General features: G+C 66.1%; 44 protein-coding genes and 1 pseudogene (1 of these 45 running past the window's edge). 27 read left to right on the top strand and 18 right to left on the bottom strand.

The features are described 5' to 3' along the window. On the top strand, positions 1-1,671 hold the 3' portion of the coding sequence (locus AC1DS6_RS28960; RefSeq protein WP_477103669.1) for a cytochrome c biogenesis protein DipZ. It extends 123 nt beyond the left edge of the window; only the last 1,671 of its 1,794 coding nucleotides appear in the window; its start codon lies off the left edge, out of view; it ends in the stop codon at positions 1,669-1,671. Between the two features lie 65 nt (positions 1,672-1,736). Then, positions 1,737-2,480, top strand: a complete 744-nt coding sequence (msrA, locus tag AC1DS6_RS28955) for a peptide-methionine (S)-S-oxide reductase MsrA (RefSeq protein WP_477103668.1) — start codon at positions 1,737-1,739, stop codon at positions 2,478-2,480. A 41-nt stretch (positions 2,481-2,521) separates the two neighbouring features. On the opposite strand, the gene eno is transcribed toward msrA, so the two are convergent. Then, entirely contained in the window at positions 2,522-3,805 is a 1,284-nt protein-coding gene (gene eno, locus AC1DS6_RS28950; protein ID WP_441626025.1) for a phosphopyruvate hydratase, read from the bottom strand. A gap of 213 nt (positions 3,806-4,018) precedes the next feature. Here eno and AC1DS6_RS28945 point away from each other — a divergent pair, with 213 nt between their 5' ends. The 4 genes from AC1DS6_RS28945 to AC1DS6_RS28930 all read left to right on the top strand — a co-directional run bounded on the left by AC1DS6_RS28945 (position 4,019) and on the right by AC1DS6_RS28930 (position 9,076). Continuing rightward, positions 4,019-4,969: a LysR substrate-binding domain-containing protein gene (locus AC1DS6_RS28945; protein WP_441626023.1), complete on the top strand. Its 951-nt coding sequence runs from the start codon at positions 4,019-4,021 to the stop codon at positions 4,967-4,969. A 403-nt stretch (positions 4,970-5,372) separates the two neighbouring features. Continuing rightward, positions 5,373-5,873, top strand: coding sequence for a GAF domain-containing protein (locus AC1DS6_RS28940; RefSeq protein ID WP_477103667.1), 501 nt, complete (start codon positions 5,373-5,375; stop codon positions 5,871-5,873). 319 nt (positions 5,874-6,192) lie between these two features. Beyond that, entirely contained in the window at positions 6,193-6,552 is a 360-nt protein-coding gene (locus tag AC1DS6_RS28935; protein WP_441626019.1) for a DUF2946 family protein, read from the top strand. A 91-nt stretch (positions 6,553-6,643) separates the two neighbouring features. Further along, positions 6,644-9,076 (top strand): TonB-dependent receptor, encoded by a 2,433-nt coding sequence (locus AC1DS6_RS28930; RefSeq protein ID WP_441626017.1) that lies wholly within the window; start codon positions 6,644-6,646, stop codon positions 9,074-9,076. Positions 9,077-9,119: 43 nt separating this feature from the next. Here AC1DS6_RS28930 and AC1DS6_RS28925 read toward each other — a convergent pair whose 3' ends face one another. Next, positions 9,120-10,079 carry a Bug family tripartite tricarboxylate transporter substrate binding protein gene (locus AC1DS6_RS28925; protein WP_477103666.1) on the bottom strand — a complete coding sequence of 320 codons (960 nt, stop codon included), beginning with the start codon at positions 10,077-10,079 and terminating at the stop codon, positions 9,120-9,122. Positions 10,080-10,138: 59 nt separating this feature from the next. Beyond that, on the bottom strand, positions 10,139-11,092 hold the full coding sequence (locus tag AC1DS6_RS28920) for a 2-hydroxyacid dehydrogenase (RefSeq protein ID WP_441626013.1): 954 nt from the start codon (positions 11,090-11,092) through the stop codon (positions 10,139-10,141). Positions 11,093-11,437: 345 nt separating this feature from the next. On the opposite strand from AC1DS6_RS28920, the gene AC1DS6_RS28915 reads away from it, so the two are divergent. From AC1DS6_RS28915 to AC1DS6_RS28905, 3 genes are all read left to right on the top strand, one after another. Continuing rightward, the gene (locus AC1DS6_RS28915) at positions 11,438-12,631 is read left to right on the top strand and encodes a M48 family metalloprotease (RefSeq protein ID WP_441626011.1); all 1,194 of its coding nucleotides are present in this window, start codon (positions 11,438-11,440) and stop codon (positions 12,629-12,631) included. Continuing rightward, entirely contained in the window at positions 12,628-18,156 is a 5,529-nt protein-coding gene (locus AC1DS6_RS28910) for an AAA domain-containing protein (RefSeq protein ID WP_477103665.1), read from the top strand. The genes AC1DS6_RS28915 and AC1DS6_RS28910 overlap by 4 nt, the downstream gene beginning before the upstream one ends. A gap of 573 nt (positions 18,157-18,729) precedes the next feature. Then, entirely contained in the window at positions 18,730-21,495 is a 2,766-nt protein-coding gene (locus tag AC1DS6_RS28905; protein ID WP_477103664.1) for a UPF0182 family membrane protein, read from the top strand. Positions 21,496-21,531: 36 nt separating this feature from the next. On the opposite strand, the gene AC1DS6_RS28900 is transcribed toward AC1DS6_RS28905, so the two are convergent. Then, on the bottom strand, positions 21,532-21,720 hold the full coding sequence (locus tag AC1DS6_RS28900) for a hypothetical protein (protein ID WP_477103663.1): 189 nt from the start codon (positions 21,718-21,720) through the stop codon (positions 21,532-21,534). Positions 21,721-22,000: 280 nt separating this feature from the next. Here AC1DS6_RS28900 and AC1DS6_RS28895 point away from each other — a divergent pair, with 280 nt between their 5' ends. Continuing rightward, complete coding sequence (locus AC1DS6_RS28895; RefSeq protein WP_477103662.1) at positions 22,001-23,182, top strand: MFS transporter; 1,182 nt, start codon at positions 22,001-22,003, stop codon at positions 23,180-23,182. 250 nt (positions 23,183-23,432) lie between these two features. On the opposite strand, the gene AC1DS6_RS28890 is transcribed toward AC1DS6_RS28895, so the two are convergent. Then, positions 23,433-24,965, bottom strand: a complete 1,533-nt coding sequence (locus tag AC1DS6_RS28890; protein ID WP_441626004.1) for a CYTH and CHAD domain-containing protein — start codon at positions 24,963-24,965, stop codon at positions 23,433-23,435. A 310-nt stretch (positions 24,966-25,275) separates the two neighbouring features. Here AC1DS6_RS28890 and AC1DS6_RS28885 point away from each other — a divergent pair, with 310 nt between their 5' ends. From AC1DS6_RS28885 to AC1DS6_RS28855, 7 genes are all read left to right on the top strand, one after another. Further along, the gene (locus AC1DS6_RS28885) at positions 25,276-25,530 is read left to right on the top strand and encodes a hypothetical protein (RefSeq protein WP_441626002.1); all 255 of its coding nucleotides are present in this window, start codon (positions 25,276-25,278) and stop codon (positions 25,528-25,530) included. An 89-nt stretch (positions 25,531-25,619) separates the two neighbouring features. After that, positions 25,620-25,850: a hypothetical protein gene (locus AC1DS6_RS28880; protein WP_441626000.1), complete on the top strand. Its 231-nt coding sequence runs from the start codon at positions 25,620-25,622 to the stop codon at positions 25,848-25,850. Positions 25,851-26,113: 263 nt separating this feature from the next. Continuing rightward, complete coding sequence (locus AC1DS6_RS28875) at positions 26,114-26,551, top strand: MarR family winged helix-turn-helix transcriptional regulator (protein WP_477103661.1); 438 nt, start codon at positions 26,114-26,116, stop codon at positions 26,549-26,551. A 37-nt stretch (positions 26,552-26,588) separates the two neighbouring features. After that, a complete protein-coding gene (locus tag AC1DS6_RS28870) occupies positions 26,589-28,061 on the top strand; it encodes an efflux transporter outer membrane subunit (RefSeq protein ID WP_441625997.1) in 1,473 nt (490 codons plus the stop codon). A 51-nt stretch (positions 28,062-28,112) separates the two neighbouring features. After that, positions 28,113-29,396, top strand: a complete 1,284-nt coding sequence (locus AC1DS6_RS28865; RefSeq protein WP_477103660.1) for an EmrA/EmrK family multidrug efflux transporter periplasmic adaptor subunit — start codon at positions 28,113-28,115, stop codon at positions 29,394-29,396. 119 nt (positions 29,397-29,515) lie between these two features. Next, positions 29,516-31,078 carry a DHA2 family efflux MFS transporter permease subunit gene (locus AC1DS6_RS28860; protein WP_477103659.1) on the top strand — a complete coding sequence of 521 codons (1,563 nt, stop codon included), beginning with the start codon at positions 29,516-29,518 and terminating at the stop codon, positions 31,076-31,078. Positions 31,079-31,173: 95 nt separating this feature from the next. Further along, positions 31,174-31,437, top strand: a complete 264-nt coding sequence (locus AC1DS6_RS28855) for a hypothetical protein (RefSeq protein ID WP_441625991.1) — start codon at positions 31,174-31,176, stop codon at positions 31,435-31,437. An 84-nt stretch (positions 31,438-31,521) separates the two neighbouring features. Here AC1DS6_RS28855 and AC1DS6_RS28850 read toward each other — a convergent pair whose 3' ends face one another. From AC1DS6_RS28850 to AC1DS6_RS28825, 6 genes are all read right to left on the bottom strand, one after another. After that, positions 31,522-32,076 carry a hypothetical protein gene (locus AC1DS6_RS28850; RefSeq protein ID WP_477103658.1) on the bottom strand — a complete coding sequence of 185 codons (555 nt, stop codon included), beginning with the start codon at positions 32,074-32,076 and terminating at the stop codon, positions 31,522-31,524. A gap of 66 nt (positions 32,077-32,142) precedes the next feature. Beyond that, a complete protein-coding gene (locus AC1DS6_RS28845) occupies positions 32,143-32,538 on the bottom strand; it encodes a nuclear transport factor 2 family protein (protein WP_045236895.1) in 396 nt (131 codons plus the stop codon). After that, the gene (locus tag AC1DS6_RS28840) at positions 32,525-32,707 is read right to left on the bottom strand and encodes a hypothetical protein (RefSeq protein ID WP_477103657.1); all 183 of its coding nucleotides are present in this window, start codon (positions 32,705-32,707) and stop codon (positions 32,525-32,527) included. The genes AC1DS6_RS28845 and AC1DS6_RS28840 overlap by 14 nt, the downstream gene beginning before the upstream one ends. Positions 32,708-32,777: 70 nt before the next feature. Beyond that, positions 32,778-33,932, bottom strand: a complete 1,155-nt coding sequence (locus AC1DS6_RS28835) for a branched-chain amino acid ABC transporter substrate-binding protein (protein WP_477103656.1) — start codon at positions 33,930-33,932, stop codon at positions 32,778-32,780. A gap of 78 nt (positions 33,933-34,010) precedes the next feature. Next, positions 34,011-35,243: an NAD(P)/FAD-dependent oxidoreductase gene (locus AC1DS6_RS28830; RefSeq protein ID WP_477103655.1), complete on the bottom strand. Its 1,233-nt coding sequence runs from the start codon at positions 35,241-35,243 to the stop codon at positions 34,011-34,013. Beyond that, the gene (locus tag AC1DS6_RS28825; protein ID WP_441626078.1) at positions 35,243-36,598 is read right to left on the bottom strand and encodes an amino acid permease; all 1,356 of its coding nucleotides are present in this window, start codon (positions 36,596-36,598) and stop codon (positions 35,243-35,245) included. Before AC1DS6_RS28825 ends, AC1DS6_RS28830 begins: the two co-directional genes overlap by 1 nt. A 382-nt stretch (positions 36,599-36,980) precedes the next feature. Here AC1DS6_RS28825 and AC1DS6_RS28820 point away from each other — a divergent pair, with 382 nt between their 5' ends. Beyond that, positions 36,981-38,402 (top strand): aminotransferase-like domain-containing protein, encoded by a 1,422-nt coding sequence (locus AC1DS6_RS28820; RefSeq protein WP_441625983.1) that lies wholly within the window; start codon positions 36,981-36,983, stop codon positions 38,400-38,402. Positions 38,403-38,451: 49 nt separating this feature from the next. On the opposite strand, the gene AC1DS6_RS28815 is transcribed toward AC1DS6_RS28820, so the two are convergent. Continuing rightward, positions 38,452-39,171, bottom strand: coding sequence for a Coq4 family protein (locus AC1DS6_RS28815; protein WP_477103654.1), 720 nt, complete (start codon positions 39,169-39,171; stop codon positions 38,452-38,454). Between the two features lie 188 nt (positions 39,172-39,359). On the opposite strand from AC1DS6_RS28815, the gene AC1DS6_RS28810 reads away from it, so the two are divergent. Next, a complete protein-coding gene (locus AC1DS6_RS28810; protein WP_477103653.1) occupies positions 39,360-39,779 on the top strand; it encodes a Crp/Fnr family transcriptional regulator in 420 nt (139 codons plus the stop codon). A gap of 32 nt (positions 39,780-39,811) precedes the next feature. Next, on the top strand, positions 39,812-40,063 hold the full coding sequence (locus AC1DS6_RS28805; RefSeq protein ID WP_477103652.1) for a Crp/Fnr family transcriptional regulator: 252 nt from the start codon (positions 39,812-39,814) through the stop codon (positions 40,061-40,063). 45 nt (positions 40,064-40,108) lie between these two features. On the opposite strand, the gene AC1DS6_RS28800 is transcribed toward AC1DS6_RS28805, so the two are convergent. Then, a complete protein-coding gene (locus AC1DS6_RS28800; protein WP_477103651.1) occupies positions 40,109-41,683 on the bottom strand; it encodes a methyl-accepting chemotaxis protein in 1,575 nt (524 codons plus the stop codon). Between the two features lie 70 nt (positions 41,684-41,753). Continuing rightward, positions 41,754-43,517, bottom strand: coding sequence for a sensor domain-containing protein (locus AC1DS6_RS28795; protein WP_477103650.1), 1,764 nt, complete (start codon positions 43,515-43,517; stop codon positions 41,754-41,756). 338 nt (positions 43,518-43,855) lie between these two features. Here AC1DS6_RS28795 and AC1DS6_RS28790 point away from each other — a divergent pair, with 338 nt between their 5' ends. Further along, positions 43,856-44,734 carry a LysR family transcriptional regulator gene (locus AC1DS6_RS28790; RefSeq protein ID WP_477103649.1) on the top strand — a complete coding sequence of 293 codons (879 nt, stop codon included), beginning with the start codon at positions 43,856-43,858 and terminating at the stop codon, positions 44,732-44,734. A gap of 46 nt (positions 44,735-44,780) precedes the next feature. Here AC1DS6_RS28790 and AC1DS6_RS28785 read toward each other — a convergent pair whose 3' ends face one another. Then, positions 44,781-45,686 (bottom strand): LysR family transcriptional regulator, encoded by a 906-nt coding sequence (locus AC1DS6_RS28785; protein WP_441625971.1) that lies wholly within the window; start codon positions 45,684-45,686, stop codon positions 44,781-44,783. Between the two features lie 130 nt (positions 45,687-45,816). On the opposite strand from AC1DS6_RS28785, the gene AC1DS6_RS28780 reads away from it, so the two are divergent. Then, positions 45,817-46,710 carry an oxidoreductase gene (locus tag AC1DS6_RS28780; protein ID WP_477103648.1) on the top strand — a complete coding sequence of 298 codons (894 nt, stop codon included), beginning with the start codon at positions 45,817-45,819 and terminating at the stop codon, positions 46,708-46,710. A 68-nt stretch (positions 46,711-46,778) separates the two neighbouring features. Here the strand turns inward: AC1DS6_RS28780 and AC1DS6_RS28775 are convergent, their stop codons facing one another. After that, positions 46,779-46,973: a hypothetical protein gene (locus AC1DS6_RS28775; RefSeq protein ID WP_441625967.1), complete on the bottom strand. Its 195-nt coding sequence runs from the start codon at positions 46,971-46,973 to the stop codon at positions 46,779-46,781. A 3-nt stretch (positions 46,974-46,976) separates the two neighbouring features. Then, entirely contained in the window at positions 46,977-47,165 is a 189-nt protein-coding gene (locus AC1DS6_RS28770) for a hypothetical protein (protein ID WP_441625965.1), read from the bottom strand. 498 nt (positions 47,166-47,663) lie between these two features. Between AC1DS6_RS28770 and AC1DS6_RS28765 the strand changes: the two genes are divergently transcribed. From AC1DS6_RS28765 to AC1DS6_RS28745, 5 genes are all read left to right on the top strand, one after another. Beyond that, positions 47,664-49,712, top strand: a complete 2,049-nt coding sequence (locus AC1DS6_RS28765; protein WP_477103647.1) for a CHAT domain-containing protein — start codon at positions 47,664-47,666, stop codon at positions 49,710-49,712. A 1-nt stretch (position 49,713) separates the two neighbouring features. Continuing rightward, positions 49,714-53,493 carry a WD40 repeat domain-containing protein gene (locus AC1DS6_RS28760; RefSeq protein WP_477103646.1) on the top strand — a complete coding sequence of 1,260 codons (3,780 nt, stop codon included), beginning with the start codon at positions 49,714-49,716 and terminating at the stop codon, positions 53,491-53,493. 85 nt (positions 53,494-53,578) lie between these two features. Then, the gene (locus AC1DS6_RS28755; RefSeq protein WP_477103645.1) at positions 53,579-54,901 is read left to right on the top strand and encodes a hypothetical protein; all 1,323 of its coding nucleotides are present in this window, start codon (positions 53,579-53,581) and stop codon (positions 54,899-54,901) included. 44 nt (positions 54,902-54,945) lie between these two features. Then, the gene (locus tag AC1DS6_RS28750) at positions 54,946-56,376 is read left to right on the top strand and encodes a C25 family cysteine peptidase (protein ID WP_441625957.1); all 1,431 of its coding nucleotides are present in this window, start codon (positions 54,946-54,948) and stop codon (positions 56,374-56,376) included. A 291-nt stretch (positions 56,377-56,667) separates the two neighbouring features. Continuing rightward, complete coding sequence (locus AC1DS6_RS28745) at positions 56,668-56,820, top strand: hypothetical protein (RefSeq protein ID WP_441625955.1); 153 nt, start codon at positions 56,668-56,670, stop codon at positions 56,818-56,820. Between the two features lie 77 nt (positions 56,821-56,897). On the opposite strand, the pseudogene AC1DS6_RS28740 reads toward AC1DS6_RS28745, so the two are convergent. Beyond that, positions 56,898-57,536: pseudogene (locus AC1DS6_RS28740) on the bottom strand (alpha/beta fold hydrolase); the annotation flags it as partial. Between the last annotated feature and the right edge of the window lie 135 nt (positions 57,537-57,671).

Raw genomic sequence — 57,671 nt, 5'->3', positions numbered from 1 at the left:
CTGCTGGCAGGCATGGCGCTGACTTTCGCGGGCGTGGCAACGCTGGCCGCCGTCGGCGGCGGATGGGTGACGCAGGCCAACCAGTACGGACGCTGGCTGGCGATTGCGCTGCTCGCCGTATTCGGCCTCACGCTGCTGCTGCCGCGCCTGGCGGACCGGCTGATGCACCCGCTGGTCAGCGCCGGCAGCCGGCTCTCCGCGTTTGCCCAGGCCGATGGCCAGCAAGTCCGGCCGGGCTCGTCGTTCCTGCTGGGCATCGCCACCGGTTTGCTGTGGGCGCCTTGCGCCGGCCCGATCCTGGGCCTGGTACTGACCGGGGCCGCGCTGCGCGGCGCCAGCGTCGGCACCACGCTGCTGCTGGTGGCTTATGCCGCCGGCGCGGCCACGTCGCTGGCGGTCGCGTTGCTGATCGGCGGCCGGGTCTTTACCGCGATGAAGCGCTCGCTGGGCGCGGGGGAATGGGTCCGGCGCGGGATCGGCGCCGCCATGCTGCTCGGCGTGGCCGCCATTGCACTGGGGCTGGACACCGGCGTGCTGGCGCGCGTGTCGACCGTGGCCACCGGCGGGATCGAGCAGCACCTGGTCGACCGGCTGTCGGCCAGGCCGGCGCCCGCGCAGGATGCGCAAGCCGGCCCGGCGATGACCGCATCGTCCGGCGCGATGATGCGCGCGGCGCTCGGCGGCCCGGCACCGCTGCCCGTGGAAGGCCAGTTGCCGGCGCTGGCGGGAGCCGTGCAGTGGCTGAACTCTCCCCCGCTCACGGTGGAGGGATTGCGCGGCAAGGTGGTACTGGTGGATTTCTGGACCTACTCCTGCATCAACTGCCTACGCACCCTGCCGTACGTGAAAGCGTGGGCAGAGAAGTACCGCGACCAGGGGCTGGTGGTGATCGGCGTGCATGCGCCGGAGTTTGCCTTCGAGCGCAATATCGATAACGTGAAGAAGGCCACGCGCGACCTTGGCATCGACTACCCCGTCGCGGTCGACAACAACTACGCGATCTGGCGCGCCTTCAACAACCAGTATTGGCCGGCGCACTATTTCATCGATGCGCGGGGGCAGATCCGCTTCCACCACTTTGGCGAAGGCGAGTACGCGAAATCCGAGCAGGTGATCCAGCAACTGCTGGCGGAAGCCGGCCACGCCGGCGCGGCGAAGGTAGCCGCGGGGCTGGGCGCCACCGGCGCGCAAGGCGTGCAGATGGCTGCCGACAAGGCGGAGATTCAGTCCGGCGAAACCTATCTCGGCTACGAGCGGGCGGAGAACTTTGCATCACCGGGCGGCGAGGCGCAAGACAAGGCGCACACTTACACCGCACCCGCGCAACCCGCGCTCAACGACTGGGGCCTGGCCGGCACCTGGAAGGTCGGGGCCGAGCACGCGACGCTGGCCGGCGCGTCCGGGCGCATCGTCTACCGCTTCCATGCGCGCGACCTGCACCTGGTGCTGGGGCCGGGCAAGGACGGCAAGCCGGTGCGCTTCCGCGTCACGATCGACGGCGCCGCGCCGGGCGACGCGCACGGCACCGACGTGGCGGCGGATGGCAGCGGCACGGTCACGGAGCAGCGGCTGTATCAACTGGTGCGGCAAAACGGCAAGGTCGCCGACCGCACCTTTGCCATCGAATTCCTCGACGCTGGTGTCGAAGCCTACGCATTCACCTTCGGCTGATGCGCGCACCGGCAACAGACAGCATCAACAGCATCACCAACGGCAATATTCAAGGACAGGCAATCATGACCACGAACTCTTCAACCGGCGCCTCCTCCTGGTGGACGCGCTCGTCCACCGCCAGGCTCGCGGGCCTCGTCATGCTGGCCGCGGGCCTGCTGGCCTGGCAGCGCGTGGCGAACTCCGCCGAGGACGCCGTCAGGATCCCCCCGCCCGCGCTGGACGAGAAGGCCCCTTCCGCCCAGAGCGAAACCGCCGTGTTCGCGGGCGGCTGCTTCTGGGGCGTGCAGGGCGTGTTCCAGCACGTGCGCGGCGTGAAGCAGGTGACGTCGGGCTACGCCGGCGGCGCGGCCGGCACAGCGCAGTACGAGACCGTCAGCAGCGGCAACACCGGCCATGCGGAATCCGTGCAAGTCACGTTCGACCCGGCGCAGGTCACCTATGGCAAGCTGCTGCAGGTCTTCTTCTCCGTCGCGCACAATCCCACGCAGCTCAACTACCAGGGTCCGGACCACGGCACGCAGTACCGCTCCGCGGTGTTCCCGCTTGGCGCCGAACAGCGCAGCATAGCGCAGGCGTATATCGCGCAACTGGGCAAGGCCAATGCCTTCAAGGCGCCGATCGTCACCCGCATCGAGGACTACAAGGCCTTCTACCCGGCGGAAAGCTATCACCAGAATTTCCTGACCAACCATCCCGCGCATCCCTATATCGTCGTCAACGACCTGCCCAAGATCGGCTACCTGAAGCAGATGTTCCCCGACCTGTATCGCAACGATCCGGTGTTGCTGAAGGTGGCGGGCTCGTGATGGCGGCGGCGATCCGCCTGCGCAGGCGGATCGCCGCTCGATCAGGTCCGGCCCTTGAGAATGGCGGTGCCGGCGTACCGCGCCCGCGCGCCCAGCGTTCGCTCGATGCGGATCAGCTGGTTGTACTTCGCGGTCCGGTCGGAGCGGGAAATGGAGCCGGTCTTGATCTGGCCGCATCCGGTCGCCACCGCCAGGTCCGCGATGCTCACGTCCTCGGTTTCGCCGGAGCGATGCGACATCACCGCCGTGTACCCGGCCGCATGCGCCACGCCTACGGTGTCCAGCATCTCGCTCAGCGTCCCGATCTGGTTGGCCTTGACCAGGATCGCGTTCCCGATACCGCTCCCGATGCCCGCGCGCAGCAACGCGGCATTGGTGCAGAACACATCGTCGCCGACCAGCTGGCATCTGTCGCCCAGCCGGGACGTCAGCAGCTTCCAGCCCCCGGCATCGTTTTCAGCCATCCCGTCCTCGATCGAGAAGATCGGGTAGCGTGAGGCGAGTCCGGCCAGATAGTCCACCTGGGCCTCGCTGGACCGCGTCACGCCCTCCCCGCGATAGACGTATTCGCCGCCGGTAAAGAGCTCGCTGGCTGCGGGATCGATGGCCAGCATCACCTCCGTGCCCGCCCGGTATCCGGCTGTCTCGATGGCCCGCAGGATAAAGTCCAGCGCCTCCTCGGCCGTGCGCAAGTCGGGCGCAAAACCGCCTTCGTCCCCCACATTCGTATTGAAGCCCGCCGCCTTCAAGGCAAGCCGAAGCGTGTGGAAGATCTCCGACGCCATGCGCACGCCTTCGGCGAAGCCCGGCGCGCCCACCGGCACGATCATGAACTCCTGGAAATCGATCGTATTGTCCGCATGCGCCCCGCCGTTGATGATGTTGATCATCGGCACGGGCAGCACACTGGCGCGCGGGCCGCCGATATGCGCGAACAAGGATGAGCGCGCGGACGCGGCCGCGGCGTGTGCCACCGCCAGCGAAACGCCCAGCAGCGCATTGGCGCCGAGGCGGCTCTTGTTCGGCGTGCCATCGAGCCGGATCATGATGTCGTCGACCTGCCGCTGCTCGCGGGCATCGACGCCGGCAAGCGCCGCGCGCAGCTCGGTGTTCACCGCGCCCACCGCGCGGGTCACGCCCTTGCCCAGGTAGCGCCTGGGGTCGAGGTCCCGCAACTCCACCGCTTCCCGCTCGCCCGTCGACGCGCCGGAAGGCACCGTGGCACGGCCGGCCGAGCCATCGGCCAGCGTGACCTCCACCTCCACCGTGGGATTTCCCCGGCTGTCCAGCACCTCATATCCCTGTACCTGCGTGATCTGGCTCATCCGCCACTCCTTTCATTAGAAATGCTTGGCCAGCGGCATCCGGCACGAAAGCTTCGTGAGTAATACTCACGCTACCGGATCGGCTTCCGAGGCTGGTTGCCGTATTAATTTGCTGCCGCAATGGCAATGGAAAGGATGTTAGATTCATCCCGCCGCCGGCAAAACCGAGTTAATTTCCCGTATTCGTCAGTTTTCTTCATACAAGGACAGTTCATGCGGACGCTGCCCCCCATGTCCACGCTGCGCGCCTTCGAAGCCACGGCGCGAACCGGCTCCATCACGCGCGCCGCCGAAGAGCTATGCCGCACGCACGGCGCGATCAGCCGGCAACTGCGCCTGTTGCAGGAGCATGCCGGCACGACGCTGTTCGACAAGGACGGCACCGGGGTACGCCTTAACGAGCGCGGCCAGGGCATGTACGACGTGGTGCGGTCCGTGTTCGACCAGCTTGAACAAGGCTACGGCCGGCTGATCGACCAGGCGCGCGGGCCGAGCCTGCACGTGGCCTGCAGCGCCACGTTCGCGATGCGCTGGCTGGTGCCGCACATGGTGGACTTCTACCGCCTGCGGCCCGACATCCGGATCCGCCTGTCCATGACCTCCGCCCGGGAAATGCGCACGGAAGGCGCCGACGTAGTCATTGCCTGGGACCTGACTTCCTACCCCGAGCCCGACCGCCAGCGCGCGCTGCACCTGGCGCCGGTAGCCTTCGGGCCCGTGTGCGCGCCGTCATACGCCGGCTCCGTGCGCTCCGGCGTGCGCATTACGCATGACTTCACGTCCAGCGCCTGGGACCAGTGGGAAGCGCTATCCGGCCAACGCATCGCCCCCGCCGGCGAACTCACCTTCCCGCACACGCACCTGTGCATTGAGGCCGCGCTCTCCGGCGCAGGCGTAGCGCTGATCGAACAGCGGCTGATCCGCAAGGAGCTAAGGGATGGACAACTGCTCGCGCCATATGGCTTTGCGCAGTTCGAGTACGGGCTGATGGCGGTACCTGCGGCGCGCGAACTGCCGAAGGACGCCGAGGTGTTTATCGCATGGTTGCGGGATAAACTGGCCGACGAGCCCGAACCGGAGACGTGCGAGAAACCGGATGGCAAGCCTACCGCCAGGATGCCTCCCAAGCGCCGGAAAAGCCCTGCGGGACGCACCAAAGCATAGCGAGCGCGCCCAGTCCCCCCGGCCCCTCCAGCAAGCGGGAGCGTGGAGCGAACCAGTGGAGACCCGACGGCAGTTCGCGTCGAACGTAGAACCGAAACGAAGGCCACGAAGAACCAAAGGATGTCAAAGAAAAGCGATATCACCAGCGCACGATTCGGTCTAAACGTGTGGAGCGCCCCCAAGGGCGGGCCACACCCCAGCGCGATGCGAAGCGAGCCGTCAAGGTGTACCAGGCCGTATGGGGCGCCTTCTTTGCCTACTTTCTTGGCAAGACAAGAAAGTAGGTCGCCGCCCCGCAGGGGTGGTGAAACTGCCTTTGACTTTAAGCTTTTGAAGTTAGGCCTTTGACGTTAAACCCTTGACGTCAACGTTCAGCGACTGCAACCACCCACCAGACCCAACCATGCACCAACAACCCACCAATCCCACCCCCACCTCCAAACCCGAGCAATACCAGAACCTCATCACCCAAGCACGCTCACTACTGGCAGACGAAACCAACCCCATCGCCAACGCCGCCAACTTCTCCGCCCTGGTATTCCACTCCTTGCAAGACCTCAACTGGGCAGGCTTCTACTTCTACGACGGCACCGAGCTGGTAGTCGGTCCATTCCAGGGCAAACCCGCCTGCGTACGCATCGCCCTCGGCAAAGGCGTCTGCGGCACCGCAGCCCAGACCCGCAGCACGCAAGTCGTCCGCGACGTCCACGCATTCCCCGGCCATATCGCCTGTGACGCCGCCTCCGAATCCGAGATCGTGGTCCCGCTGATCGCCGCCGACGGCACGCTCATCGGCGTGTGGGACGTGGACAGCCCGGTGGCAGGCCGCTTTGACGACGAAGATGCGGCAGGCATGGAGGCACTGTGCAAGGTGTTCATCGAACTCGGCTGGCCTCAGGCATAGCCGCCCCCCATCACCTGCGGTCAGCCCCGGAGTACACGCATGCCTGAATTGCAAGCGCCTCTCACGCAGAAACGTGGCGAACCGTACACAGCACAGGGAAATGCGCCGCAAGGGGATATAAGCTGACAGGTATGCAAGGACGCCGGCCGCATCCAATGCCTGGTGCTGCACACGCCCATCCGACGGCAGCGGGTGCGGCGCTGCGCCGCACCCCGATCCAGCGGAATCAGGCCCACAGCGCCCTTGCAGGCGGCGGCTCGCCACTATAATCGGCCACCCATTGTCTCCATACAATATGCCCCTCACTCGTCGGCTCATCTTGTGGCTCGCGCTGCTCGGCATGGTGCTGCATGCACCGTGGCCGCAGATGGCCCACGGGCAGGTGGACGGGCAGATGGCCGACATGACGATCTGCAGCGCAAGCGGTATGCGCGTTGTCCCGATCGACGAGCAAACGCACTTCCCTGAGGACGCACCCGGCAGCCATCACAGCCTCGACGATGCCCTCTGCTGCCTGGTCTGCGCGGATCTTGGCAACACCAATGCGGTGCCGCACGCGCCGTTCGCCTTTCTCCCCCACCTCACCCCGCTTGGTCTTGCGCGGCCGGCATTGCAGCGCAATGCCTACCAGCCTCCGGGCCTCCTGCGCGCAACGGCCCGGGCGCCACCCCTGGCATGATCGCCTTCGCCTGATCGCCCCCCCCGCTCCGCGGGCGCGCGTCCATGCCACGAGCGGGCTATCGGTCCGCTCCAGACTTGCCCGGAACACCATGAATCCAGACCCTCGCGCCGGCATCGCCGGTGGCGCCTTGCCGTCACCGGCATTTGCATTAGCTTTCGTCAGCTGCGGCTGTACCTTGCTGTCGGCTGCCATCCTGGGGGCCGGCAGCGCCCACGCCCAGGACAGCGGCACAACGCCAGCCGTCGCGGCAGGCCAGGGGGCGCCGGGGGAACGGACCCTGCCCGCGGTACAGGTCACCGAAACCCGGTCCTTCGCCGAGAAGAATCAACTGCCGCAAACGACCGAGGGCATCACGGCACAGCAGGCGGCCGAGACCATCAACGTCATGGGCACCGAAGACATGCTCAAGTACCTGCCGGACGTGCTGGTGCGCAAGCGGTTCATCGGCGACACCCAGTCGCCGATGGCCACGCGCACCACCGGCATCAATGCCAGTGCCCGCAGCCTGATCTACGCCGACGGCGTCCTGCTATCCACGCTGATCAATAACAACAACGGCAACGGGTCGCCCCAGTGGTTCATGGTGGCGCCGCAGCAAGTCGATCGCATCGACGTGATGTATGGCCCCTTCTCCGCGGCCTACCCCGGCAACTCGTATGGCGCCGTGACGGAAATCACCACACGGATGCCGAAGGCCTTCGAAGGCAGCCTGGAATTCACGGGCGCCGTGCAGCATTTCGGCAAATACGGCACCAGCGAGAACGAGCCGGCCCAGCAATACAGCGCCACACTGGGCGACCGCGTGGGCAAGCTGTCGTGGTGGTTCAATGCCAGCCACCTCAACAGCTTCAGCCAGCCGCTCAGCATCGGTACGGTCAGCCAGTCGACGACCCGGGCCGGCGCCGGGCTGCCGGTCATCACCGGCGCCATCGCGGACCGCAACCGTACAGGCGGCGCGATCCAGGTGATCGGCGCGGGCAACTTCATCCACACATTGCAGGACAACGCCGCCGTCAAGCTGGCCTATGACTTCACGCCGACGCTGAGCGCGGCCTACACGCTGGGCTACTGGCAGAACAGCTCGAAGGCAAACGCCCAGACCTACCTGAGCACCGCCGCGGGCACGCCCTTCTATGGCGCCCAGAGCGGCAGCGTCAATATCGGCGGGTTCGCGTACAACGCCAACACCATCGCCGGCCAGTTCTCGAGCAACAACATCGAGCAGCAGCACCTGATGCAGAGCCTGAAGGTGGAAACCCATACGAAGGGACTGTTCGACTGGGAAATGACCCTGAGCAATCTCTACTATCTCCGGGACCTGAGCCGCCTTTCCACCGGACTCTACCCAGGCGCGCAGAGCGGCGGCCCCGGCCGCGCCACCGACATGAGCGGGACCGGATGGACCACGGTCGATCTCAAGGGAATCTGGCGGCCGCAGGGCGCCGCGGGGGCGAACATCGTCAGCTTTGGCGCGCACTACGATCAGTTCAAGCTCGCCAGCCCTACGTACACGACGGCGAACTGGACATCGGGCAGCAGCGGCCCGCTGTTCAGCAACTCGCTTGGCAAGACACAGACCAGCGCGCTGTGGCTGCAGGACGTCTGGCGCGTGGCACCGGGCTGGCAGGCCACGCTGGGCGGCCGCTACGAATGGTGGCGCGCGTATGACGGTTTCAATTTCTCGACGGGCAGCAATGGCGTGGGGGTGCCGATCAACCAGCCCGGCGTGGACAAGTCGGCCTTCTCGCCCAAGGCGTCGGTCACCTGGGACGCGACCGAGACATGGTCGGTCACCGGCTCGTTCGGCAAGGCGTATCGGTTCCCCACCGTCGGCGAACTGTATCAATCCATCCAGACCGGCACGACATTTGTCCAGGCGAACCCCTTCCTGCAGCCGGAGCGCGTCATGTCCGGCGAACTGGCCGTCGAGCACCATGCCAACGACGGCAAGATGCGTCTCTCGGTATTCAACGAGTACGTGTCGAACGCCCTGATCTCGCAAACGTCGACGATCCCCGGCTTTGCCACGCCGGTCTCCTTTACGCAGAACGTGGGCAAGACACGTCAGGTCGGCGTGGAGCTGGCAGGCCAGCAGGACAACGTGCTGATCCACGGCCTGTCGTTCTCCGGCAATGTGACCTACGTCGATTCACGCATACTGTCCAACGACAGTTACGTCCCCACCATTCCGGGCGCGACATCGGTCGGCAAGCGGGTCCCCTACGTGCCGACGTGGCGCAGCACCCTGGCGGTAACGTACCAGCCGGACAGCAAATGGGCCTACACCCTGGCGGCGCGCTACAGCAGCCGCGTCTATGCGACGGTCGACAACACGGACATCAACCCCGCCACCTATCAAGGCTTCGAGAGCTTCTTCGTCATGGACGCGCGGGTGCGCTACCAGTTCGACAAGCACTGGAGCGGCGCGCTGGGCGTGGACAACCTCAACAACCGCAAGTATTTCCTGTTCCACCCGTTCCCGCAGCGCACGTTCTACCTGACGGTGAAGTACGCGCTGTAGGCGGTGGCGGCCCTGGCAGTACCGCACCGCATACCGCTGGCTCCTACTCAGGCTGGATGCCAGCCGTCTTGATGATCTTGCCCCAGCGGTCCAGCTCGGCAAGCTGGAATCTGGCGAGTTCCTCGGGCGAAGACACCTTCACCTCCATGCCGTTCTCCGTCACGAAACGGCGGATCGACTCGGTTGCCATGGCTTTGCGCATCAGGTCGTTGAGCCGGTTGATGACCGGCGCCGGCGTGCCCGCTGGCGCGTAGAGCGCGTTCCAGTAACCGGACTCGTAGCCCGCCACGCCCTGCTCCGCGATGGTCGGCACGTTGGGCAGCAGCTGCGAGCGCTGCGGGCTGCTGACGCCGAGCGCGCGCAGCTTGCCGGCCTTGACCTGCGGCAGGCTGGTGGTCAGGTCGACGATCATCACGTCGGTCTGTCCGGCGACAAGGTCAATCACGGCGGGCGGATTGGCCTTGTAGGGGACATACGTGAGTTTGGTCCCGGTCATGTGCTGGAACTGCTCGGTGGCAACCCGCGCCGACGATGAGCCCGAGCCGAACGTCAGCTTGCCCGGCTCCGTCTTCGCCAGCGCGATGAATTCGGATACGTTCTTGGCCTTCACGTTGGGGTTCACGACCATCAGCATGTAGCCCTGGACCACCTGGCCGATCGGTGCGAAGTCCTTGATGGGGTTGTAGGGCAGGTTCTTCACCAGGTGCGGATTGGCGGCCTGCGTCGTGTTGGTGGTCATGAACAGCGTATAGCCGTCAGGGGCCGCGCGCGCGACAAACTGCGCCGCGATGCCGCCGAATGCGCCGGGGCGGCTGTCGACGATGACCGGCTGGCCGGTTTCCCTGGTGATCTGGGCGCCCATGGCGCGGGCCAGGCCATCCGTGGTGCTGCCGGGACTGGAGCCGATCACGATGGTGATCGGCTTGGCCGGATAGGATTGCGCGCCGGCCATGCCGCACGCGAGCACGCCCATGGCGATGGCCGCCAGAAATTTGATTTGCATCTTGTCTCCTGTGATCCTGGTTATTGTCTTTTGGGGCTGAGGAAGGCGGCTGCCGGCGCTCAGGTGGTGAGGCTGAACTCCGGCCGTTGCCCGGCCAGCGCCTGGGCAATGCTTGCCAGGACCATCTCGCCCATGGCCGCCCGCGTCTGGTGCGTGGCGCTGGCGCGGTGCGCCTGCAGCGTGACGTTGTCCAGCGCGAACAGGGCTTCGGGCACGTTAGGCTCATCGACGAAAACATCCAGCCCGGCGCCCGCGATCCGGCCGGCTAACAGCGCCGCGACCAGATCGTCTTCCCTGACCAGCCGGCCGCGCGCGACGTTGATCAGGTAGCCATCCTTGCCCAACGCGTCGAGGACCTCGGCATTGACGATGCCCTCTGCCTTGTCCGCGGCGGCGGCAAGAATCAGCGCATCGCTCTGGCGGGCCAGTTGCACGAGGTCGGCCACGAAGGGGTGAGGGACATCCTCCATCGCCCTGAGGTCGGTGTAGGCGATGGGGCAGCCGAACGCCGCCATGCGGGCCGCGATGGCACGGCCCACGCGGCCCATGCCGACAATGCCCACGCGCATGCCGCTGACGCGGCGAGCCAGCGGGATCGCGCTTGGCTGCGGATGCCGGACCCAGTCGCCGGCGCGGATAAACCGATCGCCCGGGCACATGCCCCGGCAAGTGGCGATCAGCAGGCCCACGGCGAGATCGGCGACGTCCTCGGTCAGCGCCCCGAACGTCCCGGTAACCGGCAGGCCGCGCGCGCGCGCGTATTCGAGGTCGACCGCATCGGTGCCGACACCGTTGACCGCCACCACCTCGAGCGCGGGCAGTTGCTCCATCATCGCCCTGGCGATGCCGGTGTGGCCGCCGGTGACGACCGCGCGGATCGAGGCGCCGTGCTCGCGCAGGTAGGCATCCTTGTCGGCTTGCTCGAACAACCGGTGCACGGTGTAGAGCGAATCCAGCTGGTCGTTGATCGCAGGGACCAGGATCGGGTTGAGCTGGAGGATGTTGGCTTTCATATCGGGGTCCTGTCAGGAGGGAACCGCTTTTGAGGGGCGTACTCTTGTTATCAGTCATCCTATGACATGGCAAACCTTCAAGCAAGGGTACACAGCGAATTCCAGGGTTAACACCGGAAAAATCGAACCAGGAACACAGCAACAGCCGCGAACGCATCACCTCATGTTGTATGACAACATAACATGTGAGCAGCAAATCACGACGCCATCCAGGAACCAGGCAAGCCGGTTGGGAAGAGCGCGCGGCAAGGGCATTCATGCCAATGAAGCGGCGGTCCCGGCGAACCGCGCCAGCCATCCCGCCCCCTGTAGAATCAGCCTCCATGCAACCCTGGGATTTCCCGCATGGACTCTCACGCCCCGGATCGCAGCGCGCTGACGCCGCTGGCCTATCACGCAACGGTGGTCGACTACCTGCGCAGCCACGAGCCCGACGTCTGGCGCTGGGCCAGCGCGCGCACGACCCGCGCCGAGCACCTGGAGGCGCTGCGCGTGATGCTGTTGCGCGATACCTATCGCATCGATGCCGAGGCGCATGCCGATGTGCATGCGGCGCTGGCCCAGGCCATGGCGCGGCTGGGCGTCGATGCGCGGGCTACGCTGTACCAGTCCCCCGGGCAGGAGATGAACGCCTCGCTGGTCTATGTGCCCGGCGAGGTCCACATCATCCTGCAGGGGCCGCTGCTGGAGCGACTGTCGGCGGTGGAGCTGCTTGCGGTATTCGGCCATGAGCTGGCCCATTACCTGCTGTGGTCGCGCGACGACGGCCGGTTCCTGGTGGCCGACCGCATCCTCAACGACGCGCTGGCGGCGCCCGGCACCAGCGGCAGCCATCGCGAGACCTACCGGCGCTATGCCTTGCACACCGAGCTGTTTGCCGACCGGGGCGGCGCGGTGGCCGCCGGCGCGGTGGCGCCGGCCGTGTCGACGCTGGTCAAGGTGCAGACGGGCATAGGCAGCGTCGATGCAGCGGCCTACCTGCGCCAGGCCGCCGAGATCGAGTCGCACGAGGCAGGCGCCAGCAACGCGCACAGCCACCCGGAGACCTTTATCCGCGCCCGCGCGCTGGCGCTGTGGTGGGAGGGCGCGGCCGGCCTGGACCAGTGGATCGAGACCCGGCTGCATGGTCCGCTGGCGCTGGAGCGGCTTGACCTGCCGGGGCAACGGCGGCTGCAGGCGCTGACGCGCGGCTTCCTTGCCCATTACCTGGCCGGCACGCCGCTGGCGAGCGAGGCGGTGCTGGCACAGGTGCGCATGCTCTTTCCCGACTGGCGCGACGACGAGCCCGCGGTGGGCCCGGAGGCATTCGCCGCGGAGGTGGCCGGCGATGACGTGCGCGCCTACCTCAATGCGCTGATGATGGACCTGGCCCTGGCCGACCCGGACCAGCAGGAGGCGGCGCTGCTGCGCGCCGGCCGGGTGGCGCAGGCGCTGGGCAGCCTGGACGCGCTGCACGGCAACCTGCGCCGCGATGCCGGCTTCGGCAAGCGCGAGATGGACCGCTACAACCGCCAACTGGCCAAGGAGGCCCAGGCATGAACGACAGCACGATCGCCAACAGCGCGCCGCGTACCCTGCGCGCCTTGATCGAGGCGCAGGCGGGCGCGGCATTGCCCACCGACGACGTACTGGTGCTGATGCTGCCGCTGTTCCAGCAGGTCGCCGCGTTGCACGCGCAGGGCAGGGTCGCCTCGCTCGACGCCGACAGTATCCTGGTGGGCGAGGATGGCGCGCTCGGCCTGCGCCGGCCGGACGGCGAGCTGCCGGTCATGGATATCGGCGCCGTGCACCGGGTGCAGCCGCATCCGGCTTCGGGCCTGAACATCGTCGGCACGTTGCAGCGCGGCCATGCCGACGACGGGCGCCGCGAGGAAACCGACCTGACGCTGCAACTGGATCCCGCGGCGCCGATCGAGCGCCCGGTGTACCTGCCCGGCCCGGCCAGCTGGGAGTTGCTGGTCGGCCACCACGACGAGATCGGCGACATCTTCCTGCTCGGCATGGCGCTGGCCAGCCTGGCCTGCGGCGCGGACCTCGCCGACGAGGACGATCTGCGCGAGTTCGTTGCCTGCCGGCGCAACCTGTTCCTGCTGCACGAGCGGCTGCACCCCATCGTGGCCGCGGTGATCGTGGAGATGACCGAGATCAACCGGCACGACCGCGCCACCGACGTGGCCTCGCTGGCCACGCGGCTGCGCACCTGGCGCGAGCAGCCGCTGGCCCTGGAGGTGGAGCGTGCGCTGGCCGGGGCCAGCGGTGCGGCGCCGCGCCGCACGGCGGTGCTCGCGCATCTGCGCGACCGCCTGTTCGACCTGTCCCGGCGCAACCGCCTGCTGTACTTCCGCCCCACCGCGGCCAGCGTCAACCTGACCGTGGCCAGCGTGCCGCTGATGCTGCAGATCGAAAGCGTGCGGCCGGAGCACATCTGCACTTGGGGCGGCCCGTTCGCCGCCGAGCTGGTGGACGGCAAGCCGGTTTCGCTGCAGCGCTGGCTGCGCTTCGACGACCAGCCCTACCTGCCGGCGGCGCTGGACCGGCTGATCGCCGAAACACGCCGCGACCGTGCCGAGTTCGGCTTCAGCAACCTGCGCCTGGTAGTGGCGTTCCTGCGCTGGCACAACCTCAAGGAAGCACCGGACGAGCGTATCGTGACGCCGCTGCTGTGGCTGCCGGTGGAACTGGTCAAGCGCAAGGGCGTGCGCGACCAGTACGTGATCCAGTGCACCAGCGGCGAGGCCGAGTTCAACCCGGTGCTGCGCCACCACCTGAGCCAGCTGTACGACATCCGCCTGGACGAAACGGTGGACCTGGGCAAGACCTCGCTGGCCGAGATCCATGCCAGTCTCCTGGCGCAGATCCGCGGCTCCGAGCCGTCGGTGGAACTGCGCCTGGTGGACAAGGCCGCGGTGCGGCTGGTGCGGCAAAAGGCGCTGCAGCGCATGCAGCAGTTCCAGCGCCGCAAGCCGGGCGTGGCCGCCGCGCGCGCAAGCGGCGGTGGCTGGCTGCCGCCTTACAGCTATGCGCAGGACGACTACCGCCCGCTGGGGCGGGCGCTGTTCGAGCACTGGGTCCGGCCGAGCGAGCTGCCACAGCGCTTCGAGGCGGGCGCCGCGCCCAGCGCCGGCCCACGCCAGCCGAATATCGCCCAGCCTGCTGCCGGCACCGCCGATGCTGCCGATGCCGGCGACCGCAAGGGCTTTGTGCTGCAGGAATCCGAAGGCCACCGCTATGCCTGGGACCTGGACCTGACCCAGGTGACGCTGGCCAACTTCAACTACAAGAAGATGTCGCTGGTGCGCGACTACGCGCAACTGCTGGACGAACCCGGGCCCAACCCCGCCTTCGACCGCGTGTTCTCGATCGAGCCGCGTGACATCGAGACGCAGGCGCCGGCACCACTGGCGCCGGGCGAGCAGTGGAGCGTGGTGGCGTCCGACGCCACGCAGAACGCCGCCGTCGGCCTGGCGCGCAGCCAGCGCAGCTTCATCATCCAGGGCCCGCCCGGCACCGGCAAGTCGCAGACCATCACCAACCTGATCGCCGACTACGCCGGACGCGGCAAGCGCGTGCTGTTCGTCTGCGAGAAGCGCGCCGCGCTGGACGTGGTGTTCCACCGGCTCAAGCAAAGCGGGCTGGATCCGCTGTGCTGCCTGATCCATGACTCGCAGACCGACAAGAAGGCCTTTATCGCCGATCTGCGCGCCTGCTATGAGCAGTGGATCGCCCAGCCGCACGACGGCGACGCGGCCGCGGCGCGCCGGGCACAGGTGGCCGGGGCCCTGGCGGGGCAGCAGCAGCGTATCGACCGCTTCGAGTCGGCGATGGCGGCCGCGCCCGAGGCGCTGGGCGATAGCGTGCGCGTGCTGCTGCGCCGCGTGGCCGGACTGCCCGCGGCGCCCGAGACCGGCCCGGCCATGCGGGAGCGCTTGCCGGCGCTGGCCAGCTGGGATCGCCAGCGCGAACTCACCCAGCGCGTGCATCGCGCCATGCGCGAGCGCTTCGGCATGGACGCGCTTGCCGCGCACCCGTTCGCCCGGCTGCCGCGGGAGCTACTGGCCGACGAGCGCGCTTTCGGCCGCGCCGAGCAGTTGTGCAGCGATACCGAGGCGCTGTTCGACGCGCTGGACCCGCTGCTGGACAGCACCGCCAGCCTGATCGGCCACGACACCGCGCTGGAACAGGCCCGTGCGATCGCCGCCGATTGCCAATGGCTGCTCGACACCGGCCTGGCCGCGCACCTGGATCTGCTCGATCCGGCATCGCCGGCACAAGGCGCGCTGCGCCAGGTGCGGGCCGAACTTGAAACGCGCGCCCAGGCGCTCACCGCCGCCCAGGCAGCGACGTCCAACTGGCGCGACAAGCTCAGCTCCGGCGACACCGAGTCGGCGCTGGCGCTGGTCCGGCGCCTGGAGCCGTCGCTGGCGCGCTGGCTGCAGCCAGCCTGGTGGCGCCTGCGCGGCGAGCTGAAGCGCCGCTATGACTTCGGCAAGCATGCCGTGCATCCGGGCTTCGGCAAAGTGCTGGAGGCGCTGGCCGCCGAGCACGCGGCCGGCGCCGCGCTGGCCGCGTGCGATGCCGACAGCCGCAAACGCTATGGCGTCGTCGCGATGCAGGACTTCCTGCGCGCGCTGGCCGAACTGGAGCAGCGCGCGCAGTCAGCCAGCGGTCCGCGCGAACTGGTTGCCCATCTGCGCCAGGCTGTCGATCCGGCCGCCACGGCGCGCGCGCAAGCCGGCGCGCGCGAGGCGCTGGACAAGCTGGCCCTGCGCGTGCGCGACGGACTGACCCTGGCCCCGGACGCGCGCCTGGGCGACATTGCCGAGTTGCTGCGCGACCTGCGCGAAGCGCTGGATGACCTGCCCGACCTGCTGCCGCTGCTGCGCGCCGTCCATGCCGCCGATCCGGCCTGCGCCGCCACGCTGCAGTTGCTGGACCACGCACCGGCGCAACTGGAGGCGCTGGTCGCCGACGAGGCGTTGCGCCGCCTGGAGCGCGAGAGCCCGGCGCTGGCGCACTTCAGCGGGGCGGCGCTGGCGCAGGCCGCGCGCGCGGTAGCGCAGGGCCAGCGCGAGCTGCTCGCGCTCAACGCCCAGGTGATACGCGCAACGTTGCACCGGCAGTTTGCCGAGCACGTGCGCCAGTCCTCGCTGTCGGCGACGCAACTGGATGCCGACGGCAAGGCATTCAAGAAGCGCTATGCCACCGGCCGGCGCGAACTGGAACACGAGTTCGGCAAGAGCATGCGCCACCGCTCCATCCGCGACCTCAGCGACGACGAGACCGGGCTGGTCATCAACGACCTGAAGCCGATCTGGCTGATGAGCCCGCTGTCGGTGTCCGACACGCTGCCGCTGTCGCCGGACCTGTTCGACGTGGTGATATTCGACGAGGCCAGCCAGATTCCCACGGAGGAAGCGGTGCCTGCGCTGAGCCGGGCGCGCCAGGTGGTGGTGGTCGGCGACGAGATGCAGCTGCCGCCGACCAGCTTCTTCTCGGCCAGCGGCGCCGAGGGCGACGACGAGATCGTGGTGGAGGAGGAAGGAGAGCGCATCGCCATCAACCTGGACTCGGACAGCCTGCTGAACCAGGCCGCGCGCAACCTGCCCGCCACCCTGCTGGCGTGGCACTACCGCAGCCGCCACGAATCGCTGATCAGCTTCTCCAACGCCGCCTTCTACGACGGCCGCCTAGTGACCATTCCCGACCGTCTGCTGGAGCAGGCCGAGGACGAGGCAGCGCCGCTGCGCTCGGACCAGGAAGACGCCGGCATCGCCGGGGCCGACGCGCTGCTGGCACGGCCGGTCAGCTTCCACCGGCTGGGCGATGGCGTCTACCTCGACCGGCGCAACGCGCCGGAAGCGCGCTATATCGCCCAGACCGTGCGCGAGATGCTGCGCCGCGAGACCGGGCTGAGCCTGGGCATTGTCGCCTTCTCGGAGGCGCAGCAAACCGCCATCGAGTCCGCGCTGGAGGCGCTGGCCAGCGAGGACGCGGACTTTGCCATGCGCCTGGAGCGCGAGTACGTGCGCGAGGACGACGACCAGTTCAACGGCCTGTTCGTCAAGAACCTGGAGAACGTCCAGGGCGACGAGCGCGACGTGATCATCCTGAGCATCTGCTACGCGCCTGGCCCCGACGGCAAGATGCTGATGAACTTCGGCCCGATCAACCAGCGCGGCGGCGAGAAGCGCCTCAACGTGATTTTCAGCCGCGCGCGCCACCGCATGGCGGTGGTGTCGACGATCCAGGCGGAAGCCATCACCAATGTGCACAACGATGGCGCTGCCGCGCTGCGCGCTTTCCTGCAGTTCGCGCAAGCCAGCGCGCGCGGCCAGTTCGAACGCGCGCAGGCGGTGCTCGGCGCCCTGAACCTGGGCGCGCGCGATGCCTTCACGCGCCAGGCCGCGTCCGACAGCATCCGCGACGCGATGGCCGAGGCGCTGCGCTCGCGCGGCCACCAGGTGCACGTCAATGTCGGCCGCTCCCAGTTCCGCTGCGACCTGGCCATCGCCGATCCGTCCGCGCAGGGCTATGCGCTGGCGATCCTGCTCGATGCGCCGGCCGAGGCCGTGGCGGACACCGCCGAGCGCTACGTGTTCCGTCCCGGCATCCTGCGCAGCTTCGGCTGGCGGGTGCTCGACATTCCCGGCAAGGACTGGCTGCACGATGCCGGCGCGGTACTGGCCCGCATCGAAGCCATGCTGGCCGACGGCGAGGACCGCGCGCTGGATGCGGAAGTCGAGCCGCTGGCGCCGGTGGTGGCACCACCAGCGCAACCGCTGGCGCCGGCTTCGGATTCAGGTTCGGCCAACGACGCCAGCACCGGCACCTCCGCAAGCGGCGCCAGGCAAGCGGAACTGGTGCGGGCGCTGCGCTTCGAGCAGGGCAGTTCGCGCAAGTTCTGGCGCGCCAGCCTGAGCGGCACCGAGCTGAGCGTCAGCTACGGCCGCATCGGCAGCAGCGGGCAGGTCAATCTCAAGCAGTTCGACACTGCCGAGCGGGCCCGTCGCGAGATGGACAAGCTGGTGGCGGAGAAGCTGCGCAAAGGCTACGTAGAGGAGTAGGAGGGACGGCTGCGGGGGGCCTCCGCCCCCTCATTCACAAGGCGTACAACAGGCCAAGCACGAGCAGGCATCCGGCAAGCTTCAGGTAATAGCTGCCGCCGTGACGGGGTTCGCTTGCGCGCGGTGCTTTGGTGAAGTGCGGCGTCATATTGCTTACCAGGTAGGTTGGCCAGGGGAAGCACAGGCAATGCGCGCTTCGGGCCCGCGAGCACTCCAGCTCCGCGGCGCCACCGAATTGCCGGGCCTTACAAGGTTAGGAACTGGCCCGTGCAAATGGCGTAAAGAGGTATTGCCCTGCCATAGAGCTTTCGTAAATCCCGTCTTCACCGCGGTGCCGCTTCATGTACTTGGGCGGGGGCGGTATCGGACGCGCCCCGGCAAGCGTGCTGCGCGGTGATTCCCCACCTACAATTGATTATCCGGGGCGATCCGGCGCGGACCTTTGCTTTGTTGGGAGCCGGCTATCGCGGTCGCCCCGCCAACCCGTTCGGCCAGGTTTCGGGCAGACCGGCAGCGTACCTAGGTCCGGTCACAGCAGGCCATGGATGACGTTCCGGCAAAGGAGCACGATCGATGCGATCGCCAGGCGGATCCGGCACGCGGCTGAGAGGCATTGCCGCCAGGATCGTGGCGGTCGTCGCCGTGCTGATCGTCGTCAGCCGCGTCACCGGCATGCTGGTTGACTGGCTGTGGTTTTCCTCCGTCGGCTACGCGGACGTCTTCTGGACGATCCTCTTTACCCAGGCGCTTCTTTTCGCCGCCGTCTTCGTGGCTTCGGCGGGCGCGATATGGGCGTCGGGATGGCTGGCGCACCGCTACGCGAGCCCTGGCGCCTGGAAGCTGGAGTCGGCATCTCCGCCCGGGATGCCGGAGGTCCTGAGCGAACTGGTCGGCGACGTCGCGCCCCACGTCCACTGGCGCACCGCCATCGCCGGGGCCGCCGTCCTCGTGGGCCTGTTCCTCGCCGTCAGCGAAGCCTCGGACTGGGACATCGCGCTGCGCTATGTCAATCAGGTGCCCTTTGGCAAAGGCGATCCGATCTTTGGCAAGGACATCGGCTTCTACCTCTTCTCGCTGCCCGCCTATATCGCGCTCAGGAACTGGCTGCTATTGCTGCTCGGCTGCAGCGCGGTCGTCGCCGCGGTGGTGTACGGACTGCGCGGCGACATCGCATTCCTGCAGTCGCCGCGCGGGCTTTCGCCAGCAGCCGCCACCCACGGCTCTGTGCTGCTGGGACTGTTCTTCCTGCTGCAGGCCTGGTCTTACTGGCTCGACCGCTTCCTGCTGCTCTACGGCGACAACGGCGTCGTGGTGGGCGCCGGCTATACCGATGTCCATGTCGGGCTGCCGGTCCTGTGGCCGCTGATCGGCCTGGCCACCGCTGCCGCGGTCGCCTCATTGGCCAATATACGCTGGCGGAGCTATCGGATTCCCGCGGTGTCGGCGCTGATCGTGTTCGGCGGCGCATTCGTATTCGCCGTGGCCTACCCGGCGCTGTTCCAGCGCTTCTATGTCAAGCCGAACGAGCTACAGCTGGAAACGCCTTATATCCAGCACAATATTGCGCTGACGCGGGAGGCCTATGGCCTGGCGCAGATCGCGGTAAAGCCGTTTCCGGCCCAACAGAACCTGAATCTCGCCACGCTCCAGGCCAATCGCCCGACCATCGACAACATCCGCCTGTGGGACTTGCAGCCGTTGCGGGATACCTATGCGCAGTTGCAGGAGATCAGGACCTATTACAAATTCCTGGCGACGGACATCGACCGCTACCGGTTTGCCGCCGGCTATCAGCAAGTCATGCTTTCGGCGCGGGAACTGGAGCCGTCGCTGCTGCCGGCAAATGCCCAGACCTGGGTCAACCTGCATCTGCTGTTCACCCACGGCAACGGCGTCGTAATGTCGCCGGTCACGGAGAAATCCGCGGAGGGCTTGCCCTCCCTTTACCTGAAGGATATTCCGCCCGTCTCCAACGGCGGCCCCGCCATCCGCGAGCCGCGCCTGTACTTCGGCGAAGGCGGCAAGGGCTACGTTATCGTCAACGGCAACGCGCCAGAGTTCGACTATCCCAAGGGCGACGAGAACGTCTATACGAACTACAGCGGGCGCGACGGCATCGGCATCGGCAGCCTGGCGCTGCAGGCCCTCTTCGCCTGGCAGTTCGACGATCCCAACATCCTGGTGACCGGCTACATCACACCCTCAAGCCGGATCCTGCTCCATCGCAACATCCAGGACCGGGTACGCACGATCGCCCCGTTCCTCGGCCTCGACCATGACCCCTACATCGTCGCAAGCGGCGGGCGGCTTTACTGGATCCAGGATGCCTATACCACCAGCCGCTGGTTCCCGTACTCCCAGCCGGCCAGCGAAGACGGCGACAACTACATACGCAATGCGGTCAAGGTAGTGATCGATGCGTACAACGGGACTGTCGACTTCTATGTCAGCGATCCCGCCGATCCCATCGTGCGGACGTACCAGCGCATTTTCCCGGGCCTGTTCAAGGCACTGGGCACGATGCCGCAGGACCTGCAGCAACATATCCGCTATCCCGAGGACCTGTTCCTGATCCAGGCGCAGATCTACCGTGCCTACCACATGGAAGCGCCGGAAGTCTTTTACAACCGGGAGGATCTCTGGCAGTTCCCCCGCAAGCTGGCCGACATTGACGCCGGGACCGGGGCCGGGACTGGCGCCGGCGCGCCGATGTCGCCCTACTACATGATTGTTCGGCTCCCGGCGGAGCCGCGCGCCGAGTTCGTTCTGATGCTGCCGATGGTGCCCAGCCGGCGCGAGAACATGATTGCGTGGCTGGCGGCACGCTGCGATCCTCCCGACTACGGCAAGCTCGTCGTCTACGCGTTTCCCAAGGACAAGCTGATCTACGGGCCGTTCCAGATCGAAGCGCGCATCCAGCAGAACACCGAGATCTCCCAGCAGATTTCCCTGTGGAACCAGATGGGTTCGCGCGTCATCCGCGGCCATCTCCAGGTCGTGCCCATCGAGAACGCGATACTCTACGTCTCCCCGCTCTACCTGCGCGCGGAGTCCGGGCAATTGCCCGAGCTGAAGCGGGTGATCGCCGCCTACGGCGACCATGTGGTCATGGAGGAGACCTTGGGCGCCGCACTGGCGGCGCTCTTCAAGGAAGCCGCCCCCGCGGCGGCGCAGCGCCAGGGCACGTCGGACAGCCGCGCCCGCGAGGCACTTGCCCACTATGACCGCGCCATGGAGCGGTTGAAAGCGGGCGACTGGACCGGTTTTGGCGCGGAACTCGATGCCCTCCGGCCACTGCTCGAAGCGCTCGGCGCCGGGCGTTCCAATGAACAAAAATGACGGCCGGCTATGCCACTGGCAACTGGTGACTGGTAACTAATGGCATCCGAGGATGAGGCCCATATCCAGGTAGGCCAGCTGGGCACTGAAATGGCCAGCGGCGGCATGAACAGCGCGCTGCGCGACGCCGCCCGCTTTGCCGAAGTGATACGCAAGGCCACCTCGGGAGACCACCCGGATACCATCGCTGGCAAAGCGGTTCGGATCGAACCATCGCAGGACCATCGAATCGCCGGAGACGTTCGCCAGTGCGGTCCAGGCCGTCTATGCGGCGATCCCCCGCCAGGCACTGCCGGATCGCCGCGGCAAGTCACCTTGGGGCATTAGCGATTGCCACTGCCGTCGGGTACGGCAGGCGGGAGGCCAACGGAGCGGCTGACTCAATCCTGATGCCTCGGCAGGACCATCGGAACTGCTTGCCGTGTACCCGTTCTGGCGCGATGATGTGCGCTGCGCAATACCAAGACCAACCGCAGCCTTTCACCGTGCCGCCCGGCGTCGATTCGTGACCTCCCTCGCACCAGCCTCCCCCAGCAACGCCACCGCATCGTTCTACCTCTACTACATCGCGCTGTACGCCCCGGTTGCGATCACCATCAGCTTCTTCCCCCTCTGGATCCGGGCTCAGGGCCTGAGCGAGCAGCAGACCGGGCTCGTCCTCGCCCTGGGCGCCGCGCTCGCCGTGCTGGTCAATCCTGCCGTGGGCGCCTTGGCGGACCAGTACCGCAGCCGCAAGGCGATCCTGCTGGCGCTGGTGGCAGGATCGGCGCTGAGCGCCGGGCTGCTGTTCCGCGCGCAGGGATTCGTCGGCGTGCTGCTGGTATTCCTGGCGACCAGGGCCTGCTCGGCCAGCCTGATTCCGCTGAGCGAATCGATGGCGCTGGCCGGCGTGACGCGCTATGGACTGGATTTCGGCCGCTTGCGCAGCGCCGGGTCCATGTCCGTGGTGGCCATGTCGGTCGTACTTGGCTGGCTGGTGGATCGCGCGGGCACCGAGGTGATCGCATTGGTCTTCGTGGTGGCATACCTGGCACAGGGCATTCTGGCGCTGGCGTTGCCGAACGACGCGGTGGCGGTACGCCATACCGTGAAGGGCCCGCTGCTGCAGGTGCTGCAACTGCCTGGTTTCCCGCTGTTCCTCGCCAGCGCCGCGATGTCTCAGGCCTGCCACGGCTTCTTCTACAGCTACAGCGCGCTGTACTGGAAGAACGTGGGGTTTTCCGCCTCCACCATCGGCTACCTGTGGGCACTCGGCGTGATCGCCGAGATCGCCGCGTTCACCTTCGGCTCGCGCCTGCTCGCGCGGATATCGGCACCGGCGCTGATCGCGCTGGCCTGCGCGGCGGGCATCCTGCGCTGGTCGATGATCGGCCTGGCCGAAACGGCCAGCGTAGCCATGCTTGCGCAATTGCTGCAAGGCGCCACGCTCGGCTTCACCCAGCTTGGCGCGGCGCAATACATCCGCACCCGCGTACCGGAGCAAGTCATCTCCAGCGGCACCGGGCTTTACGCAGCCTGCGCTGGCCTGTTGACAGCCAGCTGCGTACTGCTGGGCAGCTTCCTCTTCGCCAGCGTCGGCGGACGCGCCTTCCTGCTGACTTCGGCCATGTGCGGCGCCGGCCTGGCGGCGGCGCTTGCCTTGCAAGCGCATGAGGCACGGCAGGCAAGCGGCCTGGATGCAGGATGAGTCAACGGGCCGGGCGGACATCGAACGGGAAAGCCGCCGGGTAGTCTGCGCTCCGTCCTTGCGGGTGAAGCGCCGCTTCCCGTCGTCGCGCATGGCGGCATGCGGATCGCCGGCGGGGTAGCTCACCGCGTCGCCCGGCGTGCGGTCCTTCAGATCAAAAGGCAAGCAATCACGATCTGTGCGGATTTCAAGGTGGTGCGCCATGCCACCCGCCGCCAAACCGGCAACCATGCCCGGGAGAAGATGCGCCTTACTGTGGCCGTTCCGTGCGGCGGAACCGCTTCCAGAGCCGTCGCTGATTTTCCCGATCAGCGACGAGGCGTGCCGACAGGAATCCTCTGGCATAGATTGCGCCGCCTGAGACACTTTCGTTGGCCTGCTGAAGACAACCGAGGAGGTGGCCAGCCACGGCCATGTCATTGCCCCAGCCAAGGTCATCCTGCAGCCTGGCGAGCACGCCGCGAAAATTGTCCAGCGACTTCCGCCGGAACAGCGACGCGAAAAATTCGGCTGCATAGCGCAGCTTCTTTGCGGCAATACGAGCGCGATGCCGCCGTGGCGCGTCGAGCTTGTGCAGCCCTCGCCCGCGACGGACAAGCTTGCGATGGCGCGCGCGCAGCACATCGCGAGCCAGCTCGCTTGCCGGCATGGCCAGCAGCATTTGCTTTGACGGTTCCGCATCCCCCTGCCAGGACGCAACCGCCATCCAGTGTCCCAGCGCGAGAACCAGCCGCGCATAGCGCGCGGAACGAACCGCTTCGGCGGCATCATGCCGTCGAGCACTCGCAATCTCCGCGGCGGCCTCGCTGACACGCCGAAGACCAGGGAGGTCCTCCTCCCCCGCCGAAACCTGAGGCAGCGTCGAATGGGCAAGCACCTCCCAGTCCCTGGACTTGCCCAACTCGCCTGCAATCCATTTGATTTCGTCCTGCAGCTCGGCGGGCAGCGTGACCACGCCGGAGAACATATCGAGCGCAGAGCGAAAACGGCGTAGCCCGACGCGCATCTGATGTACGCCCTCCGGCGACTGCGCGCTCGCGACTACAGCTTCGTTGGCGTGGACTTGCGCAAGGCAGTTCCGCGCGATCTCCCGGAAAGCATCCCCCACGGAGCCCTGCCGCTCCAGCACGAGCGGCTTCGCACGCACGGCTTTCGGCTTCTCGCAGACAAGCAGGCCGTAGCCGCGATCGCCTTTGCTCGCCAGGCTAAGGCGCACCGGCACCGTGTCGGCCAGATTCAGCGCCAGTGCATAGAGGTGGTCCGCCTTGCCACGCTTGAGTTCCAGCTCCAGTTCGGAAAATGACTGGCTTGATTCGCCGGCAACCACGGTACAGGTATCGATCGCGAGCTCGACTTCATCTCCCTCGGGAAGCCCTAGCAGCCACACAGTGCGACAAACGTCCGTACAGAACGCCGGTGCCAGTTGCTCCTGTAGCTGGTGCGTCTTCATCACCGGTGAGAGTGGCGATGTCTCAGGCACGATCGCCAGCAATGCAGCGATATCGGGCGCGTTACCGGCAACCGGCGTTTCGTACTCTTCTCGCTCGAACAGGCCCGCACGGCGTGCGCCCGCTGACTTCAAGGTCTGCACATAGTGACCGGCCGCCTGACGAACCCGGAGCGATGCGGCCTGCCGCCAGAGCAGCAGATCCGGTGTGTCGAAATAGTCGCTACGCAACGCTTCCTCGCGCGGCGGTTCCACCTGCAATGTCGGGAGCAGGGGAAGGTCGCGCAGCACGTGAGACTGTTCCTGCGCAAGCTCGAACTTCAGTGCCCTCTCCATGGCATGTCTCCCCGCCTGAACCACGAACGTGCGTTTGAAAGGTGCTACGGGATTTTCCGGCGGGCGGGCCGCCACCCATGCCGCGCAAGCGGTCTCCGGGAAATTCCCTGAGGAACGCTAGCCTGCGAATTGATATCCTAAGGTTAGACCCTCGTTAATGCCTGGAGGGTCGCACATTGCGTCGGGAAGACATCCGTTCGCCCGCGTATGCACATCCAGCCAACACGGCGGGTGGAGCCGCAAGAAAGTTGAGCCGGAGTTCGCCACTGCGCGCTGGCGGACTCCGTGCACACCATAACAGCGAGAGTGCATGGAAAGTAACAAGCGCGCCGGCTATTACGAATTTAAGGCCTACACCGAGCCACTTACGAATGGAAAGCACCAGGGATTCGTTCTTGTCCGCCATCACACACTTGCCGGGACACTGCAGACGGTGTTTCGCGCGGGACGGCCTTCCATGGAAGAAACCGAGGCCTTTGCCATGGCCGAGACGCGGGTCGCCGATCTCATTGAACTGATCGGCAGCGGTCGGCTGCCCCCGTCTTCGCGGGCGCATCCCGGCTAGCTGCCTTGGGACGAACGCCGTGGAAGTGGTCGCTACGCCAGTTGAAATTCGAGCCCCCATTTACAGCAGCACTGAGAGCCCCGGAACCTATGTCCAAGACCATCAAGAAGCAGTACCTGAAGGCGCTCAACCGACGCCTGAAGAAGGAATCGGCAGGCCGGTTCGATACGGTGTTTGTCTTCTATCCAGTGGGCTCAAAGCCGAAAAAGGCGACCGGCGTGACAGCAAGCGCGCCCGCCGATGAGCAGGTCCTCGCAGTCATGGACGCGGTCCAGGCTCGCGTATTCGCCAGGTTCGAGGATTCGGCAAAGCGCGGATAGGCAGATATTCCGGCGACGGCAGGCCGCGTCGACGCCATGACGCAAATGCAACCCGGGCCGTAGACTAGTTCCCTTTTTGCTTATCCCACGGCCTCTTCTCCCGCGCGATGAGGTTCCGGGCTTCATGCTGCTGAAAGCTCACCATACAAATCGGCGGCTTGGACGAGCTCAACCGTCGCGCAGCGCTGCAGGCCAAAAATCCATCTTGCATATATCTGACTTATCAACTACTGTTTCGTCAATAACATCGATGAGGTCTCACCGTGGATCATTACTCGAAGGAGAACTATCAGCTCATGCAGAGCGTAGGGTTCTTTCTCAACCGTGCCCGCGACGGCCTCCTGATCGAAATGGATGCGGCTCTGAGAGACCTGGACATCACTGCCCAGCATATGGGGATTCTGCTCCTCCTGACGCGTGGCGAGGCCCACACGCCGTTCGAGATAAGCAAGCTGCTCTGCATCGACAGCGGCCTGATGACCCGCATGCTGGACAAACTGGAAAGCAAGGGCCTGCTGGCGCGCAGCCGTAGCGTCGACGATCGCAGGATGGTCAACCTGACGCTGACGGAGAAGGGCATGGCCGTCGCAGAGCGCATTCCGGAAGTGGCGCCGAAGGTGCTCAATGCCCGACTGAAGATGTTCAGCCCGGAGGAATTCACTGAATTTCGCCGGCTCCTTGCCAAATTTGCGAATATTTGATCGCTTTTTTTTGCTTATTTAACTGACAGGTCAGATAATGTACAATCAGATTACCTCCTCGACACGCCGCTTTGCCGGCCCCGCGCTCTCGGTGTTGATGGCGGCGGTCCTGGCCGGCTGCGCCAACTATGCCGGCATCCACAGCGACAAGCACATCGCCGAAGCCACTGCCTACGCCACCACGCAGAGCATACCCGCCGAGCAAGGCCGCTGGCCTTCGGCGGACTGGACCGACCAGTTCGGCGATGCCCAGCTCATGACGCTGATCGGCGAAGCGCTGCAAGGCAGCCCGTCGCTGGAAAAGGCCCGGGCTCGCGTGGCGGCCGCCACGGCGCTCAGCGAGGGAGCCAATGCCAATACGCTGCCGCAGGTAGGCGCCGGCTATTCCTGGACGCGGCAACGTTTCTCGGAAAGCACGCTCGTGCCGCCCCCGTTCGCCGGGTCCTGGCAGTCGGAGAACAAGGCTGTCATCAACGCCTCTTATGAACTCGATCTGTGGGGCAAGAACCGCGAAGCCCTGAAGTCCGCCGTATCCGCGGTGCACGCCAGCGAGGCCGAGGCGGAACAGGTGAAGCTGACGCTAAGCAGCGCGATTGCCCGGGCCTACAACGAACTGGCCCGCCTCTACGCGCTGCACGACATTGCGCAGGACGAAGTGAAGCAGCGCCGTGGCGTGCTGCGCGTGACCAACGGGCGCGTGACCATGGGACTGGAGACCGAGGTCGAGAAGCGCACCGCCGAAGCCAACCTGGCCGCCAGCGAAGTCGCGCTCTCCTCGCTCGACGGCAATATCCAGCGCACGCGCTACCAACTGGGCGCGCTGCTCGGCCAGGGTCCGGACCGTGGCCTGGCGATCAGCCGCCCTGCCCTGGCCACCGGCGACGAAGTCCGCCTACCCGACAACCTGCCGGCCGATCTGGTCTCGCGCCGTCCCGACATCGTCGCCGCTCGCTGGCGCGTCGATGCCACCCTGCATGACATCAAGGTGGCCAAGGCGGAGTTCTATCCGGACATCAACCTGTCCGCCGCGATCGGCCTCGACGCCTTTGGCTGGGGCCGCTTCCTGCGCGCTGCCAGCCGCACGGCCTCGGCCGGTCCCGCGATTCACCTGCCGATCTTCGATGGCGGCGCGCTGCGCGCGCAGCTCAAGGGCCGCTACGCCGATTTCGACTTTGCCGTCGCGAACTACAACGAGACCCTGGTGAACGCCCTGACCGATGTTGCGACCCAGCTCTCCGATATTCGCGCCTTCGACACGCAGATCGACAGCGCGCTGCGCAGCGACACCGCCGCGCAGCGCGCGCTGACCCTGGCTCTGGCGCAGTACAAGGCAGGCCTGACCAACCAGCTCACCGTTCTGAACGCGCAGACCAATGCACTCTCCAGCAGCCAGGCGGTAGCCAACCTGCGCATGAATCGCCGCGACCGGCAGATTGCCCTCGCCGCGGCGCTGGGTGGCGGCTACACGGATGCCTCTGACTCAACCAGACAGGCGGCACAGTCCCGCTAACTCCGCTCTCAACGAAAACAAACACGAACGCGAAAACGAACAGGTGACACCATGAACGAAACGACCAAGACCGACCAGGCTACCGCCGAAGCCCAACCCGCCAAGTCCTCCACGCAAAACACCCGCAAGCGGCTGCTTGCCTTGCTCGGCCTGGCCAGCGCGCTCGCCGTGGCCGGCTACGGCGCCTACTACTACAGCGTGGCGCGCTTTCACGAGGAAACCGATGACGCCTATGTCAACGGCAACCTGGTCCAGCTCACGCCGCAAGTCATCGGCACGGTGATCGCGGTCAATGCCGACGATACGCAGATCGTGAAGGCCGGCGAGCCGGTGGTATCCCTCGACGCCGCCGATGCCAGGGTTGCGCTCGCCAGCGCCGAGGCCGCGCTGGGCCAGACCGTACGCCAGGTCAGCGCCCTTTATGTCAACAACAACGTGCTCGACGCCACGGTGCGGCAACGCCAGGCGGACCTCGCCCGCGCCAGGGACGACCTGCGCCGCCGTACCGAGGTGGGCGAAGCCGGCGCCGTAGCCGCCGAAGACGTGGCGCACGCCCGCGATGCGGTCAAGGCCGCCGAAGCCGCGCTTGATAGCGCTCGTCAGCAACTGGCCTCGAACCATGCGTTGACGGACCAGGCGTCCGTTGCCGACCACCCCAGCGTGCTCGCCTCCGCGGCCAAGGTGCGTGACGCGTATCTGGCCAATGCCCGCAACACGCTTCCCGCCCCGGTCACGGGATACGTGGCGCGGCGTTCGGTGCAGGTAGGCCAACGCGTTGCCCCCGGCACGCCGCTAATGGCCATCGTGCCGCTCGACGGCGTTTGGGTGGACGCCAATTTCAAGGAAGTCCAGCTCAAGCACATCCGCATGGGCCAGCCGGTCGAACTGCATGCCGACCTGTACGGCGGCAGCGTGACCTACCACGGCAAGGTGGTGGGCTTCTCGGCCGGCACCGGCAGCGCCTTCTCCGCGCTGCCCGCGCAGAACGCCACCGGCAACTGGATCAAGGTCGTGCAGCGCTTGCCCGTGCGTATCCTGCTCGATCCGGCGGAACTGCGCGCGCACCCGCTGCAGATCGGCCTGTCGATGCAGGTCGACGTGGCAACGCACACGGCCACCGGCTCGCAGCTCGCCACCGGCGGCGAAACGCCATATCGCACGACCTATCGCACCGATGTGTTCCAGCGCTATGGCGAAGAGGCCGACCGCGAGATCACGCGGATCATTGCACAGAACAGCAACGGCAAGTCCGGCACGGACGTGGCGAAGCTGCCGGCGCAGCGTACGGCGCAAGGCGCGAAGCCTCAGCCGCTCATGCAAGCGGCCGGGGCCTGAGCACCGCAATGCACCAGCCCTCTCTCGTCCATTTATCTGACATATCAGATTACTAGCCGGACCGCCGCCGCAGATCGTGCGGCGGCTGCCCCAGAGCGAATCTCTTTCGGAACGCCCCCATGCAATCCCCAGCCCAGACCCAGACCGCACCCGCCCCGCTCACCGGCGGCAAGCTCGTGCTGGGAAGCTTCGCCGTGGCCCTGGCCACCTTTATGAACGTGCTGGACTCGTCGATCGCCAACGTCGCGATCCCGACCATCTCCGGCAACCTCGGTGTGTCGATCGACGAAGGCACCTGGGTGATCACATTGTTCGCCGCGGCCAACGCCGTCGCGATTCCGTTGACGGGTTGGCTGACCCAGCGTGTGGGTCAGATCCGCCTGTTCGTCACCGCGATCCTCCTGTTCGTGCTGTCGTCCTGGCTGTGTGGCATTGCCCCCAACCTGACCGTGCTGCTCGCCGCGCGGATCCTGCAAGGCGCGGTGGCAGGACCTCTGATCCCGTTGTCGCAATCCATCCTGCTGGGCTCGTATCCCAAGGAGAAGAGCGCCATGGCGCTGGCGCTGTGGGCCATGACCGCCACCGTGGGCCCGATCGCCGGCCCCGCGCTGGGCGGCTGGATGACCGACAGCTACTCGTGGTCCTGGATCTTCTACATCAACGTGCCGGTCGGCCTGTTTGCCGCGGCCGTTACGTGGGCCGTCTACCGCGACCGCGAGACGCCGGCCCGCAAGCTGCCGATCGACCTGGTGGGCCTGACCTCGCTGATTACCTGGGTCGCCTCGTTGCAGATCATGCTCGACAAAGGCAAGGACCTGGACTGGTTCAACTCCCCGGTCATCATCATCCTGGCCGTGGTGGCGCTGCTCAGTTTCCTCTTCTTCGTGATCTGGGAGTTGACCGAAGAGAATCCGATCATCGACCTGCGCCTGTTCAAGGGCCGCAACTTCCTGGCCGGCACCGTCGCCATCTCGGTTGCCTTCGCGGTCTTCTTTGCCAACCTGGTCGTGTTGCCGCAATGGATGCAACAGTACCTGGCCTACCCGGCCGTCAACGCCGGCCTGGCGACCGCACCGCTGGGGATCTTCGCCGTGCTGCTCACGCCGGTGCTGGGCAAGCTGATGCCCAAGGCGGAATTGCGCGTGCTCGCCACGCTCTCCTTCGTCGGCTTCGCGGCTGTCTTCTTCATGCGTTCCCACTACACCACCGGCGTGGATACCTTCACCCTGGTGCTGCCCACCCTGCTGCAAGGCATTCCGACCGCGCTCTTCTTCGTCCCGCTGACCGCGATCATCCTCTCGGGCCAGCCGCCAGAGAAGATTCCCGCCGCCGCCGGCCTGTCCAACTTCGCCCGCGTCTTCTGCGGGGCGGTAGGTACGTCGCTGGCCACGACCGGCTGGAACAACCGCGCCGTGCTGCACCACGCCCAACTGGCCGAGCAAGCCAGTCCGAACAACCCGCTGTACGGTGCCGCCCTCCAGTCGATCCAGTCGACACTGGGCTTCACGCCGGGCCAGGCCGTCGCGTATTTCGAGCGCAGCCTGAACACGCAAGCCATCATGCTGGGCCTGAACGACATCTTCTGGATCTCGGGTGTGATCTTCATCATGATCGTGCCGCTGATCTGGCTAACCAAGCCGGTCAAGGGCCAGGTATCGGAGGCCGCCGCGGCCGCGCACTGAAGCGTCCGTTTCGCATGAGGTCAATCTGACTTTGCGCGTCGCAAGGACGGATTGCCTCCCAGCAAGGACCATCCACTGATAAGCCGGAGCCATCGATGATGCAACGCACTTTCCGCATTGCCGCCGGCAAGCGAATCGGCCGTGCGTCGTACCGCCTTGCCGCCGCTAGCTGGCGCAGCGCGTCCTTCCTGTTGGTGATGGCAACGCAAACGATGACCGCTTCGATGGTCGGCGCCCTGCTGCTGATGACACTGGCGTGCTCGTTGTACGCCATCGGAATGGGACTGGGACATGTGGGCGGCGTCCTGCGCTACTCGCGCTCCTCCCCGCTCGTCGCGGCCGTCAATGAAAGCCCTTAACGCCAGGACTTGCGCGTCTTTCGACGCCAGGACACATGCGAGGCCAGCCAACCGCGGCGAGCCGCGCAGGCACGCTACAAGCGCCTAGGCCTTCGGTGGACGCCCGGTCTTGACGGCTTCGACTTTCGAGACCGCAGCCAGCAATTGCTTTGGCGACGTCGCGGCAAGAAGCAGCAAGCCTGCTCGCAGAAGCTCGCTCTTCTTGATGTGCACACCCGCATCGAGGCATCGCTGCTTGAGTTCATCGATTCTTGCGTAGTCGGACTTTGGCATCGTGAAGCTGTCACGCAGCACCTTTTCCTTCTTGGCACCCGGCGCCTTTTTCGGCACGGCCGAGCCGGCGCGAGCTTCCACCTTTGGTGCCTTGCTCTTGTCGGCCCTCGTCACTGACTTCTTGCTATCCAAGCCCCGCGGCGCTTTGCCCTTGGTTGCGGATGCGGCACTAGTGGCCACGTCCGCGCTCTTCGGAAAATGAAATGCCTTTTCGTGGGCGGCTTGATGATCGGTGAGTTCACGGCAGATTTGAATGAAAAACGGAATAAACAGTATATACCGTTTATCGGCGACTTCCCGCGCCGCGCCGGTTCGAGTTCGCCGGTGCGGTGCAGCCGGTGCCCCGGCGACCAGGCTCGGATGCACGCGTCGGTGGACCAGCTAGCATCCGGGTTCTGCCTGCGGAAGGTCACAAGCCGCACCCGCCGCCGCTTATCTGGTTTTTTCTTGCGGCGCTGCGCTGAACGTCTTGTTGGAAATCTTCCACACGCCGTCGATCTCCAGCAGCGTCATGTAGTCCGTGAATGTCACTTCCGGATATTGCAGTACAACCTTGGCGCTGCCGGCATTGCCGACGACGTCGAAATGCGTGATGAAGCGTTTGCGCTGAGCTTCATCAGGTGCGGGTTGGCCCTGAAAGCGAGCGGAGAATTCATCGACGCTCAGGGAGTGCAGCACGCCATCGCGAAACGAGACAATCCTCGCGTCCGGATGGAAAGCCAGGCGCATATATTCGGCCTTGCCCGTGATATGGGCTTTCAGGTAGTTCTCGATCGGCTCGAGAGCCGGTACATGTGGTGACGTCAGGCCTGCTTCACAAAATGTCATATTGTCCTCCGAACCCATGATCAGCTTGGGCCGATGCCCGCGCCGCGCTCTTCACAGCGCGCTTATTGTATTCTAGTTTTGCATACAAAAACAACGGCGATGGTGCCTCTTTTATTGGCTGGCGGCTCTTGGCAGCAAGCGTGGGAAACGGACCGTCAAATAAAGGCATTTGCCCGCTCCATCCCACCTTGACGCTATCGGGACTCTCTTCCCCGCCGCCGGTCCGGGACCAGGCGCGGTCAGTTCCCGCCTTCGCCGCCCAGCGTCCTGACGCTCTTCCACTGCCCCTGCCGGACTTCGAACAGCGTATAGGGCGGCTTGATCAGGTCACCGTAGGGATCGAATGCGATCTTGCCGGTGACGCCAGTCACAGTCACCTTCGCCAGGCTGTCGACGATCTTCTTCCGGTCGAGCGAGTTGGCATCGTGGATCGCCTTGATCATCGCGAGCGCCGCGTCGTAGGCAAACGGCGCGTACAGTTCGACATCCTGGTTGAAGCGCGCCTTGTAGCGCTTGCCGAACTCCTGCGCCGCGGGCAGCTTGTCCAGCGCGGGTCCGGGCTCCAGGTCCTGCGTGCCCTCGCCGGCCGTGCCGGCGATCTGCAGGAAGGCATTGCTCTTGAGCGCGCCGGCGCCGAACAATTGCGCCTGCATGCCCAGCGAGCGCATCTGCTTGACCACCATCGCGCCTTGCGCGTCCAGGCCGCCGAAGAAGATCACGTCGACATTCCGGCCCTTGAGCGTGGTCAGGATCGGGCGGAAATCGACGGCCTTGTCGCTGGTGAACTCGCGGCGGACGATGCTGCCCTTGGCTTCCTTCACGCCCTTCTCGAAGGCATCCGCGAGGCCTTGTCCGAAGGCCGTGCTGTCATCGATGATGCCGATCCGCCGGGCCTTGACCTGTTCGACCACGAAACGCCCGGCAACGACGCCGCCCACGCCGTCATGCCCCATCGTGCGGAACACATTCCTGAAGCCTTGCTTGGTCAGTTGCGGATTGGTCGAGCCGGGCGTGATCATGGCGATACTGGCCTGGTGATACACCGCCGATGCGGGGATGCTGCATCCCGAGTTGTAGTGGCCGATCACACCGACGACGCCGTCGTCGTCCAGTTTCTGCGCAACCTGCATGGCCACGCGCGGGTCCGCCTGGTCGTCCTGCACATCCAGCACGAACTTGACCGGCGCGCCGCCGACCGTCGGGCTCCTGGCGTTCTCCTCGTCGAGCGCCAGTTGCGCGCCATACTGCAGATCCTTGCCGACCCGCGCGACCGAGCCGGTCAGCGGCGCGACAAAACCGATTTTCACGACCTTGGGCTCGGCGGCCCGGGTCAGCGGCGCTTGCGCGGACAGTGCGCAAACTGCCAGGCTCAACAGACAATGGCGGCGATTCATGATGCGCTCCTTGCGAGATATGGTGTCGCGCCTGGGGATAAGCGACCGGCCGATGCGCGACATGTCGGAGTCGTATGGCTAGAAACGGGTTGCCGCATACGGCGCAAGATCGAGCACGGGGCTGCGCCGCGCGACCAGGTCCGCGACCACGCGGCCGCTGATGCCCGCCAGCGTCAGGCCCAGGTGCTGGTGGCCGAATGCGTAGATCACGCGGTCGCTGGCGCGTGAATGCCCCAGCACCGGCACGCCATCGGGCAGCGTCGGGCGAAAGCCCAGCCAGCTGCTGTCCGGCTCCCTGAGCGCGGGCAAGGCGCGCCGCGAGGAAAATGTCAGCAGGTCCAGCAGCGAGCGACTACGCGTGTCGCTGAATCCGCCCAGTTCGACCGTGCCCGCCACCCGGATACCGTCGCGCATCGGTGTCATGTAGAAGCCGCGTTCGGCCCAGCCGACCGGCCGCGAGATCAGTTGCGCCGCGCCGGCATAGCGCACGTGATAGCCGCGCTCCGTATCGAGCGGCACCCTGTCGCCGCACTGCTTTGCGAACTTCGCCGAACGCGCGCCGGTGGCGATCACCACATGATCGTAGCCACGCTGCGCCATGCCTTCGGCAACCACCGTCACGCCGCCCGCCGTGGGTTGCACGGCGCTTACCCCGGCATGTTCGAGTTTCAATCCGCGCGCGGCCAATTGCGCGTGGAGCGCCAGCAGGAAGGCATGCGGATCGGAGAAGTGCCAGCTGTCGCTGAAGAGAACGCCGCGCTCGAAGATCGGCGCAAGCGCGGGTTCGAGCTGTTGGATATCTCCCGCGCCGACAACGTCGAATTTCACGCCAAGTTTGCGCCGCAGATCCAGCGCGGGCCGTGCCCCGTCAAACGACGATGCACTGGAGTAGAGGTACAGGCATTCCCGCGCCCGCACGAATTGCGCAAGGCCGGGATCGGCCAGCAGCGGCGCATATCCGTCCTGCGCATGACTCAGCAAAGCGGCCAGGGCGCCGGCGCTGGCCTCATAGCGGCGCGGCAGCGAACTCATCATGAAGCGGCCGAGCCAGGGCGCGAGCTGCGGCAGGTAGCCCCAGCGCAGCCGGAGCGGGCTCTGGCTCGACAGCAGGAAGCGCGGCAGGTCCCGGAACACGGATGGGTTGTTCACGGGAATGCACCCATAGTGCGCGAACGTGCCCGCGTTGCCGTACGACGCGCCTTGCCCCACACCGGACGGGTCGAACAGGGTCACGCCGTGCCCGTCGCGCATCAGCCAGGCGGCGCTGGCAAGCCCGATGAAGCCGGCGCCGATGATGGCGACTTTCGCCATTACTTTCTCCCTTGCAGTATGGGCACACCGATGGCCGAACGGTAGCCGGTTGCCGTCGCGTCGTCGGTGCGGCGCTTCGCACACAGCCAGTAGGCCGCCAGCGCAACCGCAAGACTCGCGACGCTGGCCAGCAGTTGCGGCCGCAGCTCCGCATCGGCGGCCATCGCCAGCAGCACGCCGGCGATGGCCGCTACCACAGCGTACGACAACCACGGGAACAGCCACATCTTGAGCGTCAGGCGCTGGGGCGCGGCGGCCTCGATGCGCCTGCGCAGGCGTATCTGCGAGACCGCGATCGCCAGGTAGACGAAGAGCATGATCGCACCCGACGCATTGACGAGATAGAGGAACACGCCTTGCGGCGAGACAATGGCCGCGACGATGGCAACATAGCCGACCATGCTGCTCAGCAGCACGCCCAGGCGCGGTACCTTGTGCGCCGAAAGCTTCAGCAGGCGGCCCGGCGCATCGCCGCGCTCGGCCAGGCGGAACAGGATGCGCGACGACACATACAGCCCGGAATTCAGCGCCGACAGCACGGCGACCAGCACGATCGCGTTCATGATGTCCGCGGCGCCGGGCACGTGCATCGTTTCCAGCGCGGCGACGAAGGGCGAATAGCCGACCTTGATCTGCGCCCACGGCACGATGCAGGCAATGACGAACATCGAGCCAACGTAGAACGTGATCACGCGCAGGATCACGGAGCGCGTCATCGCCGCAACGCTCTTGCCGGGGTCGTCGGATTCGGCGGCGGCAATGGTTGCGATTTCCGCGCCACCCACGGCGAAGATCACGGTCGGCACCCCGGCAAAGATCGACATGGCGCCGAAGGGCAGGAAGCCGCGGTCGCCGGTCAGGTGCGCGGCCGTTTCGTGCCACGACGAAAAGCCAAGCAGATAGCCCGCGCCGATCGCGATAAACACGATGATCGCCGCTACCTTGATCGATGCGAACCAGTACTCGAACTCGCCATATGACTTCACCGACATCAGGTTGATGACGGTCATCACCGACAGCAGCACGAGGCCGATCGCCCACACCGGCGCGGGTATCCAGCGCTGCAGGATGGCGGCGCCGGCCACCGCCTCCACGGCGACCACGATGACCCAGAAATACCAGTACAGCCAGCCATTGGTGAAGCCGGCCCAGTTGCCCAGCCCGAGGCGCGTGTATTCGGTGAACGAACCGATGCCGGGGTTGGCGAGCGCCATTTCGCCAAGCATCCGCATGACGAACAGCACGACGATGCCGGCCAGCAGGTAGCTCAGGCATGCCGCCGGCCCCATCGCGCTGATCGTGGCGCTGCTGCCGACGAACAGCCCCGCGCCGATGATGCCGCCGAGCGAAATCATCGTCACATGCCGCTGCCGCAGGGACTTGCCAAGGTCGGCCGGGGCCGGGGGGTTGGATGGGGCCGGCGTCGGGCGTGCCGGTCGCGATAATGCTTGATCTGCCACGGGTGTCTCCTCCTGTAATACAGTTCGGGTCGTGCTGCCGGACTGAGGGCATACAAACGACACAAACATCGTCACACAAAACTTTTTTGAGTGCAATTTGTTTGTCTTTGTGTGGACGTCGGTATTTTCCCTGAGCCCAGTGGAATTGTTGCGTGGAAAGCCTGCCGCCATGGCCGGATAGCGACGCGACAGGTTAATATGTGGCTAGCGAGTGGATCTGACTCTCCGCGCGGCGCGACCGCAAGCCAAAGAGTATTTGTATGGAGATCAAAACGGGATGAATACTGAGACACACCACACAAACGACGGCGACGATCTCCAGACAAAAGTACGTCAGGCGCCATACCTGGAAGTCTCGCGTGCGCTGGAAGAGAAGGTGCGCAGCGGCGTCTACCCCACTGGCAGCCGGCTGCCCGCCCAGCGCGACCTGGCCGTGGAGCTGGGCATCAATGTCTCGACCGTATCGCGGGCCTACAAGGAATTGCAGGCCCGCGGTCTGATCGTGGCCAGCAAGCGGCGCGGGTCCATCGTCACCGGGGGTGCGATGCCGTCCGTCCAGGCCAGGCCGGCGCGCAGCGCGACCGGCGAAGCGTCGAATACCGTCATCGACCTCACGGTCAACCGGCCGGCAACGGGCGAGTTCCTGGCGCAGCTTGCGCGGACGATGGGCGCCGTCCCGCGCGATCCGCGCTATCCGGAAACGCAGGAGTACCAGCCGCCGCAGGGACCGGACTGGGCGCGCGCCGCCGGCGCGCGATGGATGGCGGCGCCGGGTTTCACGCCCGCGCCGGAGAACGTGGTCGTTACCAGTGGCGCGCAGCATGGTCTCTACGCGGTGCTGAGCAGCCTGATGGGCCACGACGGCGTGATCCTCTCCGACCAGCTCACCTACTACGGGCTGAAGGCGCTCGCACCGGTGTTCCAGTTTGAACTCGTCGGCATTCCCAGCGACGACGAAGGCCTGTTGCCCGAGCAACTCGAGGATGCGTGCCGGCGCCTGCGCGTCAAGGCCATCTTCACCGTGCCCAACCTGCAGAACCCAACGGTAGTGACGATGAGCCTGGCGCGGCGCGCGGCGCTGGTCGACATTGCGCGCCGGCACCACATCGCCATCATCGAGGACGATGTCTACGGCCCGCTGTTGCGCACGCGCCTGCCCACGATTGCCAGCCTGTGTCCGGAGCTGACCTTCCATGTCACGTCGACATCGAAGGTCCTCGCGCCGGGACTGCGGGTGGGCTATGTGCTGACGCCGCCCAACGGCGCCGCGCTGGCGGCCGAAGCGGTGCGTACCACGGCGTGGATGCCCGCGCCGCTATCGACGCTGATCGCCACGCGCTGGATCGAGGACGGCACGGCGCAGTGCATTCTCGATGCCCAGCGCGCGGAGCTCGCGGTGCGGCAGGAGCTTGCGCGCGAACTGTTGCCCAAGGCGCATCTGAAGAGCGATCCGGCCTGCATGTTCGTCTGGCTGCGCGTGCCGGCGCCGTGGCGCTCGGACGACTTCGCGGCGAATGCGCTGGCGCGCGGCGTCAACACCATGCCGGCCTCGGCATTCGCTGTGGACCGCTCAACCAGCGAGCACGGCGTGCGGATCAACCTCGCCTGCGCCGCCTCGCGCGATCAGTTGGTGAGCGCATTGCGGATCGTCGCGCAGACGCTGCGCGACCGGCCGCGCGCGCTGTTCGGAACCATCTGAGGCTGGCCGCCCGGCATGGCGCGGCCCTTGGCCGGTCCCACCGGCCCGGTCAGGCCCATTGCTTCTCGGGACAATCCAGGTACGCAATGGGCTCGGCGATGCCGAGCCGTGCGCGCGCCGCGTCGAGCGGCTCGTGCAAGAGCGCCTCATAATCCTCGCCGAGCAGCCACTTTGCCTTGCGGCCGTTGCGATACCCCTCGATCACGGCACGCGCATAGGCGGTGGTGCCAGTCTTGCGCAGGCTCTTCAGCGCGGCGGCTGCCGCAATGAACGCCCAGCCAAGGCCGCCGGTCTGCGCGTAGCTGAACGCCACCAGCGCCGCCTCGCCCAGGTTCTCGTCGGCCTTGTAGCCGGTCAGCGCATGCCAGATGTCGTGAACGTCGCGGGTTCGCCTGGCGCTCCAGGCGTAGGGACTCTCGATGAGCGGCTCCCGGTTGATGTTCGAGACTTCGGCGAGGCCGGCGGCGCTGTATCCCGTTTCCTCGAGAAACGCGCGGTAGGCAGCGCCGAGCGTGCCCGGCGCGAAGCTCGCGATAAACGCCGGATCGGAGAACCGCTCCGCCAGCTCGACGCGCCGATAGGCCTGCTTGCGCCCCTGCGGCGTCTTCATGAGCCGGTCGAAATTCTTCGCCGCGGCGGGCCCGTTGAGCGCGCGCATGATGAGGAACACCTGCGTCGTATCGTCGCCGTTCGCGAGCAGCTTGCGGATCGCCCGAAATGCGGCGGGTAAATCACGCTTGTAGAGATCGGGGGCGGTCTGGGTGGCCATTGCCTCGTTCCTGTTGATGACGTCATTGCCGGGACCGCGACGCCGCCAGCCGCTGACGTTGCGGTTTTCATGCTTGCGCCCTCGTTTACGAGGGTTTTCATCTAGGGGTCGTCACGACAAGTGAGGATCTTTGCCGGGAATGGCCGAATACAATGTCGTCTTCCTGACATAAAGCCAAGAATGTCGCTGTGTCAAAGCCATTTACCATCGACGACCGCCTGGCCGCCCTGAAATCCAGTGCCTGGTTTGCAGGCCTGACTGCCGGGCTTCAAGGGTGGATCGCCGAGCATTCACGGGTCAGGGCCCTGGCCGCCGGCGAGCCCCTGTTCCGCCGCGGCGATGCGCCGGACGGCCTCTACTTCGTGGTGGATGGCGCGGTCCGGATGACAAGAACCTCCGAGCAGGGCAAGGAGGCGCTGCTTGCCTTTGCCGAGGCGCCGCAATGGTTCGGGGAAATTTCCCTGTTCGACGGCTTGCCGCGCACCCACGATGCTTGGGTGCAAAGCGATGCGTTGCTGCTGCACACACCCCAGTCGGATCTGCTTCACTTTCTTGCGCAAAACCCGTCGCACTGGAGAGCGTTCGGCTCCTGCTCACGCAAAAGCTGAGACTGACGCTAAACGCCATCGAAGCGTCGGCATTGCTGCCGGCGCCGGTCAGGCTGGCCCACCGGCTCCTGGCCATAGCCGGCGGCTACGGCGAGCGGCATGGCCGCAGCAAGCGGGTCATCCACGTGCAGCAGGAGGAACTCGGGCTGATGCTCTCCGTCTCCCGGCAGACGGTGAACCAGATCCTCAAGGATCTCGAACTGCGGGGCGTGTTGCACCGCACGCGAGGCGCGATCGAGATCCTGGATATCGAGCAGTTGCGGGCGTTTGCGAATGCGGGCTAATGTCCCGGGCCTGGAACACTGAGCGCCCGATCCCTGCGCGGCAGCTCATTCGGTCAGCATGAATACATTGACGCAGTCCTCCAGATGCTGCGCCTGCTGACCCAACCTGGATGCTGACTCCGCGGCCTGCTCGACGAGACCCGCATTTCGTTGCGTCAGCTGCGCCACTTGCCCTACCGCCAGATCAATATGCCCGATCTCCTGGCTCTGCTCCCTGCTGGCGCTGGCGATGACCGACACGGAGTCCATCAGCGCCCTCACCTTCTCTTCGACGCCCGCCATCGCCCCGCCTGCGCATACGGCCACTGCCCCGGCCTGGGATATGGCTTGATTTGAATCGTCGATCAGGAGCTTGATCTCCTTGGCTGCGCTTGCCGTCCTGGTCGACAAGCCTCGAACCTCGGTAGCCACGACAGAGAAACTCCTGCCGCTTTCGCCAGCCCTGGCGGCTTCGACGGCGGCGTTCAGCGCAAGAATGTTCGTTTGAAACGCAATGCCGTCAATCATCGACGTGATTTCAGCGATCTTCCTGGACTGACGGTCCAGGTCGCCCATGAGGTTCGCCAGCTTGCGAACATCGCTTGCCGCAGACATCGCCGCGCTGGAAGCCGCCTGTGCCGCCTCGTTGACGTGTTCCGCGCCCAATGCGTTCCGCCGCGCCGTTTCAGTGATCTGGGACAGGCTTCCTGTCGTTTCTTCGATTGAACTCGCCGTTTCCTCATTGCGCCGGGAGAGATCCGCATTGCCGCGCTCCTGGTTTGCCGCCGCCACCCGGATGGTATCGACGGCCACCCTCGCGTCCAGCAAGACGCCTACCAGCTTGGCGTTCATCTGGTTCAATACGCGTCCCAGCATCTTTGCCTGAACGTCGCCGCGCTCCGGGAACCGGGCCTGTACCTGCCCCGAAGAAACGGCAAAGGCCGTCTCATTCAGCCTCTTGAGTGGCTCCAGCACCTGCCGCGAAAGATAGAACGCCGCCCCGAGGCCAATCACCACGCCGGATGCGGTGAGCATCCATATCCCTTCCACGAAGATGCCAGCCTCCGCTTTCAGGAGGCTGACGCCGATGGCTTGTGCCAACAAAATGCCTACGAGCACAAGCATGACGGCCCAGAGGCGGATGCCGACAGGCAGTCCCAGAATCCGGCTCGAGAGGCCAGCGATTCCTACGCGCTTGACTTCACCATGATGCAACCGGAAACGCTTGTCCTCCCCCTCCCGAATCCGCCGGTAGAGCTCGGTTGCGGTTGCCACCTGCTCCCTGGAAGGCTTGGTCCGCACTGACATATAGCCGACCTTCTGCCCCGATTTGAAGACGGGCGTGACATTTGCGACCACCCAATAGAACCCGCCGTCCCTGCGCCGGTTCTTGACGACCCCTGTCCACGGACGGTCATCCTGCAGCGTTGCCCACATATCCTCGAACGCCTTCGCCGGCATGTCCGGATGGCGGACGATGTTCTGCGGCTCGCCGATGATTTCAGCCCTGGAGAATCCGCTGCTCCTGACAAACGCTTCGTTAGCATAGGTAATGCGGCTGAAAATATCCGTGCGCGTAATGATGACCTCACCATCCGGCAGCACGTACTCTTCATTTTTGACTGGAAAATTCCCGCGCATTCCGTTTCCCCGACAAGTATCCCGTTTCATATAAAATACGCAGAAATAAGATCATGTTTTTTGACACTTCTTACTTCTCATTTCCAGTTCCGCCTCTCGTCCAGTCTGCTTCCCTTCCATATGAATTCATATAGTTAATCAGATCTCCTATCGGCATAGGACGGGCAATCAGGAATCCTTGTATAAGACGACAGCCTTCTTCCTCCAGGAATTCCAGTTCACTTGAAGTTTCGACACCCTCGGCTATCACGCCAACGCCGAAATTCGAGGCGAGCATCATAATTGCCCGGATTATCTTTTTTGAATTCTCGCTTCGTCCGCTTTTCTCAATGAATGAGCGCGCGATCTTCAGTGAGCTTACGGGAAGGGTACTTAGGTAGCCGAGATTCGAGTACCCCGTTCCGAAGTCATCGATCACGATCTCGACGCCGGCGTTCGCGAGCGCCTCCAGCGCGGAGGTGGAAGACTCCCCCTGTGGGATGAGCGCACTTTCTGTAATCTCGACCTTCAGCGAGGTCGGCGCAAGCGCGCTCCTGCGCAGCGCCGCTTCGACCTTGCCCGCAAATCCGGAAGCATGCAGCTCTTCGGCCGGGACATTTACCGCCACGGTCAGGGACACGCCAAGTTCCGCGTTGGCGCGAGCGATATCGGAGGATGCTTTCTCGAGAACGAAGTCCGTGAGCTTGTGGCCGAGCCCCAGGTCACAGACCACCGGGAGAAACTCGGCAGGCATGATCGTACCCAGGGTCTGGGAATTCCACCTGACGAGGGCTTCCACCCCGACTACCTTCCTGGTCTTCAGATCAAAGACCGGCTGGTAGGCAACCCACAGTTCCCTGGCGCCAAAGGCATGCCGCATCGCCTGGTAGATCTGGTGATATCGCTCGGCATTCTTTCTTAGCGCAGGGGAGTAGTGCTTCGCCCTGCCACGCCCTTCACGCTTGGCCTCATACAGCGAAATGTCGGCCTGCTTGAAGAGCGCCTTGCTATCGCCGCCGTCGTCGGGAAACCGGCTTACGCCAATGCTGGCGCCTACATAGAGCGGCGTTCCGGATACCACGATCGGAACCTCGACCGTGGCGCAAATGCGCTGGAGAATCGACTCCCTGTCGGTATCCGTCAGCGGGCCGGCAAGAGCCACCGTGAATTCATCGCCCCCGAGCCTCGCAACGATATCGCCAAGCCGGGTGGCATCGACCAGGCGCTCCGCCACCTTGATCAGGACCTGGTCCCCGATGTCATGCCCCAACGCGTCATTGATGCCTTTGAAGCGGTCAAGGTCGATCAGCAGGAGCGTGACCCCGTTGCAGCGTTCGCTGCTGGCTGAGATCAGTACGTCAAGCTGCTCGAAGAAAGAAACCCTGTTGTATAGCTTCGTCAAATCGTCGAAGCACGCCAGCTCTCGCAGTCTGCGCTCGGATTCCAGGCGCGAGGTGACGTCCCTTCCCGCCGAGATGAAGTGGGTAATCGCGCCGTTCAGATCGCGAAGCGGCGTGATGACCTTCTCCTCGGAGAAGAGCACGCCATCTATTCTTCTGTTTACAAAAATCCCTTTGAATGTCTCACCCGCGCCTAGAATCGCCCATAGTCTCTCGTAGAATGCCTCCGCCATCTTCCCCGACTTCACTATGCCGGGCGTATTGCCAAGCGCCATCGAACGGTCATAACCCGTCTGGGCTTCGAACGCCTTGTTGACGTAGGTGATTTTTCCCATCGAGTCCGTAATGACGATGGAATCGGCCACTTGCTCCATCGCAAATGCGTACAAGGACAAATTGTCCACACCCCATGTTGACTCGATTCGCTCCACCGCATCGCCGCACAAATCGACCATCTTGTTGCACCCCCCCGTAAAGCCCGCGTCGCCGTGACGACGACGCCTGCACCCGAAAGCCCCGACAATTGAGGCCTATTTTTTTACCGGATGCGCCGGGTATGAGCGAGTCACGAACGGACCAGGGGTAGCATAACCCCGCAACTAATTCAGCAGCCTCTGGCCCTATGCAGCCGACTCTTGGGTCGATTTGCATGTTCTCTACACACTTCGATTTACAACGCTATCGTAAAGACGATCCTTTTTTGACGTAGGTCATCCCGGCGCGCCCCAAGTATGGCGTAGACTGCGCCGACGAATAAAGCAAGAAAAATTGATGGGGTGGACAAACTTCGCTTATGGGCCGTAGACCTAGCATCGAGCAACTTCGGGTTTTTCTGGCAGCCGCAGACCGTCAGAGTTTTACGCTTGCAGCGCGGGCTTGTCACAAGACGCAAGCTGCTGTGAGCATGCAGATGCGCCAACTGGAGCAAATGGCCGAGGCCAAGTTGTTCTGTCGGGAGAATAGACAGCTAAAGCTGACCGCTTCCGGGGAAGCGCTTTACGCGTACGCGATGCGTGTGGTTGCGCTGGAGGAAGAAGCCTGGGTGGCGATTCGCGGCAGCGCAAAGCACCGTCTGCGAGTCGGGGCTCCCGAGTTCTATGCGAACGAACTGCTTCCCATTGCAATCCGGAACTTTCATGCTACCCACCCGACCGTCCTCATTGAGCTGGTTTGCGCGTCGACCGCGCACCTGAACGGAAAGCTGCAGAGCGGCCAGGTGGACCTTGCCATTGGCGTGCGAGGGGCCCATATGGATGGAGACCCCTTGTTCACCCAGGAGCTACGCTGGGTTGCGCACCCGGACGGGCCTCACATCTGGCAGCAGAATCCAATCCCCATTGGGCTGTACGAGCTTGGGAGCACGGTCCGCGCCCATATCCTGGCCGCGTTGGAGCATGCCGAAGCCGACTATAGCTGCGTATATGAGAGTACATCCGTACCCGGCATCCTGGCAGGGGTGAACGCTGGCATGGTGGTGGCGGCAGTACCCTCGCAAGCCGCCCGTGAGCACCTGCGGATTCTTGACCGCGACGATGGATTGGTGGATATCGAGCCGCTAGACATTGTCATGGCGACCAGCAATACCGTCGCCCCGCCCGAGGCGAGGCAATTTGGTGAAGTGCTGAGACAGGCTGCCCAACGCTGGAAAGCAGTGGCTGCAGCGGCCGAATAGCAGGAATCCATCGCCGCCATCCTTGCATTGCATTTCGCAAAACCGCTCAACCTGCCGGCGGCAGCACCGTCTTGAGCATATCGATAAACGCGCGCAGCTTCGCCTGCGACTGCGTGCGCACCGGGAAATACAGGTACAAGCCATCGCTGCGCGGCACATACGGCGCCAGCACGGCCTCCAACTCGCCCGCCGCGAGTTCCCGCCCGGCCTCGAACTCCGCGACGTAAGCCAGCCCAAGCCCCCTGCGGGCAAGATCGACCAGCGTGTTGCGATCGTTCACCGTGACCTTGCTGTCGATATCGACCCATACCTTGCGGCGGCCCACCTGGAAATCCCAGCGATGGATCAGGCCCGATTTGACGAAGCGATACTGGATGCCCTGGTGGCGCATCAGGTCCGCCGGCGCCTTCGGCCGCCCTGCCCTGGCGAAATAGGCGGGGCTGCCGACCACGCACCAGGTGACGTCCGGCGTGAGCCGCAGCGCAACCATGTCCTTGGCCAGCGTCTCGCCCAGGCGTATCCCGGCATCGAAGCCGCTTTCCACCAGGTCGACGACACCTTCGTCCAGCGTCAGGTCCAGGTGTACCTCGGGATGCAGCAGGCGAAAACGCTCGATCATCGGTTCAACCAGCAGCGCGCAGGCCGCGCGGGTCATGGTGATGCGCAAGGTGCCCGAGGCATGGGTACTGAAGCCGCCGAGCGCTTCCAGCGCGCCGCCGATTTCCTCCGCCGCGGGACGTAGCCGCGCGTACAGCGCGGCGCCGGCCTCGGTCAGGGCCACCCTGCGGGTGGTGCGCTGGAACAGCGGCACGCCGTGCCGCCGCTCCAACAGCCGGATCGCCTTGCTGACGGCAGTCGGCGAGACCTGCAGCCGGCTGCCGGCAACCGTAAAGCTCTTGTGTTCCGCCACCGCCAGGAACATGGCGATACCGTCGAAGGCGTCCTTGTCCATTGCTCACTCCATTATGAACCTCTGGTTCATGACGAATGTACCTCGATCCGCTTTTTGCCGGGCAATCGGATGCGTAGGATTTGCTTCATCGGCACCGGCTCTTCCGGTTGCCGAACCCGACCAAGGAGCAATGAACATGAGCACGCAACACACGCAACAGACTCATCAGACTCAACAAACGCAAACCCGATTCAAGCGCGTCTGGCTGATCACGGGCGCATCGCGCGGCATCGGCGCGGAGATCGTTTCGGCGGCGCTCGCCCACGGCGACGCCGTCGTGGCGACCACGCGGAATTCGAAGACCGTGGCCGGCAAGTTCGGCGCCTTGCCCGGCCTGCTGGCGGTGGACCTCGATGTCACCGACGAAGCGTCCGCAAGGGAAGCGGTAAAGCTGGCGGTGAAACGATTCGGCCGTATCGACGTGCTCGTCAACAACGCGGGTTTTGGCATGGCCGGCGCGGTGGAGGAGGCCAGCGCGGCCGAAGTCCGGAACCTCTTCGAAACCAATGTGATGGGCCTGCTCAACGTGACGCGCGCCGTGCTGCCGCAGATGCGCAGCCAGCGCGCGGGGCACGTGATCAATGTGTCGTCACTGGGCGGTTACCGGGCAGCCGCCGGTTTCGGGGTCTATAGCTCGACCAAGTTTGCCGTCGAAGGCCTGTCGGAAGCGCTGCATGACGAGCTTGCACCGCTTGGCATCCACGTCACCGTGATCGAGCCTGGCTACTTCCGCACCGACTTCCTGGATGCTGCCTCGGTAGTGGAGTCCGCCACGGTGATCGGCGATTACGCCGGGACGGCAGGCAAGGTGCGCAGCACGGCCAAGGCCTATAACCACCAGCAGCCCGGCGACCCCAGGAAACTCGCGCAGGGATTGCTTGCGCTGATAGCGGCACAGCAGCCTCCGCAGCGCCTTCAGTTCGGCACCGACGCGGTGAACCGCGTGCGCGAAAAACATGCGCTGGTGGAGCAAGAACTGCAGGCGTGGGAAGCGCTGTCACGGTCGACTGACTTCCCGGCCTGAGTGCGTGCGGCTCGAATGCGGCTGACGTGGCGCGGCGCCGCGCCACGTCAGCCGCATCGGGCTCGCGTTCAAGGCCTGCCTGTTGGCGCGAGCCGCCATTGCCTGACGATCCGCGTACGCGGCTGCGGCCACCAGGCAAGCTGGCGCGTCTCGCACCGGCAAGCGTCCACAAACGCCAGCATGCGCTGCCCGGCGGACAGCGCGATCGGGCAGGCGGGGCGGCTCGCGCCCGGCTCGGCGTCTCCCACTGGGGTCGACGTCATGGCTCAGACCGGTCCGGGATGCAGGCGGCCATCGTCGCCGAGGATCATGCCTTGCCAGGTGGCCGGCTTGCCCGACAACTCCCATGCAAGGATCTGGACGGGCGTTCTTCCAATGCCGCCGCGCAGTTCCGCCATCGCTTTCTCGTCCAGCACTTCGGACACCGGCAGGTCTTTAATGTCTAGCGTGTTCATTACAGTCTCCTAATAGTCGGTAAAACAGGTCGGGATGTTGACGTGTCGGATCGGGGGATCCGTATCGGGCCTGTTACGAGGCTTGATGTCAGGTGAGCATGGAGCGTGCCATTCGCGCGCGTGGGCTGTCTGCGCCACGCATGGGGCACACTGCTTCGCTGCTTCCCGGGCAAACCCGCCCAATGCGGCTGAAGCGGCCTATTCCGTGTCCGACGCCGGCTCGTGCGGCGAGATGCAATGTTGGCTTTCCGGCAACAGAAATGCGAGATGTGGCGTTCCGGCCAACAGTTGCGCCATGGCGGCTTCTCGCCGTGGCGGGCGGCGCCGGATGCAGCTTGCATCACCGCAGGCATCGTTCCAGATCCGTGCGGCAGCGACGCAAATTGCATTTTTCGCAAATATCATATTCATTAGTTCTTGGACGGGCGCGTCTCCATCGGGACACCCGTCGCCGGCAACGCATTCCGGCCCCGCGTCACGGACTCCGCGAGACGGCCTATGCCACGCAACTACTCCGAGCTAGAAATCGTCATCGACAACGATGGCGGCGGCAGGTACGAGGTGGAAGCACGTCATCGGGTGCCTGAAGGGGACGCCATTACGCCGCGCGTGCCGCTGGCGCTGTCACCGGATGACCCGACCCTGCGCGATGCGGACCCGCGGGTGTGCGGGCGCGCGCTGGCGGCCAGCCTGTTCGCGGCGCCGGCCGTGCGCGATGCCTTTGTCGCCGCGCAGACCGCGGCGCAGGAGCGCCGCCTGGACCTGCGCGTGCGCCTGCGCATCAGCATCGATGCGCGCGAACTGCATGCGCTGCCATGGGAGACCTTGTTCGACCCCGCCGGCGAGCATCCCCTCTTTATCGGGCAACACTGCTTTTTTTCGCGCTACCTGTTCGCGCGGGAGATGCGCCTGCCCAAGCTGCGTGCAAAGAGCGATGTGACAGCGCTGGTGGTGGTGGCAAACCCAAGCGGGCTCGGCCCGGAGATGGCGGCGATCGATGCCGCCGGGGAAGCCGCGCGCGCGGCTGCCGCGCTCGCCCCGGTCCCGGTGACCACGCTGGCCGAGCCGGGACACGCCACCGTGGAGCGAATCCTCGCCGCCTTGCGCGACGGCGTGGACGTGCTCTATATCGTGTGCCACGGCGCGCTGGTGGATGACACGCCCATGTTGTGGCTCGAACGCACCGACGGCACGCGCGACCTGGTGGCCGGCAGCGTGCTGGTGGACCGCATCGGCACGCTGGAGCGCCCGCCCAGCCTGGTGGTGCTGTGTTCCTGCCAGAGCGCGGGCGCGGCGCGCGGCGGCAGCACGCTGATGGCGCTCGGCCCGCTGCTGGCGCAGGCCGGCGTACCGGCAGTCCTCGCCATGCAGGGCAATGTGAGCGTGGCCACCATGGACGCCTTCATGCCGGTGTTCTTTACCGAACTGCGCGACCACGGCGAGGTGGACCGCGCCGCGGGCATCGCGCGCGCGGCGGTCAGCCAGCAGCCCGACTGGTGGATGCCGGCGGTGTTCACGCGGCTCGACAGCGGCCGCATCTTTTATCCGCCGGGCTTCGGACCCGACGAAGGCGATGGCGCCGATGCCTGGCGCGCCGTCATCGAGAACATCCAGCATGGCGAGACCACGCCGATCCTCGGACCGGCCATGAGCGAGACGGTCTTCGGCTCGCGCCTGCAACTGGCGCAGATGTGGGCCGAGGCCTATCACTTCCCGATGGCGGCGCACGAACGCGATGAGCTGCCGCAGGTGGCGCAGTACCTGGCCGTGTCCCAGCAAGGGGTGTTCCCGCGGCGGCTTTTCTTCAAGTTCGCATACCAGCACCTGAGCCAGCAGTACCGCGACATCCTGCCACCCGCACTGTCGGCGCTGCGCAACGAAGACATCATCGCGCAGCTTGGCGAGGTGGTTTGCACCGTGGGCCGCGCGCAGCGCCAGCAGGATCCCGCCAACCCCTACCGCGCGATGGCGCGGCTCAAGTTGCCGGTGTACCTGACGACGGATCCCAGCGACCTGCTTGCCGATGCCCTGCGCGAGGGCGGCGTTGATCCCGGCATCCGGCTGTGCCGCTGGAACCGCCAGGCCGAAGCTTGCGACGACGCGCTGTCCGAAGGCCGCAAGCGCGCGAATCCCACCGCGCAGGCGCCGATGGTGCTCAAGCTGTTCGGCGACCTGCGCGAGCCCGGCTCGCTGGTGCTGACCGAGGACCAGTATTTCGATTACCTCACCAGCGTGTCGATGAACCGCAACGCCATCCCGCTGGCCGTGCGGGCGCGGCTCAACGACAGTGCGCTGCTGTTCGTCGGCTTCGACGTGCAGTCGTGGGAATTCCGCATCCTGTTCCGCAGCATCCTCAACCTGGAGGGCGCGGACCTGCGCCAGGAATACCAGCACCTTTCCGCGCAGCTCGATCCCAACAGCATCGTCGACCCGGTGAGCGCGCGCCGCTACCTGGAGCGCTACTTCCAGGACAAGGCCCGGCTCAAGCTGTACTGGGGCGACGTCGGCATGTTCACCGCCGAACTGCTGCGACGCCTGGAGGGGTGAGATGGCGGCCAATCCCGAACTTCCGGACACGACACGCAACGCCCACGGCCCGTACATCGGCCCCATGCCGCTGGACGAGACGGACCCCATCTTCGGCCGCGATGCCGAGATCGAGGAACTGCGCGACCGCCTGATCGCCGACCGCGTCGTCCTCCTGTATTCGCCCTCGGGCGCGGGCAAGACGTCGCTGATCGAGGCCGGCCTGCGTCCGCGCCTGGCGGATCGCTTCGACGTGCTGCCCACCGCGCGGGTCAGCGTGCCGTATGAAGGCAGCAACCGCTATGTCACCAGCGCGCTGCACTGCTGGGCTGCGCGCGCCGAACTGAAGCCGCGCGCGGACGATACGCTGCTGTCCTGCCTGTCCCGCCTGGAAGACCACAATCCGGGTGGCCGCACGCGGCGGCTGCTGATCGTGCTCGACCAGTTCGAGGAGATCTTCACGCTCGACAGCACCGACACCGGCGCCAAGCAGGTGTTCTTCACGCAGCTGGGCGAGCTGCTGGATCGCAGCGGCAGCCCGGTATGGGCCCTGGTGGCGATGCGCGAGGAATACTTCTCGTGGCTCGATGCCTATCGCGACCTGGTGCCGACGCACCTGATGAACACCATGCGGATCGACCTGCTGTCGCGCGACCAGGCGCTGGAGGCGCTGCGCGGACCGGCGCTGGAGGCGGGCGTGGATTTTCGCGAGGACGCGGCGCGGCAGTTGGTGAAGGATCTGGCCCAGGTGCGCACGCGCGATGCGGCCGGCCAGGTAAGCCTGCGCGAGGGGCGCTTTGTCGAGCCAGTGCAATTGCAGGTGGTCGGCCTGAGCCTGTGGCAAGCCTGCTTCGGCCAGGACGGGCCGGCGGCCGGCGGGGGCGCGATCACGCTCGAGCAGGTTCGGCGCCTGGACACCGGCGCGGCGCTGGCTTCGTACTGCAATACGGTGTTCGACACGGCCGCCGCCACGCGCCCACGGCAGCGCGTGGTACGCGACTGGGTCGAGAGCCGCCTGATCACCGCCACCAACATGCGCGCCCAGGCAACGCTGGACGCCGGCTCGCGCAGCGCACCCACGGCGGCCGAGCTCGACCTCTTGCAGCAATATCACCTGGTGCGCGCGCAAAGCCGCCAGGACGCGCAGTGGCTCGAGCTCGCGCACGACCGGCTGATCGAACCGGTGCGCGCCAGCAACGCGCAATGGCGCACCCAGTACCTGCCGCACTGGAAACAGCTGGCGCGCGCCTGGGCCCTGTCCGGCGAGAATCCCGGCGTCTTCGGCAAGCTCAGCTCCACCGAGGAACTCGACGACACCTTGCTCGAAGCCGAGGACCGGCACAGCGAAGCGGAAAACCGTTTCCTGGCGGCCTACCAGCGCTATCGCGCGGAGCAGGAGCGCGCGCGGCGCTGGCATATCCTTGGCTATTCGCTGGCGTTCGTCACGTTCGTGGTTCTGATCGGCGTTGCGATCCTGGCCTGGCAACTGCGCGCCACCAAGCAAGACATCGCCCGGCAAAACGCCCTTTTCTCGCTGCTCGGCTCGCGGCCCGCGCCGGACGCCGCGCTGCTGGCGGCCGTGGAGGGCACGCGCGACCTGCATGGCCACTCCCCGCCGGCGGGCTTCGATTTCCGGCGCTCCCTGGTCAGCACCATGAATCGTGCCCGCCATATCGAAGCCTACCTGGCGCGCGCGGATGAGCAAACCCTGGAGGTGCAGGCCGATGCCGGCTATCGGGTCAGCGCCAGGCTCGGCGCGAATCACTGGATCGTGGACGTCACCGGGCTCGGTCCCGGCGCCCGCACGGTGCGGCTGGACGAGGCCGCGCTGCGCAACCAGCATCCCGACGGCATGCGCGTGCTGGCGCTGACCGGCGCCGGCACGCTGGCCACGGGCGGCCAGGACGGCAGCGTGGCGTTGTGGAACATCGCGCAGCCCGCGCGTGCCACGGTGCTGCAGCCGCCGGGGGCGAGCCGCGCAAGCGGATGGGGTCCGGTCTCGGCCCTGTCCGGCGACGGCCGGCGCCTGGCCGCGGGCTACGACGGCGGCCGCGTCGTTGTGTGGGATCTCGCCAAGGGCGGCGACACGTGGCGGCGCCCGGTGGCAAGCGGGCGCGCACACGCCCTGCGCATCACCGACGTGGCGCTGTTCGATCAAGGCCGGCAGCTCGCCACCGCGTCGCGCGACGGCAAGGCCCGGCTGTGGCGCCTGCCGTCCGACTCCGGGGCGGACCCCGCTGTGTTGAAGACCCCCGCACAGGAACTGTCGGCGCCCGCGGACAATACCGACTGGTTCGCGGGCTACCACAGCATCGCCGTCAGTCCGGACGGCAGCCTGGCCGTGGCCGGCACGCGCGGCGGCCGCATCAGCGTGTGGCGCACCGCCGATGGCGTGCTGTGGCCGCGCGCGCTGCTGGGCCACGACGATGCCGTGGTGCGGCTGGTCTTCACCGACGACAAGCAATTGCTCTCCGGCGGCTGGGATGGCCGCGTGATCCGCTGGCGGCTCGACCCCGAGCGTATGCAGTTCACGCGCAACGAGCTGCTGGACCTGCCGAGCCAGATCACCGGACTGGCGCTGGCCGGCCGCGACCAGCGCCTGTTTGCCTCCACCGAACAGGGCGAGCTGCTGCAGATGCGCTTCGACGCGCCGCGCCATCCGATGGCACGGATCCTCTCGCGCGGGCAGGATGGCGCGCCGCCGCTACTGCTGGCGCTGACGGGCGTCACCCCGCCGGTGGCCGCCGCGACCGAAAGCGGCAGGCTGGTCATATTGCAGGCGGAGGCCGGCAATCCAGCGAGCCGGCGGCCGGTTTCCATGCCGGCCGCGCCGGTGCGCGCGCTGGACTGGGCGCGTGGCGCGCGGCGCCTTGTGGTGGCGGATGACAACGGCCAGGTCTGGATGCTTGCGGCCGATGGCACCGGCAATGCGATCCTGCCTGGCGTAATGGCGGGCACCAGCGCGCGCCTGACACTCAGCGACGATGCGCGCCTGCTGGCGATCCGTTCGGGCGAACCCGCCGAAGCCCGGCGCCTGGAACTATGGCGTCTGCCGCCCGATGCCGGCGCGGCCACGCCTGCCGCGGCCGCTGCATCCGCCACCGAAGCCACCGCAGAAGCCGACGCCTGCCGGATCCCGCTGCCCGAGCCGCTGGCGCGCGCGGCCTATGCCACCTTCCGGCCCGGCGCCAGCGAACTCGCCGTGGCCGAGGACGACAGCATCGGCCTGTGGCGGATCGAGCTCGCCGGGACCGATTGCGCCGACGCCAGGGCGGTCATGGTCCAGCGTTTCGAAGACCTGCCGCGCGGCCAGATCACCAGTCTTGCCTTCGGCGCGCGCGGCGACACGCTGGTGGCCGGCAACTATCTGGGCAAGGTGTACCGCCTGGCATTGCCGAAGTCCCCGGCCTCGCCGGGCCAGCCGGTGCGCGCCCGGGCCACCATCCTCAAACAAGATGCCGCGGGCGTCATCACCGCGCTGGCCGCGCCAGACGCGCCGTTTGTCGTCGCCGGGGACGACCATGGCAATCTCTTCCTGCTCGACCGCGAGACCGACCGGCCACTGCCGATCCCGCAAACGCTCTATCGCGACCCGCGGCAACCCGTGGCCGCCCTCTCCGTCAGCGACGACGGCCGTTGGCTGTATGCGGCGGGCACCGGGCTTGCCGCGATCTGGGATCTCGATATGGAGCAATGGCGCAAGCAGGCCTGCGCCATTGCCGGCGGTGGCTTTACGGCCCGGCAGAAAGCCGATTTCTTCAAGGGCGATACGCCATCGCCGACCGCATGTGAAGCACGTTGAATACGGTGAATGCGTTGATCAACAGGTTGATCGACGCCTTTATCGACGCCTTTATCGACTGAGTTGACCGGAAGAGGAGCACGCCATGCCCATCCAGACCATTGCGGGTACCAGCGCCAGCTATGCGCTGCTGGCACTGGACGCCGCCGGCAACGAACGCAACGACGACCCGGACGGCGTCGGCGGACATTTGTCCGAGCGTCTGCTGCCGCAATGGCGGGACAGCGCGCCCACCGATGTCTTTCTCTGGAGCCACGGCTGGCAGGGCGACCTGCCCGCGGCGCGCAACCAGTACGACCGCTGGATCGGCGCCTTCGCGCGCAGCGTCGGCGACGAGCAGGAGATGCGCGCGCGACACCCGGATTTCGCCGTTGCCCATATCGGCGTGCACTGGCCCAGCCTGCCGTGGGGCGACGAGGAACTGGGCGGCGATACCAGCTTTGCGCCGTTCGCAGGGGCGGGCGCGCAAGCCATGGTCGATGCTTATGCGCAGCGTCTGGGCGACACGCCGCCAGTGCGTGCCGCGCTGGCGGCCATCTTCGAGGCCGCGCGCACCCAGGCGGATGCCGCCAGCCTGCCGGAAGCCGCGCGCCTGGCCTACCTGCAACTCGACCAGGCGCTCGCGCTCGGCAGCGAGGGGGTGGGAGGCGATGCCGGCGCCGACCGCCTGCCGTTCGATCCCGATGCCTCCTTCGCCGAAGCCACCCAGCTGGGCGCCACGTTCGGCGGCTCCGTGCTGGGCGGCTTGCTGGCACCGCTGCGGCAGCTGTCCTTCTGGAATATGAAGAAGCGCGCCCAGACCGTGGGAGAAAGCGGCGTGCATCCCCTGGTCAACCGCATCGGCGATGCCTTGCCGGCGGCGCGCATCCACCTGATGGGCCACAGCTTCGGCGCCGTCGTCATGTCCGCCGCGCTGGGCGGGCCGGGCGGCACGGCGGCGCTGCGGCGCCCCGTGGCGTCGTGCGTGCTGGTACAGGGCGCGATGTCGCTATGGGCCTACGCGCCGGATATCCCCGTGCGGCCCGGCACGGCGGGCTACTGCCACCAGGTGCTGCCGGACGGCAAGGTCAGCGGGCCGCTGGTGGTGACCCGCTCGCGGCACGATACGGCAGTCGGCTCGCTGTATCCGTGGGCCGCCGGCGTGGCCGGCCAGGTCGCCTTCGAACCCGCGCAGGCCTATCCCGCCTTCGGCGCCATCGGCGCGTTCGGCATCCAGGGCATCGACGGCGCCACGGACGCGCCCCTGCAGCCCTACGACGGCCACTACACCATGACTGGCGGCAAGGTGCTGAACATCGAGGCCAGCGAGTACATCTGCCACAAGAGCGGCGTCTCGGGCGCGCACAACGACATCGACGGCCCCGAAGTCGCCCACCTGATCTGGCAGGCCGCGCTGGCCGGGGCCTGAATCCGAACCTGAGCGAGATGACGAGCGCGACCGGGAGCACTACCATGACCGACGAATCCATGCCCATCCCGCTCGGCATCCAGGCCGACACCGGACGCCCGCTCGCGGACATCGACGCGCAGGCTGTCGCCGCGTTCACCGCGCACGAGCACGCGGGACGCCGTGCGCCCGAACGCGCCGCGGAGAAGGCCCGGCAGGCCGAGACCTACGCCGTGCTGGGCGATGTCGACGGCGACAAGCTGGACGAGGCCGGCTGGGGCTTGCTGTTTCCCTCCGACGTCGATCCCGCGCCTTACCTGGACGCCCTCGCGCCGCTGATCGCCTGGCGGCACCGGGAGGCCGGACAGGTCACGATATTCCAGGGCGCGGACGGCTGCCTGCCCGGCGAGAGCGCCGCCACCTGGCTGGCGCGGCACAAGGTCTCGCTCAACGTGGTGGATCCGGCCCTGGGCGTGCCCTACTACCTCGTGCTGGTCGGGCCGCCCGACAAGATATCGTTTGCCTTCCAATACACGCTCGACCTGTACTGGGCGGTGGGGCGGCTGGATTTTCCGCAGCTGGCTGATTTTCGCAGCTACGCGGACAGCGTGACGGCCTACGAAACCATGGCCAGCGTGACAGCCCGGCGCCGGATCGCGCTGTTCGCCACCTGCCACGACTTCGATCGCGCCACGCAGTTGCTCACGCGGCAACTGGCCACCCCGCTCAGCCTTGGCACCGCGCAAGCCAAAGCCCTCGGCGAGCGCCAGGGCTTTGCCATGCAAGCCTTGCTGGGGGAAGCGGCCACCAAATCCGCCCTGGCCGAAGTCTTGCGCGGCAAAGGCCCGGACGGCCCGCCCGCCCTGCTCTTCACCGGCTCCCACGGCATGGGCTTTCGCGCGGACGATGCGCGCCTTGCCGGCGCCCAGGGCGCCATCGTCTGCCAGGACTGGCCAGGCTACGGCGCAATCGGCCCCGAGCACTGGTTCGCCGCGCAAGATGTGCCCGACGACGCGCAGTGCCACGGCCTCATCCAGTTCTGCTTTGCCTGCTATGGCGCCGGCTGCCCCGAGTTCGACAATTTCGGCCGCGACGCCGTCGCCCCCGCGCGGCTCGCGCCGGCCCCCTTCACCGCCCGCCTGCCGCAGCGGCTGCTTGCGCATCCCCACGGCGGCGCGCTGGCGGTGCTCGGGCATGTCGACAGGGCCTGGGCTTACGGCTTCCAGTCAGAGCGCGCGGACCCGCAGACCCAGGGATTCCGCGACGTGATCGGCAGCCTGCTGCGGGGCGAGCGCGTGGGGCAGGCCACGGATCGCTTCAACATCCGCTGGGCCGCGCTCAGCACGGAACTGGCCGAGTTGCTGCGCGACCGCGGCGCGGGTGCCGCCGTTTCCGATACCGAGATCGCGCTACGCTGGGTGGCGCGGGACGATGCGCGCAATTACGTGGTGCTGGGCGATCCGGCGGTACGGCTGAGGGTGCGCGACATCGCCTGACCATTGCCTCACGCCTCGCCCGGCGAGGCGTCGCCCAATGGCCTGACCGGCCATCCGGGGCGTCATGCACTGTCGCTCCCGGACACACACAAGTCGCCAGGACTGTATGGTGCGGCCCAACGATTTCCCCTCCACGCGTATCCCCTGAAGCATAATCCGGCGGCAGTGTCGCCTGCCGGACGCAGGCATGAGAAATGCGTATAGACGTGTGAGCGCCGGCCCCGGTGCTTGCGGCCTCGTCAGGAGAATGAACGTGGTATCGACGTCTAATGATTGCCGGAGGGCTTAGCCATGCAAAAGCTATCCATCCTGACGCTCTGCCTGCTTGCCGCCGTCGCATGCATGACCGTGTTTATCTGCTTGTCCGGGGCATTCACCACGCGCGACACCGAATACGGCAGTGGCACGGCCGTGTTCTGCTATATCGACGAGCAGCTTCGCTAAGACGCGGCGCGTGCTCCCCTGAGCGGGACCGCGCGCTCCTTCACGTCACGCAGTTTCCCGATTCAGCGCGCCATCGCTCAGCCCGCCCGTTCCTTGACGTAGCGCCCGGGTGCCGGTTCGATCACGGGGTACGTCTTGCTGCCGGCCTGGCGGGGCGCGTCGATGGCCTTCCCGGCCTTGGGCGCGAGCCACTTGATCCAATGGGGCCACCAGCTCCCCGGCGTCGCCGTGGCACTGGCAAGCCACTGCCCGGCGTCATCCCCCAGGGTGCCGCCAGCCCAGTAGCTGCGCTTGTTCTTCGACGCCGGATTGATGACACCCGCGATGTGCCCGCTCGCGCCAAGCACAAACTGCGTCTCGCCACCGACCAGTTGCGTCGTCCGGTAGGCGGACTTCCAGGGCACGATGTGGTCGTCCTGCGTCGCCAGCACATAGCTGGGCAGATCGATCGCGCCGAGGTCCACGGGCGTGCCGCACATTGTCAGCCGCTTCGGCACGCACAGGTTGTTCTCCAGGTACATGTTCCGCAGGTACCAGGTATACATCGGCCCCGGCAGGTTGGTGCTGTCGGCATTCCAGTAAAGCAGGTCGAATGCTTCGGGCGACTTGCCCTTCAGGTAGTGGTTGATGACATTCGGCCAGATCAGGTCATTGGCGCGCAGCGTCTGGAACACGAAGCCGAGTTCCGATCCGGGGTAGATGCCCAATCCACCCAAGTTAAGCATCAACAATTAGGCATCAACAGGCCTTATAAGCAGCATGTCGATGAGGTTTGTGGCGAGGCGGACGAGGCTTGGCGCGATCCGGCCGCACGCGATGGATACGTGTTGCGATCACGGCCAAGGTCTCAT

This window comes from Cupriavidus sp. 05L310, assembly GCF_056398185.1.
This window is presented reverse-complemented; position numbering and strand designations above follow the sequence as displayed.

Excerpts from the sequence above, each read along its gene's own strand:
- msrA (WP_477103668.1), top strand. The coding sequence starts at position 1,737 with ATGACCACGAACTCTTCAACCGGCGCCTCCTCCTGGTGGACGCGCTCG.
- eno (WP_441626025.1), bottom strand. The coding sequence starts at position 3,805 with ATGAGCCAGATCACGCAGGTACAGGGATATGAGGTGCTGGACAGCCGG.
- AC1DS6_RS28945 (WP_441626023.1), top strand. The coding sequence starts at position 4,019 with ATGCGGACGCTGCCCCCCATGTCCACGCTGCGCGCCTTCGAAGCCACG.
- AC1DS6_RS28940 (WP_477103667.1), top strand. The coding sequence starts at position 5,373 with ATGCACCAACAACCCACCAATCCCACCCCCACCTCCAAACCCGAGCAA.
- AC1DS6_RS28930 (WP_441626017.1), top strand. The coding sequence starts at position 6,644 with ATGAATCCAGACCCTCGCGCCGGCATCGCCGGTGGCGCCTTGCCGTCA.
- AC1DS6_RS28925 (WP_477103666.1), bottom strand. The coding sequence starts at position 10,079 with ATGCAAATCAAATTTCTGGCGGCCATCGCCATGGGCGTGCTCGCGTGC.
- AC1DS6_RS28920 (WP_441626013.1), bottom strand. The coding sequence starts at position 11,092 with ATGAAAGCCAACATCCTCCAGCTCAACCCGATCCTGGTCCCTGCGATC.
- AC1DS6_RS28915 (WP_441626011.1), top strand. The coding sequence starts at position 11,438 with ATGGACTCTCACGCCCCGGATCGCAGCGCGCTGACGCCGCTGGCCTAT.
- AC1DS6_RS28910 (WP_477103665.1), top strand. The coding sequence starts at position 12,628 with ATGAACGACAGCACGATCGCCAACAGCGCGCCGCGTACCCTGCGCGCC.
- AC1DS6_RS28905 (WP_477103664.1), top strand. The coding sequence starts at position 18,730 with ATGCGATCGCCAGGCGGATCCGGCACGCGGCTGAGAGGCATTGCCGCC.
- AC1DS6_RS28900 (WP_477103663.1), bottom strand. The coding sequence starts at position 21,720 with ATGGTCCTGCGATGGTTCGATCCGAACCGCTTTGCCAGCGATGGTATC.
- AC1DS6_RS28890 (WP_441626004.1), bottom strand. The coding sequence starts at position 24,965 with ATGGAGAGGGCACTGAAGTTCGAGCTTGCGCAGGAACAGTCTCACGTG.
- AC1DS6_RS28885 (WP_441626002.1), top strand. The coding sequence starts at position 25,276 with ATGGAAAGTAACAAGCGCGCCGGCTATTACGAATTTAAGGCCTACACC.
- AC1DS6_RS28880 (WP_441626000.1), top strand. The coding sequence starts at position 25,620 with ATGTCCAAGACCATCAAGAAGCAGTACCTGAAGGCGCTCAACCGACGC.
- AC1DS6_RS28870 (WP_441625997.1), top strand. The coding sequence starts at position 26,589 with ATGTACAATCAGATTACCTCCTCGACACGCCGCTTTGCCGGCCCCGCG.
- AC1DS6_RS28865 (WP_477103660.1), top strand. The coding sequence starts at position 28,113 with ATGAACGAAACGACCAAGACCGACCAGGCTACCGCCGAAGCCCAACCC.
- AC1DS6_RS28860 (WP_477103659.1), top strand. The coding sequence starts at position 29,516 with ATGCAATCCCCAGCCCAGACCCAGACCGCACCCGCCCCGCTCACCGGC.
- AC1DS6_RS28855 (WP_441625991.1), top strand. The coding sequence starts at position 31,174 with ATGATGCAACGCACTTTCCGCATTGCCGCCGGCAAGCGAATCGGCCGT.
- AC1DS6_RS28845 (WP_045236895.1), bottom strand. The coding sequence starts at position 32,538 with ATGACATTTTGTGAAGCAGGCCTGACGTCACCACATGTACCGGCTCTC.
- AC1DS6_RS28840 (WP_477103657.1), bottom strand. The coding sequence starts at position 32,707 with ATGCCTTTATTTGACGGTCCGTTTCCCACGCTTGCTGCCAAGAGCCGC.
- AC1DS6_RS28835 (WP_477103656.1), bottom strand. The coding sequence starts at position 33,932 with ATGAATCGCCGCCATTGTCTGTTGAGCCTGGCAGTTTGCGCACTGTCC.
- AC1DS6_RS28830 (WP_477103655.1), bottom strand. The coding sequence starts at position 35,243 with ATGGCGAAAGTCGCCATCATCGGCGCCGGCTTCATCGGGCTTGCCAGC.
- AC1DS6_RS28825 (WP_441626078.1), bottom strand. The coding sequence starts at position 36,598 with ATGATTTCGCTCGGCGGCATCATCGGCGCGGGGCTGTTCGTCGGCAGC.
- AC1DS6_RS28820 (WP_441625983.1), top strand. The coding sequence starts at position 36,981 with ATGAATACTGAGACACACCACACAAACGACGGCGACGATCTCCAGACA.
- AC1DS6_RS28815 (WP_477103654.1), bottom strand. The coding sequence starts at position 39,171 with ATGGCCACCCAGACCGCCCCCGATCTCTACAAGCGTGATTTACCCGCC.
- AC1DS6_RS28800 (WP_477103651.1), bottom strand. The coding sequence starts at position 41,683 with ATGCGCGGGAATTTTCCAGTCAAAAATGAAGAGTACGTGCTGCCGGAT.
- AC1DS6_RS28795 (WP_477103650.1), bottom strand. The coding sequence starts at position 43,517 with ATGGTCGATTTGTGCGGCGATGCGGTGGAGCGAATCGAGTCAACATGG.
- AC1DS6_RS28790 (WP_477103649.1), top strand. The coding sequence starts at position 43,856 with ATGGGCCGTAGACCTAGCATCGAGCAACTTCGGGTTTTTCTGGCAGCC.
- AC1DS6_RS28785 (WP_441625971.1), bottom strand. The coding sequence starts at position 45,686 with ATGGACAAGGACGCCTTCGACGGTATCGCCATGTTCCTGGCGGTGGCG.
- AC1DS6_RS28780 (WP_477103648.1), top strand. The coding sequence starts at position 45,817 with ATGAACATGAGCACGCAACACACGCAACAGACTCATCAGACTCAACAA.
- AC1DS6_RS28775 (WP_441625967.1), bottom strand. The coding sequence starts at position 46,973 with ATGACGTCGACCCCAGTGGGAGACGCCGAGCCGGGCGCGAGCCGCCCC.
- AC1DS6_RS28770 (WP_441625965.1), bottom strand. The coding sequence starts at position 47,165 with ATGAACACGCTAGACATTAAAGACCTGCCGGTGTCCGAAGTGCTGGAC.
- AC1DS6_RS28765 (WP_477103647.1), top strand. The coding sequence starts at position 47,664 with ATGCCACGCAACTACTCCGAGCTAGAAATCGTCATCGACAACGATGGC.
- AC1DS6_RS28760 (WP_477103646.1), top strand. The coding sequence starts at position 49,714 with ATGGCGGCCAATCCCGAACTTCCGGACACGACACGCAACGCCCACGGC.
- AC1DS6_RS28755 (WP_477103645.1), top strand. The coding sequence starts at position 53,579 with ATGCCCATCCAGACCATTGCGGGTACCAGCGCCAGCTATGCGCTGCTG.
- AC1DS6_RS28750 (WP_441625957.1), top strand. The coding sequence starts at position 54,946 with ATGACCGACGAATCCATGCCCATCCCGCTCGGCATCCAGGCCGACACC.
- AC1DS6_RS28745 (WP_441625955.1), top strand. The coding sequence starts at position 56,668 with ATGCAAAAGCTATCCATCCTGACGCTCTGCCTGCTTGCCGCCGTCGCA.